46 protein-coding genes are annotated in these 51,924 nt (G+C 73.5%); 29 read left to right on the top strand and 17 right to left on the bottom strand.

Annotated elements, in window-relative coordinates; genetic code table 11:
- Nucleotides 1-74 precede the first annotated feature (74 nt).
- From R7226_RS15570 to R7226_RS15540, 7 genes are all read left to right on the top strand, one after another.
- Nucleotides 75-1,079 carry a carbohydrate kinase family protein gene (locus R7226_RS15570; protein ID WP_318598104.1) on the top strand — a complete coding sequence of 335 codons (1,005 nt, stop codon included), beginning with the start codon at nucleotides 75-77 and terminating at the stop codon, nucleotides 1,077-1,079.
- A complete protein-coding gene (locus R7226_RS15565; RefSeq protein WP_318598103.1) occupies nucleotides 1,076-1,930 on the top strand; it encodes an amidohydrolase family protein in 855 nt (284 codons plus the stop codon). Before R7226_RS15570 ends, R7226_RS15565 begins: the two co-directional genes overlap by 4 nt.
- Nucleotides 1,927-2,358 carry a secondary thiamine-phosphate synthase enzyme YjbQ gene (locus R7226_RS15560; protein WP_318598102.1) on the top strand — a complete coding sequence of 144 codons (432 nt, stop codon included), beginning with the start codon at nucleotides 1,927-1,929 and terminating at the stop codon, nucleotides 2,356-2,358. Before R7226_RS15565 ends, R7226_RS15560 begins: the two co-directional genes overlap by 4 nt.
- On the top strand, nucleotides 2,355-3,137 hold the full coding sequence (locus R7226_RS15555) for an ATP-binding cassette domain-containing protein (protein ID WP_318598101.1): 783 nt from the start codon (nucleotides 2,355-2,357) through the stop codon (nucleotides 3,135-3,137). Before R7226_RS15560 ends, R7226_RS15555 begins: the two co-directional genes overlap by 4 nt.
- Entirely contained in the window at nucleotides 3,134-4,174 is a 1,041-nt protein-coding gene (locus R7226_RS15550) for an ABC transporter permease (RefSeq protein WP_318598100.1), read from the top strand. Before R7226_RS15555 ends, R7226_RS15550 begins: the two co-directional genes overlap by 4 nt.
- Before the next feature lie 69 nt (nucleotides 4,175-4,243).
- The gene (locus R7226_RS15545; protein ID WP_318598099.1) at nucleotides 4,244-5,233 is read left to right on the top strand and encodes an ABC transporter substrate-binding protein; all 990 of its coding nucleotides are present in this window, start codon (nucleotides 4,244-4,246) and stop codon (nucleotides 5,231-5,233) included.
- A gap of 82 nt (nucleotides 5,234-5,315) precedes the next feature.
- Nucleotides 5,316-6,056, top strand: coding sequence for a GntR family transcriptional regulator (locus tag R7226_RS15540; protein ID WP_318598098.1), 741 nt, complete (start codon nucleotides 5,316-5,318; stop codon nucleotides 6,054-6,056).
- A gap of 31 nt (nucleotides 6,057-6,087) precedes the next feature.
- Here the strand turns inward: R7226_RS15540 and R7226_RS15535 are convergent, their stop codons facing one another.
- Both R7226_RS15535 and R7226_RS15530 read right to left on the bottom strand, forming a co-directional pair.
- Nucleotides 6,088-7,044 carry a nitrilase-related carbon-nitrogen hydrolase gene (locus tag R7226_RS15535; protein WP_318598097.1) on the bottom strand — a complete coding sequence of 319 codons (957 nt, stop codon included), beginning with the start codon at nucleotides 7,042-7,044 and terminating at the stop codon, nucleotides 6,088-6,090.
- Entirely contained in the window at nucleotides 7,041-8,072 is a 1,032-nt protein-coding gene (locus R7226_RS15530) for an agmatine deiminase family protein (protein ID WP_318598096.1), read from the bottom strand. The genes R7226_RS15535 and R7226_RS15530 overlap by 4 nt, the downstream gene beginning before the upstream one ends.
- A 75-nt stretch (nucleotides 8,073-8,147) precedes the next feature.
- On the opposite strand from R7226_RS15530, the gene R7226_RS15525 reads away from it, so the two are divergent.
- Together R7226_RS15525 and R7226_RS15520 are read left to right on the top strand one after the other, a co-directional pair.
- Nucleotides 8,148-8,858 (top strand): TetR/AcrR family transcriptional regulator, encoded by a 711-nt coding sequence (locus R7226_RS15525; RefSeq protein ID WP_318598095.1) that lies wholly within the window; start codon nucleotides 8,148-8,150, stop codon nucleotides 8,856-8,858.
- A gap of 109 nt (nucleotides 8,859-8,967) precedes the next feature.
- The gene (locus R7226_RS15520) at nucleotides 8,968-11,031 is read left to right on the top strand and encodes a diguanylate cyclase (RefSeq protein ID WP_318598094.1); all 2,064 of its coding nucleotides are present in this window, start codon (nucleotides 8,968-8,970) and stop codon (nucleotides 11,029-11,031) included.
- Here the strand turns inward: R7226_RS15520 and R7226_RS15515 are convergent.
- Both R7226_RS15515 and R7226_RS15510 read right to left on the bottom strand, forming a co-directional pair.
- On the bottom strand, nucleotides 11,019-11,249 hold the full coding sequence (locus R7226_RS15515; RefSeq protein ID WP_318598093.1) for a hypothetical protein: 231 nt from the start codon (nucleotides 11,247-11,249) through the stop codon (nucleotides 11,019-11,021). The two genes, R7226_RS15520 and R7226_RS15515, sit on opposite strands and share 13 nt — an antisense overlap.
- 481 nt (nucleotides 11,250-11,730) lie before the next feature.
- A complete protein-coding gene (locus tag R7226_RS15510; RefSeq protein ID WP_318598092.1) occupies nucleotides 11,731-12,165 on the bottom strand; it encodes a hypothetical protein in 435 nt (144 codons plus the stop codon).
- Nucleotides 12,166-12,293: 128 nt separating this feature from the next.
- Here R7226_RS15510 and R7226_RS15505 point away from each other — a divergent pair, with 128 nt between their 5' ends.
- Complete coding sequence (locus R7226_RS15505) at nucleotides 12,294-13,439, top strand: NAD(P)/FAD-dependent oxidoreductase (RefSeq protein ID WP_318598091.1); 1,146 nt, start codon at nucleotides 12,294-12,296, stop codon at nucleotides 13,437-13,439.
- Here R7226_RS15505 and R7226_RS15500 read toward each other — a convergent pair.
- From R7226_RS15500 to R7226_RS15490, 3 genes are read right to left on the bottom strand one after another with little or no spacing between them, the layout of a single operon-like run.
- Entirely contained in the window at nucleotides 13,436-15,103 is a 1,668-nt protein-coding gene (locus R7226_RS15500; protein WP_318598090.1) for a sensor histidine kinase, read from the bottom strand. The genes R7226_RS15505 and R7226_RS15500 overlap by 4 nt on opposite strands.
- A gap of 12 nt (nucleotides 15,104-15,115) precedes the next feature.
- Complete coding sequence (locus R7226_RS15495; protein WP_318598089.1) at nucleotides 15,116-16,147, bottom strand: NADPH:quinone reductase; 1,032 nt, start codon at nucleotides 16,145-16,147, stop codon at nucleotides 15,116-15,118.
- Nucleotides 16,148-16,169: 22 nt separating this feature from the next.
- Nucleotides 16,170-16,727: a TetR/AcrR family transcriptional regulator gene (locus R7226_RS15490; RefSeq protein ID WP_318598088.1), complete on the bottom strand. Its 558-nt coding sequence runs from the start codon at nucleotides 16,725-16,727 to the stop codon at nucleotides 16,170-16,172.
- Nucleotides 16,728-16,829: 102 nt separating this feature from the next.
- Between R7226_RS15490 and R7226_RS15485 the strand changes: the two genes are divergently transcribed.
- Complete coding sequence (locus tag R7226_RS15485; RefSeq protein WP_318598087.1) at nucleotides 16,830-18,269, top strand: MFS transporter; 1,440 nt, start codon at nucleotides 16,830-16,832, stop codon at nucleotides 18,267-18,269.
- A 28-nt stretch (nucleotides 18,270-18,297) separates the two neighbouring features.
- Complete coding sequence (locus R7226_RS15480; protein WP_318598086.1) at nucleotides 18,298-19,653, top strand: chloride channel protein; 1,356 nt, start codon at nucleotides 18,298-18,300, stop codon at nucleotides 19,651-19,653.
- A gap of 18 nt (nucleotides 19,654-19,671) precedes the next feature.
- Here R7226_RS15480 and R7226_RS15475 read toward each other — a convergent pair whose 3' ends face one another.
- The 4 genes from R7226_RS15475 to R7226_RS15460 are packed head-to-tail and all read right to left on the bottom strand — an operon-like array spanning nucleotide 19,672 to nucleotide 24,265.
- Nucleotides 19,672-22,062: a lanthionine synthetase LanC family protein gene (locus R7226_RS15475; RefSeq protein WP_318598085.1), complete on the bottom strand. Its 2,391-nt coding sequence runs from the start codon at nucleotides 22,060-22,062 to the stop codon at nucleotides 19,672-19,674.
- On the bottom strand, nucleotides 22,059-22,490 hold the full coding sequence (locus tag R7226_RS15470; RefSeq protein WP_318598084.1) for a hypothetical protein: 432 nt from the start codon (nucleotides 22,488-22,490) through the stop codon (nucleotides 22,059-22,061). The genes R7226_RS15475 and R7226_RS15470 overlap by 4 nt, the downstream gene beginning before the upstream one ends.
- A gap of 22 nt (nucleotides 22,491-22,512) precedes the next feature.
- Entirely contained in the window at nucleotides 22,513-23,733 is a 1,221-nt protein-coding gene (locus tag R7226_RS15465) for a hypothetical protein (protein ID WP_318598083.1), read from the bottom strand.
- Nucleotides 23,726-24,265 carry a hypothetical protein gene (locus R7226_RS15460; RefSeq protein WP_318598082.1) on the bottom strand — a complete coding sequence of 180 codons (540 nt, stop codon included), beginning with the start codon at nucleotides 24,263-24,265 and terminating at the stop codon, nucleotides 23,726-23,728. Before R7226_RS15460 ends, R7226_RS15465 begins: the two co-directional genes overlap by 8 nt.
- A 128-nt stretch (nucleotides 24,266-24,393) precedes the next feature.
- On the opposite strand from R7226_RS15460, the gene R7226_RS15455 reads away from it, so the two are divergent.
- Nucleotides 24,394-25,098 carry a YrhK family protein gene (locus tag R7226_RS15455; protein WP_318598081.1) on the top strand — a complete coding sequence of 235 codons (705 nt, stop codon included), beginning with the start codon at nucleotides 24,394-24,396 and terminating at the stop codon, nucleotides 25,096-25,098.
- On the opposite strand, the gene R7226_RS15450 is transcribed toward R7226_RS15455, so the two are convergent.
- The 3 genes from R7226_RS15450 to R7226_RS15440 form a co-directional block, all read right to left on the bottom strand.
- Nucleotides 25,095-25,889, bottom strand: a complete 795-nt coding sequence (locus R7226_RS15450; protein WP_318598080.1) for a GIDE domain-containing protein — start codon at nucleotides 25,887-25,889, stop codon at nucleotides 25,095-25,097. The two genes, R7226_RS15455 and R7226_RS15450, sit on opposite strands and share 4 nt — an antisense overlap.
- Before the next feature lie 79 nt (nucleotides 25,890-25,968).
- Complete coding sequence (locus R7226_RS15445; RefSeq protein ID WP_318598079.1) at nucleotides 25,969-27,183, bottom strand: NADP-dependent isocitrate dehydrogenase; 1,215 nt, start codon at nucleotides 27,181-27,183, stop codon at nucleotides 25,969-25,971.
- An 88-nt stretch (nucleotides 27,184-27,271) separates the two neighbouring features.
- Nucleotides 27,272-28,654, bottom strand: a complete 1,383-nt coding sequence (locus R7226_RS15440; protein ID WP_318598078.1) for an aspartate aminotransferase family protein — start codon at nucleotides 28,652-28,654, stop codon at nucleotides 27,272-27,274.
- 70 nt (nucleotides 28,655-28,724) lie between these two features.
- Here R7226_RS15440 and R7226_RS15435 point away from each other — a divergent pair, with 70 nt between their 5' ends.
- From R7226_RS15435 to R7226_RS15360, 16 genes are all read left to right on the top strand, one after another.
- Entirely contained in the window at nucleotides 28,725-29,420 is a 696-nt protein-coding gene (locus R7226_RS15435; RefSeq protein WP_318598077.1) for a GntR family transcriptional regulator, read from the top strand.
- 21 nt (nucleotides 29,421-29,441) lie between these two features.
- Nucleotides 29,442-30,737, top strand: a complete 1,296-nt coding sequence (eno, locus tag R7226_RS15430) for a phosphopyruvate hydratase (RefSeq protein WP_318598076.1) — start codon at nucleotides 29,442-29,444, stop codon at nucleotides 30,735-30,737.
- Nucleotides 30,734-32,113, top strand: a complete 1,380-nt coding sequence (locus tag R7226_RS15425) for a glycerate kinase type-2 family protein (protein ID WP_318598075.1) — start codon at nucleotides 30,734-30,736, stop codon at nucleotides 32,111-32,113. Before eno ends, R7226_RS15425 begins: the two co-directional genes overlap by 4 nt.
- Before the next feature lie 7 nt (nucleotides 32,114-32,120).
- A complete protein-coding gene (locus R7226_RS15420; RefSeq protein ID WP_318598074.1) occupies nucleotides 32,121-33,248 on the top strand; it encodes an ABC transporter ATP-binding protein in 1,128 nt (375 codons plus the stop codon).
- Nucleotides 33,245-34,333 carry an ABC transporter substrate-binding protein gene (locus R7226_RS15415; RefSeq protein WP_318598073.1) on the top strand — a complete coding sequence of 363 codons (1,089 nt, stop codon included), beginning with the start codon at nucleotides 33,245-33,247 and terminating at the stop codon, nucleotides 34,331-34,333. The genes R7226_RS15420 and R7226_RS15415 overlap by 4 nt, the downstream gene beginning before the upstream one ends.
- Before the next feature lie 19 nt (nucleotides 34,334-34,352).
- Entirely contained in the window at nucleotides 34,353-35,441 is a 1,089-nt protein-coding gene (locus tag R7226_RS15410) for an ABC transporter substrate-binding protein (RefSeq protein WP_318598072.1), read from the top strand.
- Nucleotides 35,438-36,286 carry an ABC transporter permease gene (locus R7226_RS15405; RefSeq protein WP_318598071.1) on the top strand — a complete coding sequence of 283 codons (849 nt, stop codon included), beginning with the start codon at nucleotides 35,438-35,440 and terminating at the stop codon, nucleotides 36,284-36,286. Before R7226_RS15410 ends, R7226_RS15405 begins: the two co-directional genes overlap by 4 nt.
- Entirely contained in the window at nucleotides 36,286-37,215 is a 930-nt protein-coding gene (locus R7226_RS15400; RefSeq protein ID WP_318598070.1) for an ABC transporter permease, read from the top strand. Before R7226_RS15405 ends, R7226_RS15400 begins: the two co-directional genes overlap by 1 nt.
- Nucleotides 37,212-38,855: a phytoene desaturase family protein gene (locus tag R7226_RS15395; RefSeq protein ID WP_318598069.1), complete on the top strand. Its 1,644-nt coding sequence runs from the start codon at nucleotides 37,212-37,214 to the stop codon at nucleotides 38,853-38,855. The genes R7226_RS15400 and R7226_RS15395 overlap by 4 nt, the downstream gene beginning before the upstream one ends.
- Nucleotides 38,852-40,204 (top strand): aminotransferase class III-fold pyridoxal phosphate-dependent enzyme, encoded by a 1,353-nt coding sequence (locus R7226_RS15390; RefSeq protein WP_318598068.1) that lies wholly within the window; start codon nucleotides 38,852-38,854, stop codon nucleotides 40,202-40,204. Before R7226_RS15395 ends, R7226_RS15390 begins: the two co-directional genes overlap by 4 nt.
- Entirely contained in the window at nucleotides 40,201-41,382 is a 1,182-nt protein-coding gene (locus tag R7226_RS15385; RefSeq protein ID WP_318598067.1) for an aminotransferase class I/II-fold pyridoxal phosphate-dependent enzyme, read from the top strand. Before R7226_RS15390 ends, R7226_RS15385 begins: the two co-directional genes overlap by 4 nt.
- Nucleotides 41,379-42,824: a gamma-aminobutyraldehyde dehydrogenase gene (locus tag R7226_RS15380; protein WP_318598066.1), complete on the top strand. Its 1,446-nt coding sequence runs from the start codon at nucleotides 41,379-41,381 to the stop codon at nucleotides 42,822-42,824. Before R7226_RS15385 ends, R7226_RS15380 begins: the two co-directional genes overlap by 4 nt.
- A 231-nt stretch (nucleotides 42,825-43,055) precedes the next feature.
- A complete protein-coding gene (locus R7226_RS15375; RefSeq protein ID WP_318598065.1) occupies nucleotides 43,056-44,522 on the top strand; it encodes an alkaline phosphatase PhoX in 1,467 nt (488 codons plus the stop codon).
- Between the two features lie 103 nt (nucleotides 44,523-44,625).
- A complete protein-coding gene (locus R7226_RS15370) occupies nucleotides 44,626-45,846 on the top strand; it encodes a winged helix-turn-helix domain-containing protein (protein WP_318598064.1) in 1,221 nt (406 codons plus the stop codon).
- Nucleotides 45,847-45,892: 46 nt separating this feature from the next.
- Nucleotides 45,893-46,483, top strand: coding sequence for a DUF3159 domain-containing protein (locus tag R7226_RS15365; protein WP_318598063.1), 591 nt, complete (start codon nucleotides 45,893-45,895; stop codon nucleotides 46,481-46,483).
- Complete coding sequence (locus R7226_RS15360) at nucleotides 46,483-47,715, top strand: alpha/beta hydrolase family protein (RefSeq protein ID WP_318598062.1); 1,233 nt, start codon at nucleotides 46,483-46,485, stop codon at nucleotides 47,713-47,715. Before R7226_RS15365 ends, R7226_RS15360 begins: the two co-directional genes overlap by 1 nt.
- Here the strand turns inward: R7226_RS15360 and R7226_RS15355 are convergent.
- From R7226_RS15355 to R7226_RS15345, 3 genes are all read right to left on the bottom strand, one after another.
- Complete coding sequence (locus tag R7226_RS15355) at nucleotides 47,712-48,806, bottom strand: AI-2E family transporter (protein WP_318598061.1); 1,095 nt, start codon at nucleotides 48,804-48,806, stop codon at nucleotides 47,712-47,714. The two genes, R7226_RS15360 and R7226_RS15355, sit on opposite strands and share 4 nt — an antisense overlap.
- A 10-nt stretch (nucleotides 48,807-48,816) precedes the next feature.
- Nucleotides 48,817-50,298 (bottom strand): MFS transporter, encoded by a 1,482-nt coding sequence (locus tag R7226_RS15350; protein ID WP_318598060.1) that lies wholly within the window; start codon nucleotides 50,296-50,298, stop codon nucleotides 48,817-48,819.
- Between the two features lie 84 nt (nucleotides 50,299-50,382).
- Nucleotides 50,383-51,924 (bottom strand): helix-turn-helix transcriptional regulator (locus R7226_RS15345; protein ID WP_318598059.1); only part of this gene is annotated, 1,542 nt, incomplete at its 5' end.

Raw genomic sequence — 51,924 nt, 5'->3', positions numbered from 1 at the left:
CTCGAAGTCCTCCGCGACCACCCGCTCACGACCCGCCGCTACTACCGCCGCATCGACTACTGAGCGAGCGGGAAGTGAATCCACCCGCCATCTGCCTGATCGGCAACCTCAACCTCGACCTGATCATCCGCGGGGTGAGGGAGCTGCCGAGCTGGGGTCATGAGATCGCCGGCACGGGCCACACGACCGTCACCTCCGGCCAGGCCGGCTACGTCGGCCTGGGGCTTGCGAAGCTCGGCGTGCCGGTCGACGTGATCGCCAACGTCGGCGACGACGCGGAGGGCCGCGGCATCCTCGCCGACCTCGAAGGAGCCGGCATCGGCACGGCCGGTGTCGAGGTCGCGCCCGGCACCGTCACCGGCATCACGGTCGGGATCGTGCGGCCCGACGGCGAACGCGCCTTCGTCTCCCACTTCGCCAGCCTCGCCGACTTCGACGCGGCGCTCGTCGAGCGCCAGTGGGCGACGGCGAGGGAGGCACCGGTCGTCTGCCTCGTCGGCCTCTTCTCCGTCCCCGGGCTCGACCCCGGCGCGGCGGCGCGGATCTTCGCGCGGGCCCGCTCGGAGGGCCGCCGCACGGTGCTCGACACCGGCTGGGACCCCGACGGCTTCAGAGCGCAGACGGTCGCCGGCGTGCGCACCGCGCTGCGCCACGTCGAGATCTTCCTGCCCAACCTCGACGAGGCGACCGCGCTGACCGGCGAGCGCGACCCGCTCGCCGCCGCCCGCGCGCTGCAGGCCGACGGCCCGCGGGTCGTCGTCGTCAAGTGCGGCGCCGACGGCAGCGTCGCCGTCGACGGCGAGCAGGCCGCGACGATCAGCGCGACGAGCGTCGAGGTCGTCGACGCGGTCGGCGCCGGCGACGCCTTCGACGCCGCCTTCCTCTTCGCCCACCTCTCCGGGTGGGAGCTGCGACCGGCGCTGGCGCTCTCCAGCGCCGCCGCCGGCATCCACGTCTCGCGCGCCGGCGACCGCCACGCCTCGCTGCCGGAGGCGGTTGCCGCCGCCGCGCCGCTCGGCGTCGCGCTGCCGCCGCTGCCCCCTCAACTCGCAGCCCGCGGAGGCGGGCCCCGCTCGTGATCGACTTCCACACCCATCCCGTCCAGGTCGCCGATCTGTTCGACGACGACCCGACGCTGACGCGCGCCGTCCAGGACGTCTTCGGCCTCTGGATGTCGCCGCAACCGTTGCGCACCTACGAGCTGCACATCGAGGAGGCCGGCGCCGACAAGGCGGTCGCGGTTCCGCTCGACTGCACCACCGCGCACGGCATGACGGTCGTCTCCAACGCGCAGATCGCGCGGCTGATGGAGTTGACCGACCGCGTGATCGGCTTCGCCTCGGTCGACCCCGGCCAGGAGGGCGCGGCCGACACGCTCAAGCGCGACGTGCGGGAGTACGGCCTGCGCGGCCTCAAGCTCGACCCGGCGCTGCAGCAGTTCGACGTCGCCGACGCCGACAGGGCCTTCCCCGTCTACCAGGCGGCGGCCGAGCTGGGCATCCCGCTGCTGATCGACTGCGGCCTCAGCTGGGCGCCGAAGGGGCGCGCCGAGCTGGCGCGGCCGCTCGCGCTGGAGCCGGCGATCCACGCCTTCCCCGAGCTGCAGATCGTGATCTCGCACTTCGCCTGGCCGTGGGTCGACGAGGCGGTCGCGCTGGCGCTCAAGCACCGCAACGTCCACCTCGAGACGTCGATCCTCAACAGCGGCACGCCGCCGGAGTCGCTGCGCCTCGCGCTCGACCGCATCGGCATCGACCTGCTCGACCGCAGCCTCCACGCGCAGGTCGTCTTCGGCTCGGACTACCCGCGCGTCGACCCCAAGCGGGTCGCCGACGGCGTCCGCGGGCTGGGCCTGCGGCCGGCGCTGGAGCGCAAGGTCTTCAACGACAACGCAGTGCGCCTGCTGAGACTGGAGGGGACCGCGGCATGAGATCCCAGATCATCCGCTTCGGCATCCAGACGACCGGCGACACGAAGATGATCGACATCACCGAGCGGGTCCGCCAGATGGTCCGCGACTCCGGCGCGCAGAACGGCCAGGCGCTCGTGATGACGCTCCACACGACGACGGCGATCACCGTCAACGAGGGCCTTCCGGACCTCGAGGACGACATCGTCGAGATGCTCCAGGAGCTGGCGCCGGCGGACAGGAACTACCGTCACGCCCGCTTCCTGCACTCCGACGGGCAGATGGCCGTCAACGCGCCCTCGCACCTGCGCGGCGCGCTGCTCGGCTTCCAGTGCGCCTTCCCGATCGAGGACGGCGAGCTGGTGATGGGCGGCCGTCAGACGATCTACTTCGTCGAGCTGGACGGTCCGCTCTACCGCGAGGCGCTCGTGCAGGTGATGGCCACGTGACCGCGGGCGAGCGCACACCCCTGCTGGAGGCGCGCGGCGTCGTCAAGAGCTTCGGCCGCGTGCGCGCGCTGCGCGGCGCGAACTTCGCCGTCCACGCCGGCGAGGTGGTCGCGCTGGTCGGCGACAACGGCGCCGGCAAGTCGACGCTCGTCAAGACGCTGGCCGGCGTCCACCACCCCGACGACGGCCAGTTGCTCGTCGACGGCAGAGCGGTCGCCTTCCACTCGCCGGTCGACGCGCGCGAGCACGGCATCGAGGTCGTCTACCAGGACCTCGCGCTGGCGGCCGAGCTGCAGCCGGCGGCCAACCTCTACCTCGGTCGCGAGATCATGCGCAGAGGGCTGCTCGGCAAGCTCGGCTTCCTCGACGACCGCGAGATGAAGAAGCGCGGCGACGGCGCATTCCACGACCTCGGCGTCCGCATCCAGGACACGAACGCGTCGGTCGCGGCGATGTCCGGCGGGCAGCGCCAGGGCGTCGCGGTCGCGCGCGCGGTGATGTGGGCCAACCGCGTCGTCTTTATGGACGAGCCGACGGCGGCGCTCGGCGTCGTGCAGACGCGCAACGTCCTCGATCTGATCAAGCGCGTGCGCGAGCGCGGGATCGCGGTCGTCCTGATCAGCCACAACATGCCAGAGGTGCTCGAGGTCGCCGACCGCGTCGAGGTGCTGCGCCTCGGCCGGCGCGTCGCGCGCTTCGAGCGCGGCAACGTGACGATGGAGGAGATCGTCGGCGCGATGACCGGTGCGATCGAGCACGAGAAGGAGAAGGACGCATGACCGACGCGGCCAAGACCGAGCCGGCCGAGGCGATCGCGCTCGAGGACGACCTCGACGCCGCCCCGCCCGCTCCCTGGTGGGCGCGCCTGGTGGGCGGCTCCAGCATCTGGATCGGGATGATCCTCGTCGGGCTGATCGCGGCCTTCGCGATCGTCGAGCCGAGCACCTTCGTCTCCGTCGCCAACGCCCGCAACATCTCCACGGACGCCGCGATCCTGCTCGTGCTCGCGGTCGGGCAGACCTTCATCATCATCACCGCCGGCATCGACTTGTCGGTCGGCTCGATCCTCGTCTTCGCCGGCGTCATCTCCGCGAAGGTGATGGACGCCGTCGGCGGCGAGGGCACCGGCACGATCGTCGCGGGCCTGATCGGCGCGCTGGTCGCCGGCGGGGCGTGGGGGCTGCTGAACGGCTTCCTCGTCGCGAAGGCCAACATCACGCCGCTGATCGTCACGCTCGGCACCTTCGGGATGGCGCTCGGCGCCGCGCTCGTGATCACCGGCGGGATCGACGAGCGCGACGTGCCCTATGACCTGATCGACTCGGTCGGCACCGGCCGCCTGTTCGGCGAGATCCCGTGGCTGGTCGTGATCGCGCTCGCCGTCGCCGCCGTCTTCGGCGTGCTGCTGGCGAAGACGCGCTTCGGCCGCTTCACGCTCGCGGTCGGCTCCAACAAGGAGGCGGCGCGGCGGGCCGGCATCAACGTCGACCGCCACCTGATGAAGGTCTACACGCTCGGCGGCACGCTCGCCGGCCTCGCCGGCTTCCTCTCGCTCGCGCGCTTCGGCACGACGACGATCGGCGGCCACGCGACCGACAACCTGCAGTCGATCACGGCCGTCGTGATCGGCGGCACGAGCCTCTTCGGCGGCATCGGCAGCATCCTCGGGACCGTCTTCGGCGTCTTCATCCCGGCGGTGCTCCAGAACGGCTTCGTGATCACCGGCGTGCAGCCGTTCTGGCAGCAGATCGCCGTCGGCGCGGTGCTGATCGCCGCCGTCTACCTCGACCAGCTGCGGCGCAGCCGCAACCGCTGAGTCCTGCTCGTCGACCAACCCAGAAGGATCGGAGAGAGAGTGCATCTGTCACGTACCCGGCGGCACCTGGTGGGCCGCGCATCGGTCGCGTTGCTGGCGACCGCGGCGACGCTGGCGCTGGCCGCCTGCGGCAGCAGCGACGACGACACCGGCAGCACGACCGCGAGCGCGGGCGGCGGCGCAGGCGAGCGCAAGGTGACGCTCGTGACGGGCGTCAAGGGCGACGAGTTCTACATCACGATGGCGTGCGGGGCGCAGAGCGAGGCCGACAGACTCGGCGTCCAGCTCGACGTCCAGTCGCCGGACGAGTTCGACCCCTCCAAGCAGACGCCGATCGTCAACGCGGTCGCCGCCTCCAAGCCCGACGCGCTGCTGATCGCGCCGACCGACCAGGCCGCGCTCTACGCGCCGATCAAGCAGATCGCCGACGCCGGCACGAAGGTCGTGCTCGTCGACACGACGCTGGAGAACGCCGACGTCGCCGTCTCGCAGATCGCGACCGACAACTACGAGGGCGGCAAGGCGGCGGCGAGAGCGCTCGCCGACCTGATCGGCGGCAGCGGCAAGGTGCTGCTGCTCGGTTTCAGAGCGGGCGTCTCGACCGACGACCTGCGCAGCAGAGGCTTCAGAGACGGCGCCGAGGAGCTGGGCCTGGAGCTGGTCGGCACCGAGTACAGCGACAACAAGCCGGAGAAGGCGGCCTCGATCGTGAAGGCGGCGCTGGCGCGCGACCCCGAGCTGAAGGGCGTCTTCGCGACGAACTCGTTCGCCTCCGAGGGCGCGGCGACCGGCCTGCGCGAGGCCGACGCGCAGGACAAGGTCAAGATCGTCGGCTTCGATGCCGGCCCGATCCAGGTCGAGCAGCTCGAGCAGGGGCTCGTGCAGGCGCTGATCGCGCAGCAGTCGGCCGAGATCGGCCGGCTCGGCGTGCAACAGGCGGTCGCCGCGCTCGACGGCAGAACGGTGCAGGAGAGAATCGGCACCGGCTCGACGACGATCACGCAGGAGAACATCGATTCGCCGGAGAGCAGAGCGGCGATGGACAAGCGGACGTGCTGAGCGCCGTCGCGCCAGCGAGCATGAGCGCTCGCTGGCGCGACAGCCTGCGTTCGCGCCAAACCCCTGACATAAGATGTCCGGCATGAGCATCGAGACGCGTGACCGCCGCTCGGTCGTCGTTCAGCTGCGCGACGCGTTGCGCGAGCTGATCGAATCGATGGAGCCGGGCGAGCGGCTGCCGTCGGAGAACGAGCTGGTCGCGCGCTTCGGCGTCGCGCGCGGGACGATCCGCGAATCGCTGAAGCTGATCGAGCAGGACGGTCTCGTCGACGTGCAGCACGGGCGCGGCCGTTTCGTCTCGGCCGTCGCCGACCTCGGCGTCAACCGCCCGATCACGAACTTCGAAGGCGTCACCGAGATGCTGAAGGCGCTCGGCTTCGCGCCGAGAACGAGGTTGCTGTTGGCCGAGCGGGTCGGCGCCGACGAGGACGAGGCGGCGGCGCTCGGGATCGCGCCGGGCGACGAGGTCGTGCGGCTGGCGCGCCTGCGCACGAACAAGCGGCAGCCGCTGGTGCTGTCGATCAACGCCTTTCGCGCTGAGCTGCTGGGCGAGGAGACCGTCGCCCAGCAGGACTTCTCCGGCTCGCTGCACGTCTGGCTGAGCGCGCGCGGCGCCGAGCCGATCTCCTCGGCGGCGAGATTTCAGGCCGTGCCGCTGCCCGGCGACTACGCCGAGGTCGTCGGCGAGCCGGCCGCCTCCGGCGCCTGGCTGCTGACCTCCGAGCGCTGCTTCGACGCGAGCGGCAACGTGGTGCTGTTCTCCCGTGACTACCACCGCGGCGACGTCTTCAGCTTCCACGTCGTCCGCCGCCGCGCGGACTGAGCGCCGGCGCGGCGGGCGCGCCGGGGTCCCGTCAGCGCGCCAGCGGCGCGTACGTGTCCGGCCGGCGCGTGGTGAGGAAGGGGAAGAGCGCCAGCCAGTCGGGGCCCTGCGTCAGGTCGAGGTCGGCGACGAGCACGGCCGGCTCCTGGCGCGGGGCCTGCACGAGGATGCGGCCGTACGGATCGCTGACGAAGCTCGACCCGTAGAAGGTCAGCGGCTCCTCGTGGCCGATGCGGTTGACGGCGATCATGAAGGTGCCGTTGGTGATGCCGTTGGCGACGATCACCTTCTCCCACTGCGGCTGGGTGTCGAAGCCGGGATGGTCGGGCTCGGAGCCGATCGCGGTCGGGTAGACGATCGCCTCGGCGCCGCCGAGCGCGTAGGCGCGCGCCAGCTCGGGGAACCACTGGTCCCAGCAGGTCGGGAAGCCGAACTTCGCGCCCGGCAGCTCGATCACCGGGTACGGATCGCCGTCGCCGGCGGCCGGCCCGGCACGGAAGTATCTGTCCTCGTAGTAGCCGGCCGTGATCGGGATGTGCAGCTTGCGCGTGCGGCTGACGAGCGTCCCGTCGGGGGCGACGACGATCGCGGTGTTGTAGCCGAGGCCGTCCGGTCCGCCCGGGCCGTCGGCGGCCTCGAACAGCGACGCGTGCACGTGGACGTCATGCTCCGCGGCGGCCGCGCGCGCGAAGGTGATCGTCGGGCCGTCTTCGAGCGGTTCGGGCGCGGCGCCGGCCGCGGCCGGGCCGTCGGGCGTGATCGCGAAGTAGGGGGAGAGTGTCAGCTCCTGCAGGCAGACGAGCGTCGCGCCCTCGCGGGCGGCGAGCCCAATGCCCTCGCTCAGCGCGGCGGTGTGCGCGTCGGCGTCAGGGTTCCAGCGCTGCTGCACGGCGCCGATCCGGAACGGCGCCCGCGGGCCCGCTCCCCCCTCGCCCTCCGCCAGCGACACGGGCGGGGTCGTGTTGACGATCAGCTCGTAGTCGCTCATGCGGCGCTCTCCGGGACAGCAGGGACTTGTTGGGTGATGCAGTGGACGCCGCCGCCGCCGAGCGCGAGCGTGCGGCCGGGGACGCCGACGACCTCGCGGCCGGGCAGCAGCGCGCGCAGCCGCGTCAGCGCCTCGTCGTCCATGTCGTGGTCGAGCTGCGCCAGCGGCACGACCGCGCCGCCGTTGCAGAGGTAGAAGTTCATGTACGGGATCGCGACGGCGTCGCCCTCCTCGCGGCGTGTGCGCGGCAGCAGCGTGAGGTCTATGACGTCGAGGCCGGCGTCGCGCAGCCGCCGCCTGTTCTCGGCAGCGTTGGCGTAGTTGGGGTCGTCGTGGTCCTCGACGGTCTGCAGCAGCACCCTGCCGGGCGCGACGAACGCGGCGATGTTGTCGACGTGGCCGTCGGTGTCGGCGTCCTCGACGAGACCCTGGCCGAGCCACACGATCCGCTCGGCGCCGAGCTGCAGGCGGAGCTCCTCCTCGATCTCCGGCCGCTCCAGCAGCGCGTTGCGGTTGGGGTTGAGCAGGCACTGCTCGGTCGTCACGAGCGTGCCCTCGCCGTCGACCGCGATCGAGCCGCCTTCGAGCACGAGCGGCGAGCCGAAGCGCTCGATGCCGAGGTGCGCGAGCAGCCGCTGCGCGACCGCCGCGTCGTTGTCGTAGGGGGTGAACGCCTCGCCCCAGGCGTTGAAGCGGAAGTCGATCCCGGCGCGCGCGCCGTCGACGCCGGTGACGACGAGCGGACCGGAGTCGCGCAGCCACGAGTCGTCGATCGGCAGCTCGACGACCTCGACGTTCTCGGCCGGGACGCGTCTGCGCGCGTCGGCCGCGTGGGCGGGGTCGGCGACGAGCGTGACCGGCTCGAAGGCGGCGACGGCGGCGACCGTCTGCACGTGCGCCTCGCGCGCCTCCTCGATCGTCGTTCCGCGCCATGCCGCCTCTCGCGCCGGCCATGCGATCAACGTTCGCTCGTGGGGCGCCCATTCGGCCGGCATCCGCAGGCCGGCGGCGCGCGTCGTCGTGCTCATGAAGCGCAGCCTAGCGCCCGGCGCAAGCTGATGTCAACGCGTTGACAACGCGTTGACACGATAGGGTGGCGCACGATGGCCGAAGGTGACAGAAGCGCGCCTGCGGGCGGCGGTGCGCAGCGAGCTGCGGAAGCGCCCGCGCGCGGCGGCCGCCGTGTCCGCCTCGACCGGGACGCGATCGTCGTCGCCGCCGAGCGCGTCGTCTCGGCGGAGGGGCTCGACGCGCTCTCGATGCGTCGCATCGGCGCCGAGCTGGGCGCCGACCCGACCGCGCTCTACCGCCACTTCCGCAACAAAGAGGAGCTGCTCGTCGAGCTGGCCGGCCGCAGCTTCGCCGAGGCGCCCGCGCTCGACCCCGCCGACGACTGGCGCGTGCGCCTGCGGGCCGAGCTGCGCCACGAGCTGGAGCGCTACCGCGTCCACCCCGAGCTGGCGACGCTGATCGCCCGCCAGCCCGACGACGAGCCGCGCCTCGTGCGCATGAACGAGCGCCTGCTGGCGATCCTCGCCGACGCCGGCCTGTCGCCGGCCGACGCCGCCCGCCTCTTCCACGTGATCGAGAACTTCGTCGTCGGCTCCGGTCTCTACGCGACGCTGCTGGAGCACGCGCCCGACCCGCGCGTCGCCGACCGCGCCGCGATGCGCCGCGTCTACGCCGGGCTCGACGGCGAGACGCTGCCGCACGCCGCCGCCGCCGCGCCGCACCTCTTCCCGCCGCAGCGGGAGATCTTCGAGGCGGGCGTCGACCTGCTGGTCGCGGCGATCGAGCGCGCTGCGGCTCAATAGCGCACTTCACAAGTGGGCACCATCGCACGTTTCTCCGGACGGATGGTTGAGTGTGTGCGCGCCCACTCTTCCTGCGTAACAGTGTTCGGGGCGTCAAGCGCGAACGCTCATGACCGATCATCCTGTCATCGCTGTCGCGGTCCGACATCCGGGGCTTCCCGCCCACGCGCTCCATCGCGTGCTGCTCGCCGCCACCGTCGCAGGTCTCGCCGCGCTGGTCGCGCACGCGCTGCTGCCCGACGACGGCGAGGTGGCGCACATCCTCTTCGACCACGCGCTCTACCTCTCGCTGGAGCTTGCCGGCGTGCTCGCCTGTGTCGCGCGCGCGGTCCTCGTGGCTCAGCGCCGCGTCGCCTGGGGACTGATCGCCGCGGCCGCGGGCTGCTGGCTGGCCGGCGACGTGGTCTGGACCTTCAACGAGCAGGCGCCCCACTACCCCGACGTCGCCGACGTCTTCTACCTCGCCTGGTATCCGCTCGCGGCCGCCGGGATCGTCGTGCTGCTGACCGGCCGCCGCGACGGCGAGGCGGCGCGGCTGTGGCTGGATGGTCTGATCGGCGGACTCGCACTCGCGGCGCTCGCGACCGCGGTGCTGTGGGACGAGCTGGTCAGCGCCAACGGCGCCGAGGCGACGAAGACCGCGGTCGAGCTCGCCTACCCGATCGGTGACATCGCGCTCGTCGGCCTCGTGCTGACCGCCTTCGCGACGCAGGGATGGCGGCCGAGCCGCGGCTGGCTGCTGCTCGGCGCCGGCGCGGTCACGGTCTCGATCGCCGACACCGCCTACCTCGTGGCGGTCGCCACGGGCGGCTATCGCGAGGGCTCGCTGATCTCGGTCCTGTGGCCGGCGGCGCTGCTCTGCTGCGGCTGGGCCGCCTGGCAGTCCTGGCCGCGGCCCGACCCCCAGCTGATGCTCAGACGCGAGCTGTTCCTCTTCCCCGCCTGTTTCGCGCTGGTGGCGCTCGGCATCACCTTCTACGGGCAGCTGCGGGAGATCCCGCTCGCCGCCTCGCTGCTGGCGCTCGCGGCGATGGTCGTCGCGGTGGGTCGCGCGAGCGCGAACTACAGAGTGCACATGCGGCTGCTCGCGCTCTCCCAGCAGGAGGCCCGCACCGACGGCCTGACCGGTCTCGCCAACCGCCGTGCGCTGATCGACGACCTCGTCGCCGCGCTGGCCGACGGCGCCGCCAGCAGCCCGCGCACGCTCGCCTTCTTCGACCTCGACGGCTTCAAGCGCTACAACGACGGCTTCGGCCACGTCGCCGGCGACATGCTGCTGCGCCGGCTGGCAGTCGCGCTCCGCGGCGCGGTCGGCGCGCAGGGGACGGCCTATCGGCTCGGCGGCGACGAGTTCTGCGCGCTGCTCGACGGCACGCACGCTCCCGACGGCCCGCTGCTGCGGCGCTGCCGCGACGCGCTCTCCGAGCACGGCGAGGGCTTCGAGGTGACGACCTCCTTCGGCGTCGCGCTGCTGCCGAGCGAGGCCGGCGACGCGGAGCGGGCGCTCGGCGTCGCGGACGAGCGCATGTACGCGCAGAAGGACGGCCGCCGCCCGGCCAGCCGCAGGCAGACCGCCGACGTGCTGATGGCGGTGCTGCGCGAGCGCGAGCCGGAGCTGCGCGACCACTCCGACGGCGTCACCGAGCTGTCGCTCGCGGTCGCCAGGCGGCTCGGCCTCGCGGGCGAGCGGCTCGACGAGGTCGCGCGCGCCGCCGAGCTGCACGACATCGGCAAGATCGCCGTGCCGGAGGTCGTCCTGCACAAGCCCGGCCCGCTCGACGACGACGAGTGGCGCCTGATGCGCCAGCACACCGTGATCGGCGACCGGATCCTGTCGGCGTCACCGGCGATGCGGCAGGTCGCGCTGCTGGTGCGCGCCAGCCACGAGCGCTGGGACGGCGGCGGCTACCCCGACGGCCTCGCCGGCGAGGCGATACCGCTGGGGGCGCGGATCGTCGCCGTCTGCGACGCCTACAGCGCGATGACGAGCGAGCGTCCGTACCAGGTGCCGCTGGCGCACGAGGCGGCGGTCGCGGAGCTGCGTCGCTGCGCCGGCGCGCAGTTCGACCCGCGCGTCGTCGACGCCTTCTGCGCCGTCACCTTCTGCGCGGTCGCGGGACCGTGCCCGGCCGCCGGCACGGTGCGCGCGGCCGGCTCGCGTCACGCAGCCTGACGCACGGCCTCGATCTCGGGCGCCGGGAAGCCGGCGGCGATCAACGTCGCGCTCCACGCGGCGGCGTCGACCGGGCCGCTGTGCAGCACGCGCAGCGTGTCGGAATGGAGCGTCAGCAGCACGTCGCGGACATCGCGGTGGGCGAACAGCGCCCACCGTATCTGCGCGTGGTGGGCGGCTGCGGCGAAGGTGGGGAAGTTGAGATCACTTGACTGCACGGCCGGCTCCTTGCGGGCAGGGGGCATCGGAGATGCGAGGCAGTCATGACCTCTGGGGCGCCGATCGTGAGCGCCGCCGTTTCTGAACGTAGCAGTCCGCTTGGCGTCGCGGCGCCGGTCAGCGGCGCGACCTGGAAAACGGAGCGAGATGAGATACCATCGGCAAAGGACCAAGGCGATGCGATTCCATCCCATCACCTCAGAACGCCCGGGGCTGCCACCTCGGGCGTTCGTCGTGAAGGAGGGCTCCGGATCGCTGCCACGACCCGGAGCCGTCGCTGCTCATCTCGTTATCCAGAGGATCACGAGCAGCAGCAACAGGACCAATACGAGCTGTTCCATCTCCATCACCTCCTTTCTCGGGGCTGCCGCCCCGGCCGAGGTTGGAGCCTCGGCAGTTCTGGAGGGGATGAGGCTGGCTCGTCGTGATCCTGGAGTGATTAAATCACTGAAGCAGGTGTGATGGCGTGTCGGTCGCCGCTCACGCCGGTCCCAGCGGCGAGCCGGCGAAGAAGAAGAACCAGACGTTGAACAGCAGCGCGCAGACGGCGACGCTGCAGACCGAGATCTGCTCGACGACGCGGAAGGCGGCGTCGCCGGGGCGCTCGCCGCGCAGGCTGCGCAGCCATGGCGCCGAGGTGCGGGGGCCGTCGACGTGGCCGGCGGCGCGCTCGTACGCCGCGTTGATCCGCGCCAGCAGCGCGACCAGCAGACCGACACAGACGGCGAGCACGATCACCACGAGCACGACTGAGCCCATGTTCAGCCGCGTGCTGCCGGTCGTCCGCGAGCCGACCCACAGCGCCAGCAGCGGCGCGCCGGTCCAGATGTTGACCGACACGACCACGGCCGCGAGCGCCAGCGCGAGTCGCTGAAGGCGATGGGGATGGGCGTCGGCTGCCGCGGCAGGGGGCATGAAGCGATCCTACCCTGAGCACCACTATCTGGTTGATCGAACTGACGCCGCACTCCTCCGTAGTTCCCCGGAGCGATCCGCGCGCTTGCACCGATGGCGGGCGGGCAGGGCGCGCGTAGCGTGGGCGCATGCTCAAGTGGCCGACCTCCTCCAGCCGGCGCGTCGTGATCGCGGGCGGCGGCGTCGCCGCCGTCGAGACGCTGCTGGCACTGCGCGCGCTGCCGCGCGGCGCGACCTTCGACGTGACCGTGATCGCCCCCGGCGACGAGCTGGTCTACAAGCCGCTGGCGGTGACCGAGCCGTTCGGGCAGGCGCCCGAGCGGCGCTACCGGCTCGACGAGATCTGCGACGACCTCGACGCGACGCTCGTGCGCGGGCTGCTGCGCGGGGTCGACGGCGGCCGCCGCGTCGCGCAGACCGCCGACGGTCGCGCGCTCCCCTACGACGCGCTCGTCGTCGCGACCGGAGCGATCTCGCACGAGGCGCTGCCGGGCGCCGTCACCTTCTTCGGCGGCGGCGAGAGCGACGACTTCTCCTGGATCGTGCGCGAGCTGGAGACGGGCATCACGCGCTCGATCGCCTTCGTCGTGCCGACCGGCGGCTGCTGGCCGCTGCCGCTGTATGAGCTGGCGCTGATGACCGCCGAGCGGGCCGCGGAGGTCGCCGCCGTCGACCTCGCGCTCACGCTCGTCACGCCCGAGGAGGAGCCGCTGGCCGCCTTCCACGGCGCCGGCAGCGACGCCGTCGGGCAGTTGCTCGCCGATGCCGGGATCACCTTCGCGGGCGCGACCCGCGCGCACGACTACGACGGCCGCACGCTCGCGCTCTCGTCGCTGGAGACAGAGGACGACCGCCGCATCGCGATCGACCGCGTCGTCGCGCTGCCGGCGCTGCGCGGCCCGGCGATCGAGGGGTTGCCGCTCGACCGCAGCGGCTTCGTGCGCGTCGACAACCACTGCGCCGTGCGCGGCCTCGACGACGTCTACGCGATCGGCGACGCGACGACGTTCCCGCTCAAGCAGGGCGGCGTCGCCACGCAGCAGGCCGACGCGGTCGCGGCGGCGATCGGCGGCCGCTCGGCCGAGCTGCGCCCGCACCTGCGCGCGATGCTGCTGACCGGCGGCGAGCCGCTCTACCTCTCAGCGACCGTCGTCGGCGGCGTCGGCGTCTCCTCCAGCGTCTCGCACAGCTGCCCGTGGTGGCCGCCGCACAAGATCGCCGCGCGCCACCTCGCGCCCTACCTCGCCGACCGCCAGGCGGCGGCGGTGGCTTAGTCCCGCCTCGCCGGCAGCGACGCCCGCACCGTCGTGCCGGCGCCGGCGCTCGACTCGACCGCGAGGCGGCCGCCGGCGAGCGTGACGCGCTCGCGCATCCCCAGCAGGCCGAAGCCGTCGCTGCCCGCCGCCGGGTCGAAGCCGCAGCCGTCGTCGGCGACGGTCACGTCGATCGTGCCGTCGGCCTCGCGCAGCGTCACCTCGACGCGGCTGGCGTCGGCGTGCTTGACGACGTTCGTCAGCGCCTCCTGGACGAGCCGGTAGAGCGTGTCCTCGACCGCTGCCGCCGGGCGCGCCTCGGCGCGGCCCGACTCGTGCGCGAGGTCGACGTCGAGCGCGACGTCGAGGCCGGAGGTCGCGGCGATCCGCTCAGCCAGCGCCTCCAGCGCCGACTGCGTCCCGAAGACGTCGAGCGCGGCCGGGCGCAGGTCGGTGATCAGCCGTCGCAGGCCGGCGATCTCGGTGTCGATCTGCTCCAGCGCCGTCTCGATCGTCGCCTGCACGACCGGCAGCTCTCTGGCGCGGCGCGCGCCGGCCAGCAGCACCTTGAGCCCGGCCAGCTCCTGCAGCGTCTCGTCGTGCAGCTCGCGCGCCCACCGCTGGCGCTCGCGCTCGCTCGCCTCGATCGAGCGCCGCAGCCCCTCGCTGGCGACCGTCTGCGCGGTCGCGACCGCCGTCGCCGCGCTCGCCGCGAAGCTCTCCAGCAGCAGCTCGTCCTCGTGCGTGAAGGCCGCGCCGTCGCCGCCGCGGTCGAAGGCGCACAGCACGCCGAGCGGGCGGCCGCGGAAGACGAGCGGGACGAACAGGCCGGTCGAGGCGTCGACCTGCTCGGCGAGCGCGAAGCGCAGCTCGGCGCGCACGTCGGTCAGCCGTTCGACGCGCCGCTCGCGCATCACGGTGCCGCTGACCGAGCCCTCGACCGGCACGCGCACGCCCAGCAGCCCGTCGCCGACCTCTCCGGCGAGCGCGGTCACGTGCAGCTCGGGCCCCTCGCGCAGCAGGATCAGCACCCCGCGCGCCTCGACCAGCGCCCGCGCCCGCTTGGCGATCAGCTCCAGCACGCGCTCGAGGTCGGTCTCGCCGCCGACCGCGCGCGCGATCGCGGTCGTCGCCTCCAGCGCCCGCACCGCCTGCTCCAGCTCGTGGCGACGGCGCAGCTCGCCGTCGTAGGAGCGCGCGTTGGCGATCGCGACCGACGCCCAGCCGGCGAGCAGCACGATCGCCTCCTCGTCGTCGGCGTCGAACGGCTCGCCGTCCTCCTTCTCGGTCAGGTAGAGGTTGCCGTACGCCTTGCCGCGCACGATCACCGGCACGCCGAGGAACGTCCGCATGCGCGGATGGGCGTCGGGAAAGCCGTAGGAGCGCACGTGCTCGCCGACGTCGTCGAGCCGCAGCGGTCTGGGATCGCTGATCAGCACGCCGAGCACGCCGCGGCCGCGCGGCAGGTCACCGATCGCGGCATGCGCGGCAGGGTCGATCCCGACCGTCAGGAAGCGCTCCAGCTCGCGCCGCTGCTCGTCGAGGATCCCGAGCGCGGCGTATCTGGCGCCGGTCAGCGCGCGCGCCTCTTCCAGCACGCGCCTCAGCAGCGTCTCCAGCTCCAGCTCGGAGACGACCGAGCGTCCGACTTCGAGGATCCGTCGCAGGCGCTTCTCGTCGAGCATCGGCGGCGGACTCTATGCCTCCGTGACGTCGACCAGCACCTTGCCCACGGTCCCCGCCTCGACCGCCGCGTGCGCGGCCGCCGTCTCCGACAGCGGGAAGCGCGTCAGCGGCAGGCCGGCGTCGGCGCCGACCGGCAGCGCGCCGTCGGCGACCGCCGCCGCGACCGCTTCGACGGCGTCGCGCTTCTGCTCCGGCGTCGTCGTGTAGGTGAGCACGAACTGGAAGCGGGCGTTGGTCATCATGTTCGGCCGGATCGGGACCGCGACGTCGTCGGTGCTGCCGTCGTCGGCGTAGATCGCGACGGTGCCGCCCGGCGCCAGCAGGCGCGTGTCGAGCGCGACGTTGGCGGCCGGGTTGACCTCGACGACGATCTGCACGCCGTCGGGCGCCAGCTCGCGCACGGCCGCGACGACGTCCTGCTCGCGGTAGTTGACGACGTGGTCGACCCCGGCCGCGCGCACGAGCTGCGCCTTCGCCGCGCTGCTGATCGTCGTGATCACGGTCGCGCCGGCCCACTTCGCCAGCTGGATCGCGGCGTGGCCGACGGCGCCGGCGCCGCCGGCGACGAGCACGGTCGTCCCGGCGAGCGCGCCGGGCGCCAGCCGCGCCGGGCCGCCCTCGCGCGCGGTCAGCGTGCGGTGGGCGGTCAGCGCCGGGATCCCGAGCGAGGCGCCGACGTCGAAGGAGGCGGCGGCGGGGAGGGCGACGACCTGCGCCTCTGGCAGCACGACCTGCTCCTGCGCGGTGCCGTCGGCGCGCTGCCAGGCGGCGTCCCAGACCCACACGCGGTCGCCGGGGGAGAGCGCGGTGACGTCGTCGCCGACGGCGTCGACGACGCCGGCGCCGTCCTGGTTGGGGACCTGCGGCCGTGGCAGCGCTCTGCCGCCGACGCCGCTGCCGGCGCGCGCCTTCCAGTCGGTCGGGTTGACGCCCGAGACGACGATCCGCACGCGGACCTCGCCGGGGCCGGGGTTGGGCAGCTCGCGCTCGACGGTTTCGAGCACTTCCGGCCCGCCCGTGCGCGTGTAGACGATCGCCTTCATGGGCCGGAGTCTGCCCGCTCGACTACACGCCCGCACGCAGGCCGGCGAGCAGCAGCGCGAGGTAGCGCTCGGGCGGTCGCCCGACGTCGGGCGTCGAGCCGGCGCCGAGCATGCGGAAGGCGATCACGAGGTCGACGGCGTCGAGCCCGTCGTGCAGCTCGCCGGTCGCGTGCGCGCGCTGCACCAGCGGCGTCAGCAGCTCCACCATCCGCGCGCGCATCCGCTGGCGGATCTCAGGGTCAGGCGGGTGCTGCGCGAGCGCCTCGACGAAGCCGCGGTTGAGCTGGAGCTGCTCGAGCGAGGCGTGCAGGAAGCGCGACAGCTCGTCGCCGCTGGCGCTGCCCGCGAGCACCTCGTCGCGGACCCGCTCGGTCTCGCGCAGCAGCTCGGTCGAGACGGCGACGACGAGGTCGCCCTTCGTCGGGAAGTGGCGGTAGAGCGTCGCGATCCCGACCTGCGCGCGGCGCGCGATCTCGTCGACGCCGACCTGCAGCCCCTGCTCGCGGAAGGCCTGCGTGGCGACGGCGATCAGGTGGGCGCGGTTGCGCAGCGCGTCACGGCGTGGGGCGCGGGTCGACATCCCGCAAACATACCGGAGGGCTTCCTCCGTTTGGTGCTAGCGTGTGGTGCCTCGATACCGGAGGGGTCCCTCCGGTAAGGCCCTCGGACCCACCTCCTCTCGATGACCCAATCCGCACCACGGCAGCACCACCAGACGACGCTCGCGATCCTCGCGATCGGCGCGCTCGCCTTCGCGCTGGCGCAGACGACCGTGATCCCCGCGCTCGGCGACATGCAGCACGAGCTGGGCGTCTCCTCCAGCGACGTGACCTGGCTGGTGACCGCCTACTTCCTCGTCGCCTCGATCGCGACGCCGATCTTCGGCCGCCTCGGCGACATGTTCGGCAAGGAGCGCTACCTCGCCGTCTCGCTCGCCCTCTTCGCGATCGGCTCCGTCGTCTGCGCGCTCTCCGACTCGCTCGCGCTGATGATCGTCGGCCGCGGCCTGCAGGGGATGGGCGGCGGCGTCTTCCCGCTCTCCTTCGGCATCGTGCGCGACGAGTTCCCGCGCGAGCGCGTCCCCAGCGGCATCGCGCTGCTCGGCGCCGTCGCCGGCATCGGCGGCGCGATCGGCCTGCCGCTCGGCGGCCTGCTCGCCGACCAGGTCAGCTTCCACTGGATCTTCTGGCTCGCCGCCGCGATGGGCGTCGGCTCGGCGATCGCCGTCGTCAAGTTCGTGCCCGAGTCGCCGGTGCGCACGCCCGGCACGCTCGACCTCGCCGGCGCGGGCATCCTCGCCGTCGGCCTCTCCGCCGTCCTGATCGCGATCTCGCGCGCCAACGACTGGGGCTGGGGCTCGACCAAGACGCTCGGCCTGATCGCCGCCGGCCTCGTCGTGCTCGTCCTCTTCGTGCTGTTCGAGCGCCGCCACCCGGCGCCGCTGATCAACATGAGAACGATGGCGCGGCGGCCGGTGCTGACGACCAACCTCGCGACGCTGCTCGTCGGCTTCGGCCTCTTCGGCACCTTCGTGCTCGTCCCGCAGTTGGCGCAGCTGCCCGACGCGACCGGCTACGGCTTCGGCCTCAACGCGACCGTCGCCGGCCTGCTGATGGCGCCGGGCGGGATCATGATGCTGTTCGTCGCGCCGCTGGTCGGCCGCATCGGCGAGCGCAGCGGCTCGAAGATGCCGCTCGTCGTCGGCTGCCTCGTCGCGGCCGGCGGCCTCGTCGGGATGGCCTTCGCCCACTCCAGCATCGCGCTCGTGATCCTCTGGGTCTGCATCCTCAACGGCGGCGTCGGCGCCGCCTTCGCCGCACTGCCGAACCTGATCGTGCAGGCGGTCGACGCGCACGAGACCGGCGAGGCGACCGGCGTCAACACGATCATGCGCAACGTCGGCGCCTCGATCGGCTCGCAGGTCGCCGCGTCGATCGTCGCCGGCCATCTGCTCAGCAGCGGCCTCCCCGAGGATGAGGGCTTCAAGCTCGCCTTCCTGATGGGCGCGGCCGGCGGCCTCGCCGCCGGGCTGATCGCGCTGCTGATACCGGCGCGGCGGGCCTTCAAGGCGCGGCCGAGCGGGCAGGCAGCGGCGGTGGCGGACGGAATTCCCGTGCGCTGAGCGCTCAGCGCGTGTAGCGTCCCGCCGCATGAGCGAGACGCCCGCAGCGCCGCCGCCGGAGCCGGCGCCCGCCCCGGCGCTGAGCGGCGGCGCCTACCTGCGCCTCGTCGGGCTCGGCGCGCTGATCGGGATCCCGGCCGCGCTCGTCGCGGTCGGCTTCCTCGCGCTCGTCCACCAGCTGGAGGAGTGGCTGTGGACCGACCTGCCCGACGCGCTCGGCCACAGCGCGCCGCCGTGGTACCTCGTGATCGTGCTGCCCGTGCTCGGCGCGCTGGTCGTGATCGCCGCCCGCCGCTTCCTGCCCGGCGACGGCGGTCACTCGCCGCTGAAGGGGCTCGACCCACGGCCGACGCCGGCGGTGTACGGGCCCGGCGTCGTGCTGGCGGCGCTCGGCACGCTGCCGTTCGGCGCCGTGCTCGGCCCGGAGGCTCCGCTGATCGCGCTCGGCTCGGTCGTCGGGCTTGCTGTGACGGGCTGGATCAGACTGGGCGACGAGGAGAGAACGGTCGTCGCGACCGCCGGCTCGTTCGCCGCCGTGGCGGCGCTCTTCGGCGGCCCGCTGGTCGCGGGCGTGCTGCTCGTCGAGGCCGGCATCTCGCGCGGCAGAGCGCTGATCGCGGCGCTGCTGCCGGGCCTCGTGGCGGCCGGGATCGGCTACACGATCTTCATCGGGATCGGCGACTGGGGCGGCCTGAAGGCGCAGCAGCTGACGATCCCGGACCTGCCGCTCTACGACGACATCCACCTGCCGGACCTGCTGATCGCGATCGCGATCGGGGTGCTCGCCGCGCTCGCGATGGGCGTCGTGCGGGCGATCGGCGGGGCGGTCGCCGCGAAGGAGCGCCGCCTCGGCATGGCCGGGCTGCTGCTGGCCGGCGGGCTCGCCGTCGGCCTGACCGCGCAGATCGCGGTCTGGTGCGGCGCGCCCTCCGATGCCGACGTGCTCTTCTCCGGCCAGACGACCGTTGCGACGATCACCTCCGAGAACTCGTTCGGGATCGTCGTGCTGCTGATCGCGGCGAAGGCGCTGGCCTACGCGATCTGCCTCGGCTGCGGCTTCCGCGGCGGCCCCGTCTTCCCGGCGATCTTCCTCGGCGTCGCGCTCGGCACGCTCGGCGTGATCGTCTTCGACCTGTCGCCGACGGTCGCGGTCGCGGCCGGCGCGGCCGCCGGGATGGCGGCGGCGACGCGGCTGCTGTTCGCCTCGCTGCTGCTGGGGACGCTGCTGGCCGGGACACAGGGGCTCGACGCCGCACCGGCCGCGGTGCTGGCCGTCTCGGCGGCGTGGATCGTCACCGCCGCGCTCGACAGACGGGCCGCCGCGAGAGCGGCCGCCGGCACCGCCGCCGTCATCGCGCCGGCCGGCTCAGCGCCGGCCTCCTGACCGCCGGGCGGCGATCCCTCATCGCGCCGGCCGCGTGACCGCCGGGCGGCGATCGGCGGCGAACAGCGGCATGCCGGCCGGCTCCGCCGCGTCCAGCTCGGCCAGCAGCAGCGCGACGCCGATCTCGCCCTTGTAGAGGCTGTCGCGCCGCAGCGCGCTGGCGCCGATCCCGGCGGCGGCCGCGTCGCCGAGCAGCCGCGCCCGCGCGAACCAGACCTGCTCCCCGGTCAGCTCGTGCACCGCCAGCAGCGCGTAGGCACGGCCGGCGAAGCCGCAGCAGAGGTCGGAGACCGACGCCGCCGCGCCCTCGTAGGCCGTCCAGGCGGCGCGCTCAGCCAGGCGCGCGAAGCGCTCGTCGCCGTCGCGGCGGTGGGCCGCGGCCCACAGGTGGACCCAGCCGGCGGCGCCGTTGCACCAGCTCGACTCCAGCCCGCTGCGGGCTATGCCGCCGGCGCCGGCCTCCGGCTGCCAGCGCAGCCCGCGGCCGGACGGCAGCGCCAGCGTCGCGAGCAGCTCGAGTCGCTGCGCGAGCGCGGGCGGCGGCGCGGCGCCGGAGGCCTCGCTCCAGCGCAGCAGCGCGAACAGGAAGCCGGCCTCGCCGTGCGCGGCCCCGAGCGTGGCCGGCGGCGCGGCGGCGACCTCCTCCCAGAGGCTCGCCGCGAGGCGGTCACCGAGCGCCAGCAGCGGCTCGGCGTCGAGCGCGGCCGGCAGCGCGTCGAGCAGCAGCGCGCTGCCGAGCAGCAGGCCGGCGCGGCCGAACGTGACGTCGAGCTGGTCGCAGGGATCGCTGGCCGCCGTCAGGAAGCCGTCGAGCGCGAACAGCAGCGCCGCGTCGTCGCCGCGGGCCTCGGCGACGAGCGCCTGCACCGCGTGGACGCCCGCGGCGTGGTGGTAGAAGGAGGACTCGCCGAACTTCTCCGGCACGATCTCCAGCTCCTCGTTCCAGAAGGCGTCGTGGGTGCCGGCGGAGAGCTGCGCCTGGGTCGACCACAGGTCGGCGGCCGCCGTCAGCGCGTCGTCGCCGCGCGCCCGCGCGATCCGCAGCAGCGCGTACGCGAAGCCGGCACCGCCGTTCATCGCCGAGGCGGTCGGCGCGGCGAGGCCGCCGTCGTACAGCGGGCCGGGAACCGCGAGGCGGCCGAGCACGTCGTCGACCAGCTGCCGCGCGGCGGCCTGCTCGGCGCGGCGCGGCGGCGCGGCGCGCGGTCTCGACAGGTCCTCGGCGGCGGCCTGGCGGAAGGCGTCGAGCAGCGCGCGCGTGGACGCGAACCGCTCCTCCGGCTGTTTGGCGAGCGCGCGCCCGACGACGCGCTCGACGGCGGCGAGGTCGCCGGCGTCGTGGCGGGAGAACGGCACCGGCGGCTGCTCGACCAGCTGTCGCAGCATCTGCTCGGGCTCGAGCGAGAAGTCGTGCGTGTGGGCCCCGGTCAGCAGCAGCTGCAGCAGCGCGCCGAGCGAGTACTGCTCGCCGGCCGGCGACAGCGCCGGCGTCGCGCCGCGGGCGAGGCGCGCGGCGGCCGTCTCGGGATCGAGGAAGAAGTCGACCCCGCCGCGCAGTCCGGCGTGGACGCTGCCGGGAGCGGCCGGGCGCGTCGCGAGCCCGAAGTCGATCAGCGTGACGGAGCCGTCGGGCCCGCTGATCGCGTTGCGCGGGTGGACGTCGCCGTGCAGCAGCTCCCGCTCGTGCAGGAGCGCGTACGCGCTCAGCACGCGCTCGGCGAGCGCGAGCAGCGGCGCGCGACCGGCCGCGCCGAGCGCGCGCGCCTCGGTGGCGGCGCCGTGCAGGTCGATGCCGGCGCACCAGGAGAGCGCGAGGTACGGCCGCTCGTCGTGCTCGCCGACGGCGAGCAGGCGCGGCGCGACGCTCCCGTCGAGCTGTCGCAGGACCGCCGCCTCGTGCGCGAGCGTGGCTCCGACGTGCCGGCCGGCGCCGGCGCGCGCCAGCTTCAGCGCCGCCGGCTCGCCGTCGGCCGCGCGCACCAGGTGGACCTCGACGTCGGCGAGCACCTGCAGCGGCTCGACGAGCGTCAGCTCGCCGACCTGCGCGCCCGCTTCCAGCGAGGCCGCGATCGGCTCCGCCAGCTCCGACTCGCTCGACACCAGCAGGCCCTCGTTGACGAAGCCGCTCAGCACGGCGAAGGCGTCGTCGAGCGTCGCGCGCGGATCGACGCCGGTCGCTCTGCTGTATGCGATCACCGCCCCGACGATCGTCTCGGGCGCGCGGAAACGCTCCAGCAGCGCGGCGGTGCGCGCGTCGACGATGCTCGAGTTCGAGCGCGAGCGGGGTCGCGTGACGGCGCAGTCGCCGTCGGCGTGGTCGACCTGCTCACGCAGCTCCTGCGGCAGCGTCGCGACCGGCTCGATCACGACGTCGGCCGGCAGCACGAAGCGAAGCTCGGCGATGCTCATCGCCGCTTCAGCTGCTCCTGCGCGTCGTCGATCTCTCTCAGCTGCGCCTGGACCTCCTCCAGCGTCCGTTCGAGCTGCGCGCGCAGCCGCGGCAGGTCGTCGGGATCGACCAGCACGGTGCCCGGGTCGCGCTGCGGCTCGACCGTCACCGGCGTGCAGAAGCCGCCGGGCGGCGGGTACTCTCTCGTGAAGTCGCAGGTCGGCATCGAGAAGACCTCCACGCATGCCGCGACCGAGTCGACTATGCCGTTGCAGATCACCCCTGACATCGGCCACTCGCAGCCGGCCTCCGCCGCTATCTGCTCCGTCCCCAGTTCGGTGGCGAAGCGCCAGTCGCACCCGCGCGTGGCCGTCTGCTGACCGGCGTCGAGGACGGTCTGCTCGCCGCAGGGCAGGCGCACCCGCAGGCGCTTGGAGCTGAATGACATCGCTGACTCCCTGATCGTGTGCTCATGCGCTCGCGAGCGCCTCCGGCCACATCCCGGCCGCGGGCGCCCAGGTGTCGGTGTCGACCCCGCTCAGCCGCAGCCGTTCGAGCGCGAACCGCCACGGCTCCAGCCCGTCGGGGCGCCGCTCGCGCGCCGCCGACGAGAGGTACTGCGCCAGCCGCTCGGCGATCCACAGCCGCCAGCTCGATCGCTCGCCGTGCTCCTGTCCGCCGCTCGCGGCGGGCGGGTCGGCGCCCCACGACAGCAGGCCGTCGGAGGTGATCGGGGCGGTGAACGGGACGCCCTGAGCAGGGCAGCCGGCGAGCCGCTCGCGCAGCAGCGCCGCGCCCTCGCGCAGGTCATCGAGCCCGTCGAAGTACGCGACGAGCTTGTCCGGCCGGCTGATCCCGCGCAGGTCGCCGCCGACCTTGAAGGCGCTCACGCCGTGGCTGCGCGCGAGCGTCTCGGCGACCGCCGCGAACGCCTCCGGCAGCGCGTCCGCGGTCGGGCTGACGTACAGCTTCCAGTCGGCGCGCGGCGGAGCGGCGGCGCCGGTCGCCTGCCGCCGCCACTGGCGCCAGGGGCGCCGCTCGCCGTCGGGCGCCACGACTTCGGACCAGCCCGCGCGCAGCACGGCGCGGGCGCCGCCGCCGGCATCGAGGCCGAGCCGCGCGGCGTGCGCGCCGGGGTCGCCCCATTCGCGGCGCAGTCGCGCCGACGGCGGTCGCACGCCGTAGAAGTAGAGCCGCCGCGCCAGCAGCGGCTCGGGCAGCGGACCGAGCGCGGCGCCGTAGCGCAGCGCCGCCAGCGACAGCTCGCCGACGCGGCCGCGGCCGCCGGCGGACCGGGTCGCCAGCAGCAGCGTCGCGGCGGCGGCGCCTGACAGCCAGTCGCCGCCGTGCTCGACCTGCAGCACGTCGTCGAGCACGAGCCGCGTCAGCGCCTGTGCGGTCTCCTGCTCGCCGCGCGCCGCGGCGTAGCGCGGCAGCGGGCCGGGCTCGCGCAGCGTCAGCAGCAGCAGCGCGGTCTCGGGCGAGACGGCGCGCGGGTCGAGCTGGCTGCCGCCGCGCGGGCGCAGCACGCCGTACAGCTCCTCGGCGTCGCCGTGCTCGCGCACGACCTGCTCGCGCTCGGGCGCGGCGAGGCGGTCGAGCGGCAGCAGCTCGTAGCTGGGATTGGCGCGCAGCACCGCGCCGGCGAGCGGCGTCGCGGCCGGCGGCGCGCTCGGCTGACCGTCAGCCATCGCGCTTGCGCAGCTGCTCTCTCGCCTGCTCGATCTCCTCGATGCGCGCCTGCAGCTGATCGCCGGCCACTCTGAGCGCCTCGAGCTGCGTGTTCAGGCTGCTGCGCAGGACGTCGAGGTGCTCGGGCGCGATGAGCACCTCGCTCGGCCCGGCGACCACGGGCGTACCGGTCTGTATCGGGGTGGTCGGGTCCGTCGGTATCGTCGGATCGGTCGGTATCGTCGGGTCGGTCGGTATCGGGCTGAAGTTGCAGGTCCGCGTGCCCGCGAAGCAGGTCAGATCGGTCTGCGGGCTGACGAAGCCGCAGTTCGACCGCCACGTGAGACAGGACTGCCACGTGAGGCAGCGCGAGTGGAACTGGAACTGGCACAGCCACGGGCGCGTCTGGAAGTGGTTGATGCAGATCTGGGCGATCGTCGGATCGAGCGGGCGCGCGATTCTCGCGCGCACGTCCTCCGCTTCGTCGAGCTCGACGATGGTCTGCTCCCCGCACGGCAGCTGGACGCGCAGCCGTCTCGACGTGAACGACATCTCCGCTCCGATCGTCAGATTCCCCGGTCCGGAAGGCAGGCTAATGGAGCAATGAAAGACTTGAAATAGGTCTGACGCGGCTTGGCGCTCAGGCGCGCGGGCCGCCTGAGCGTGGGAGACTGCGCGCGATGTCCGTGTGGTGGCGACCGGATCGGCTGGCGTGGTGGACGGGACTGCTGTTCGCGGTCGGCTCGCTGCTGTTCCTGTTCCCGGGGATCGCCGCGCTCGCCGACGTCGACGCGCGCTGGGTCGGCGCCGGCTTCGCGCTCGGCTCCGTCTTCTTCACGAGCGCCGCGCTGCTGCAGCTGATCGCCGCCTCCGAGGTGCCGCACAGGGCGCGCCCGGCGCACGAACGGCGAGCGCTGCGACCGCGCGCGTGGCTGCCGCAGCGGGTCGACTGGCTGGCGGCGGCGATCCAGTTCCCCGGCACGGTCCTCTTCAACGTCAACACGTTCGCCGCGCTCGACCGCGCCCTCACCGCCGGCCAGGCCGACGTGCGCGTGTGGGGACCGGACATGATCGGGTCCGCCTGCTTCCTCGCCGCCAGCCTGCTCGCCTTCGCCAACTCCGAGCATCGCTGGCTGTCGTGGCGGCCGCGCGACGTCGACTGGCAGATCGCGGCCGCCAACCTGCTCGGCTCGATCGCCTTCGGCGCCTCGGCGATCGCCGCGTTCGTGCGGCCGGCGACCGGCACCGCCGTCAACGACGCGATCGCCAACGGCGGCACCGCGCTGGGCGCGCTCTGCTTCCTGATCGGCGCCGTGCTGCTGCCGCTGCAGGCCGACCGGCAGCAGCGGGCCGGTGCCGCCGCGCCCGCGCCGGCGGGCGACTAGGCGAACAGCGAGACGATCGCGGCGACGATCGACGCGGCGCCGAGCGTGACGGCCGCGATCGCGCCGACCTTCAGCCACTTCGCGCCGCTTCTGTGGCCGGCGACGATCTCTCTCTCGCTGCGCGTGGAGACGAGCAGGCGGCCGTCGCCGGCGCCGAAGACGAGCCGGCCGCCATCGTCACCGACCTCGCCGTGGACGTAGATTCTCGTGCCGGGCCGCAGCACCCACTCCTCGACCTCGAAGCCGATCGTGCCGCTCTGGCCGCCGCCGAGCAGCAGCGAGGTGAACGAGGTCGCGACGTCGCTGCCGACGCCGTCCATCCGGTCGACCGACTTCTCCGGCTCGTCGATCTCGGCGCCGAGCGCCTTCACGAGCACGCGCCCGCTGCCGTCGGCGACGGCGAAGGCGATCTCGGAGGAGTAGTCGGAGACGACGTCGCTCTTCTCGACGCGGCGGGTGCTGGTCTTGCCTCTGCTGTCGGTCGTGCGCTCCATCTCGTACCAGCGGTGCGTGACGCGCGTGCGGTGCCAGACGACGTCGGCTCTCGTCTCCGGCGCGTGGACACCGCCGCCGTCGAGCTCGGCGAGGCCGATCACCTCGCAGCGCTGGCTGAAGCTGCCGGCGCCGACCTCGCTGCCGACGCTCTTGGCCAGCTCGGCGATCTCGCCGCAGGTGGAGGTGTCGGTCAGCGTCAGCGCGGAGGCCTTCGCCTCCTGCCCGCGCGCGCTGCGGAGGCAGAACCAGGCGAGGAGGAACAAGACGATCGCTGCACCTGCAAACGCGAAGAACATCCGTCTCCTCCTGGGATACGGCGGCGGGCCTGGGGGCGGCGCCTCGCCGGCTGCGAGGCGCCTACCTCCTAGTGATCGGCTACTTCATCGCCGCCTGGAGGTTCTCGTCGATCGAGGCGAGGAACTCCTGCGTCGTCTGGAACGGCTGGTCGGGGCCGACCAGCAGCGCCAGGTCCTTCGTCATCTTGCCGCTCTCGACGGTCTCGACGCAGACGCGCTCGAGCGTCTGCGCGAACTCCGTCACCTCGGGCGTGTCGTCCATGCGGCCGCGCGCGGCGAGGCCGCGGGTCCACGCGAAGATCGACGCGATCGGGTTGGTCGAGGTCGGCTTGCCCTGCTGGTGCTGGCGGTAGTGGCGCGTGACGGTGCCGTGCGCGGCCTCGGCCTCGACCGTCTTGCCGTCCGGCGTCGTCAGCACGGAGGTCATCAGGCCGAGCGAGCCGAAGCCCTGCGCGACGGTGTCCGACTGGACGTCGCCGTCGTAGTTCTTGCACGCCCAGACGTAGCCGCCCTCCCACTTCATCGCGGCGGCGACCATGTCGTCGATCAGACGATGCTCGTAGGTGATCCCGGCCTTCTCGAAGTCGGCCTTGAACTCGGCGTCGAAGACCTCCTGGAAGAGGTCCTTGAAGCGCCCGTCGTACTTCTTCATGATCGTGTTCTTGGTCGACAGGTAGACCGGGAAGCCACGATCGAGGCCGTAGCGCATCGAGGCGCGCGCGAAGTCGCGGATCGAGTCGTCGACGTTGTACATCGCCATCGCGATGCCGCTGCTTCTGAAGTCGTAGACGTTCAGCTCGACCGGCTCGCCGCCGTCCTTGGGCGTGTAGGTGAGGGTCAGCGTGCCCTCGCCCGGGATCAGCGTGTCGGTCGCGCGGTACTGGTCGCCGAAGGCGTGACGGCCGATCACGATCGGCTTCGTCCAGCCCGGGACGAGGCGGGGGATGTTCGAGATGACGATCGGCTCGCGGAAGACGACGCCGCCGAGGATGTTGCGGATCGTGCCGTTCGGCGAGCGGTACATCTCCTTGAGGCCGAACTCCTCGACGCGCGCCTCGTCAGGCGTGATCGTCGCGCACTTGACGCCGACGCCGTACTGCTTGATCGCGTTGGCGGCGTCGACCGTGATCTGGTCGTCGGTCGCGTCGCGGCTCTCCATCCCGAGGTCGTAGTACTTCAGGTCGACGTCGACGTACGGGAGGATCAGCTGGTCCTTGATGAACTGCCAGATGATCCGGGTCATCTCGTCGCCGTCGAGCTCGACGATGGGGTTCTTCACCTTGATCTTGGCCATGGGGAGCTTTTGGTGTCCTTGTTCGATCGGGAACGCCGCAGGATATTGAGGCGCGCCGCGACCCGCCCGCTCGCGGCTCCCCGTGCCGTCAGCCGGTCAGCGCGGCGACGGCCTCCGCGAACGCGGCCGTGTGGCGGTCGACGTCGGCGACGCTGGTCGCGGGGCACATCAGCGCCATCATGTGGAACGGCGTCATCAGCACGTCGCGGTTGAGCATGTGCAGGTGCAGGTAGGCGTCCAGCTCGGCGTCGAAGGCGGCGGCCGCCTCGCCGCCGCTGCGCGCCGGGCGCGCGCCGAACATGTACTCGACGCGGCAGCCGAGCCGCGTCACGTGCCAGTCGAGGCCGGCGCTGTCGATCGTCTCCTGCACGCCCGCGGTGAAGCGCTCGGCCATCGCGACCATGTGCGCGTAGGCGTCGTCGGTCAGCACCTGCTCCAGCGTCGCGCGCACGGCCGCCAGCTGCAGCGGGTTGCCGGCGAGCGTGCCGCCGACGCCGCCGACGTCGGCCGCGTCCCAGACGGTCCCCGCCAGCACGCGCTCGGCGACGGCGGCGGTGAGGCCGTAGGCACCGGTCGGGATCCCGCCCGCGATCGGCTTGCCGATCGTGACGACGTCGGGCTCCAGCCCCCACGCGGCGGTCGCGCCGCCGGGGCCGCAGCAGAGCGTGTGCGTCTCGTCGATCACCAGCAGCGTCCCGTGCGCGCGCGTGAGACGGCGCAGCTCGTCGTGGTAGCCGGGGTCGGGCAGCACGATGCCGATGTTCGTCAGCGCCGGCTCGGCGAGCACGGCGGCGACGTCGCCGGCGGCCAGCTCGCGTTCGAGCGCGGCGAGGTCGTTGAACTCGACCACGCGCGTCGTCTGCGCCGGGTCGACCGCCGGGCCGATGTTGCCGTGGCGCGGCTCGACGGTGAGGCCGTCGTCGCCGAGGCGCGCGACGGTCTCGTCGACGCTGCCGTGGTAGCAGTGGTTGAAGACGAGCACCTTCGGCCGCCCGGTCAGCTGCCGCGCCAGCCGCAGCACGAAACGGTTGGCGTCGCTGGCCGAGAGCGTGAACTGCCACAGCGGCAGCCCGAACCGCCGCGCCAGCTCCTCGCCGGCCGGCGCCGCCTGCTCGGTCGGCAGCATCAGCGTCAGCCCGCGCGCGCTCTGCTCGGCGATCGCGGCGAGCGTGGGGGCGGGGGCGTGGCCGGTCATCGCGCCGGTGTCGCCGAGGCAGAAGTCGGTGTAGTCGCGCCCGTCGACGTCGGTCACGTGGCTGCCCTGCGCGGCGCGCGCGAACAGCGGGAAGTCGCCCGGCCAGCGCGTCATCCAGTTCATCGGGACGCCGCTCAGCAGTGCGCCGCCGGCCTGCTCGTGGAGCGCGCGCGAGGCCGGATGCTGCTCGGCGAAGCGCGCGCGCTCGGCGGCGAAGAGGGTCGCGAGACGGTCGCGGTCGATCGATGTGGGGGCGGCTGAGGCGGCGTCGGGCATGACGGACTCCGGGGTCGGGGGCGAGGCCCGCAGTCTTGCGCGTCGAACAAGATTGTGCAACAATCCTGTTGTGCAACCTCTCTCCACACCACCTTCAAGCGGCCGCTCCGCCGTCGACGAGGCGGTCGCCACGTTGCGCTCGCGCGTGCTCGACGGCGTGCTCGGTCCGGGCGCGCGGATCGTCGAGGAGCAGGCCGCGGCGGAGCTGGGCGTCTCGCGCCACACGCTGCGCGCCGCGATGCGCCAGCTCGTCAGCGACGGACTGCTGCGGCACGAGCCGCACCGCGGCGTGCACGTGCCGATCCTCACCGCCGAGGACATCACCGACGTCTTCCGCATCCGCGCGCTGCTGGAGCACGAGGCGATGCGCGACGTCGCCAGCCGCGCCTACTGCCCGCCCGACGCGGTCGCCGCGCTGGCGGCGCTGGAGTCGCTCGGCGACGACGCCGGCTGGCACGAGGTCGTCGAGTACGACCGCGCCTTCCACCGCGCGCTGATCGACGCCGCCGGCAGCGTCCGCATCTCGCGCACCTACGCCGCGACCGAGGCGGAGATCGTCTTCTGCCTCGTGCAGCTGCGGCCGCACTACGACCGCCCGGTCGAGGTCGCGCGCGAGCATCGCGAGCTGCTGGAGCCGGTCGCCGCCGGCGACGTGCGCAAGGCCCAGCGCCTGCTCGACGTCCACCTCCGCGACGCCGAGAGAAACCTGCTCGGCTCGCTGCCGGGCGTCCGCGCCGGCAGCGTCTCACCGGATTCCACCACGTAGCCCCACGAGGAGAACGAACCAGTGACCCCCAGCAGCGCTCCGACGATCACCCGCGTGCGCGCCCGCGAGGTGCTCGACTGCCGAGGCCTCCCGACCGTCCAGGTCGACCTCGAGCTCGACGGCGCCCACCTCGCGACCGCCGACGTCCCGTCGGGCCGTTCGACCGGCTCCAACGAGGCGCGCGAGCTGCGCGACGGCGGCAGCCGCTTCGGCGGCTTCGGCGTGCTCGGCGCCGTCGGCGCCGTCAACGGCGAGCTGGCCGACGCGCTCGTCGGCCGCACCGTCGACTCGCAGCGCGAGCTGGACGCGCGCCTGATCGCGCTCGACGGCACGCCCGACAAGGGCCGCCTCGGCGCCAACGCGCTGCTGCCGATCTCGCTCGCCTTCGCCCGCGCCGCCGCGGCCCGCACCGGCCAGCCGCTCTACCGCGCGCTCAACGCCGACGCGCACGTGCTGCCGGCGCCGCTGGTCAACCTCATCAACGGCGGCAAGCACGCCTCCAACGACCTCGACATGCAGGAGGTGATCGTGATCCCCGTCGGCGCCGGCTCGATGCTCGAGGCGCTGCAGTGGTCGACGGAGATCGACCTCGCGCTCGCCGAGATCCTGCTGGAGCGGTTCGGCAAGGCGGCGCTCAACACCGGTGACGAGGGCGGCTTCGCGCCGCAGCTCTCGCGCGTGGAGGAGGCGCTGGAGCTGCTGCACGAGGCGGTCGCCGCGGCCGGCTACGCCTCCGGCTGCGTCTACGGCCTCGACGCCGCCTCGACGCACTGGTACGACCCGGCGACCGACCGCTACACGCTCGCGGGCGAGACGCTCGACCGTGACGCGCTGATCGAGCGCTACCTGACGCTGATCGCCGACTACGGCATCGTCACGATCGAGGACCCGCTGCAGGAGGAGGATTTCGACGGCTTCGCGGAGCTGACGCGCGCCTCGGGGATCCAGATCGTCGCCGACGACCTGACCGTCACCAACCCGGCGCGGATCGAGCGCGCGGTCGCCGCCGGCGCCGGCAACTCGCTGCTGTGGAAGGTCAACCAGATCGGCACGCTGTCGGAGGCGCTCGACGCCGCCAACGCCGCCCACCGCGCCGGCTGGACCGTGGTCGTCTCCGAGCGCTCGGGCGAGACCGAGGACGCGATCATCGCCGACCTCGTCGTCGCGCTCGGCGCCGGCCAGATCAAGACCGGCGCGCCGATCCGCGGCGAGCGCACGGCGAAGTACAACCGCCTGCTGCGGATCGAGGAGGAGCTGGGCGCGACCGCCCGCTACGCCGGCGACGCGCTGCCCGCCCCCGCGCTGAGCGGAACGTGACGACGCTCCCGCCCACCTCGCCGTTCCCCGCCGCCGTCGCGGCGCGGCTGCTCGACCACGGGCATGCCGAGCTGCGCGACGCGGCGCTGCGGATCGCCGGCGCCGGCCTCGCCGCGTGCGAGCCCGGCGCCGCGACCGAGCTGCTGGTCACGCTCGACGGCGACGCGCTCGTCGTCGACGGCCGCGCGCTCGAGCTGGCGCCCGACGCCCGCGTCGTCGTGCTCGGCGCCGGCAAGGCGACGCTGCCGATCGCGGCGGCGCTGCAGCGCCTGCTCGGCGAGCGGCTGGCGGGCGGGGTCGTGGTCGTGCGCGCGGGGGAGGCGGAGCCGCTGGATCCGATCGAGGTGCTGGAGGCCGACCATCCGCTGCCGAGCGAGCGCTCGCTGGCGGCCGGCCGGCGGCTGCTGGAGGTCGCCGGCACGCTGCGCTCCCAGGACGTCGCGCTGTGCTGCTTCACGGGCGGCTCCTCGGCGCTGGCGAGCGTGCCGCCGCTCGGCGTCAGCTTCGCCGAGAAGCGCGAGCTGCACCGGCTGCTGCTGCGCTCCGGCGCGCCGATCGAGCAGGTCAACGCCGTGCGCAAGCACGTCTCGCTGCTGAAAGGCGGGCGGATCGCGGCGGCGACGCCGGCGCGGATCGTCAACCTGACCGTCTCCGACGTCGCCGGCAACCCGCTCGACGCGATCACCGACCCGACCGTCCCCGACCTCTCCAGCGTCGGCGAGGCGATCGCGGCGCTGGAGCACCACGGGCTGTGGGACGCCGTCCCGGCGAGCGTGCGCGAGCACCTGCTGGAGGGCGACGCCGCCTCGCCGCCGCTCGACGCCGAGCGGATCCAGACGGTGATGCTCGCCGACGGCCACACCGCCTGTCGCGCGATGGCGGTCGAGGCGCAGGCGCTCGGGCTGGCGCCGCAGATCGTCTCGACGACGCTGACCGGCGAGAGCCGCGAGGCCGGGCATCTGCTCGCCGGGCTGGCCGCCCACTCGCTGGCGCACGGCACGCCGTGGCAGGCCGGCGCCGCGCTCGTCGGCTGCGGCGGCGAGACGACCGTCACGCTCGCGCCGCAGGCCGCGCTGTCGACCGGCGGCCCCAACCAGGAGGCGGCGCTCGCGGCCGCGCTCGTGCTCGCGGGCAAGCCGGCCGCCGCGCTCTTCCTCGACACCGACGGGATCGACGGCGGCACGCCGCTGGCCGGCGGCCTCGTCGACGGCACGACCGCCGCGCGCGCCGCCGAGCGCGGCGTCAGCCTGCCGGCGGCCCTGCGCGACCATCGCGCGACGGTGGCGCTGGAGGCGGTCGACGACGCGCTGCTGACCGGCCCGACCGCGACCAACGTCAACGACCTGTTCGTCTTCGTCCTCGGCACGGAGGAGTGAGGCAGCCATGAACGAGAGCGCCGCGCCCGACGGCATCGTCGTCGACGCCGTCACCAAGCGCTTCGGCGACGCGCTCGTCGTCGACGCCGTCAGCCTGGGGATCGTCGAGGGCGAGTTCTTCTCGCTGCTCGGCCCCAGCGGCTGCGGCAAGACGACGACGCTGCGGATGATCGCCGGCTTCGAGCGGCCCGACAGCGGCCGGGTCCTGCTGCGCGGCGAGGACGTGACCGGCGTCGGCGCCGCCAAGCGCAACCTCAACATGGTCTTCCAGGACTACGGCCTGTTCCCGCACATGACGGTCGCGGAGAACGTCGGCTTCGGCCTGAGAGTGAAGCGGGTCGCGCGCACGGAGGCGCGCGAGCGGGTCGCCGAGACGCTCGCGGCGATGCGGCTGGGCGGGCTGGAGGGACGCCGGCCCGCCCAGCTCTCCGGCGGCCAGCGCCAGCGCGTCGCGCTCGCCCGCGCGCTCGTCAACCGCCCCGCCGCGCTGCTGCTCGACGAGCCGCTCGGCGCGCTCGACTTCAAGCTGCGCAAGGAGATGCAGCTGGAGCTGAAGCGGCTCAACCACGAGACCGGCACCACCTTCGTCTACGTCACGCACGACCAGGAGGAGGCGCTGACGATGTCGGACCGGATCGCGGTCATGTCCAACGGCGTCGTCGAGCAGCTCGCCGCCCCGCGCGAGCTGTACGAGCGTCCCGCGACCGCCTTCGTCGCCGGCTTCATCGGCGTCTCCAACCTGCTGGAGCTGCGCGTCGACGAGCGCGCCGACGGCCACGTCGCGATGCGGCTCGGCGACGGCGCGCGGCTGCTGGCGCCCGACCCCGGCGGCGCGCTCGGCGCGACCCATCAGCTGACGATCCGCCCCGAGCGGATCCGCATCGAGCCCGACGACGCCGCCGGCTGGTCGCGCCTGCCCGGCTGCGTCGCCGACGTCGTCTACCTCGGCTCGATGACGCAGCTGCTGGTCGACCTCGACCACGACGGCGGCCGCCTCGTCGCCCACTGCCTCGCCGACGACGAGCCCGGCACGCGGCTGCGGCCGGGCGATCCGGTCGTGCTCGGCTGGCCGGCCGACCGCTCCTTCGTGATCGGCTCCGGCGCCGCGGCGTCGGTCTCCGAGGTCGCGGCATGAGAGCCGCCGCCGGGACCGCCGCGCTGCTCGCGCTGGCGCTCGCCGGCGGCGCACTCGGTTGCGGCGGCACGCGCACCACCGCGGTCGCGACGGCGCCCGCGAGCGCCGACGCGCCCGCGACCGGCACGCTGCGCGTCTTCGCCTACGAGGACTCGGTCGACGAGGAGATGCTGGCGCCGTTCAAGGCCGCCAATCCCGACGTGACGGTCAAGACGGCGACGTTCGACTCCAACGAGGAGGCGGCGGCGAAGCTGCGCGGCGGCTTCGAGGCGGACGTCGTCGAGGTCTGCCTCGACGAGATCCGCCCGCTGACGGCGACCGGCCAGCTGCGGCCGCTGGAGGAGGCGGGCATCCCCGGCTTCGAGCGGATCGTCCCGAGCATGCGCGACGCCGACGGCGTCCGCGACGCCGAGGGCAGGCTGATGGTCGTGCCGTTGGAGGCCGGCCCGGAGGGGCTGATCTACAACACCGAGAAGCTGCCGCGGGGGATCGACGAGTTCGCCGACCTCTACGACCCGGCGCTGGCGGGGAACGTGGCGCTGGAGGGCGACATCCCGCTGCCGACGATCGCCGAGACGGCGCTCGCGCTCGGGATCAGAGACCCGCTGACGCTCAGCGACGCGCAGCTCGACCGGGTGATGGCCCACATCGCCGAGCACCGCGACGGGATCCGCGCCTTCTGGCAGTCGGACGCCGACGCCGTCAACCTGATGAAGAGCGGCGAGGTCATCGCGATGAACGGCGGCCGCGGGCTCGCCTTCCAGCTGCGCGAGGCCGGCGTGCCGGTCAGGTGGGTGCGCGCGCGAGAGGGACTGATCACGTGGGTCTGCGGCTTCGGGATCGCCTCCAGCGCGAAGAACGTGCCGGCCGCCTACAAGCTCGTCAACTACCTCCTCAGCAAGCCGGCGCAGGCGCTGCGCGCCCGCAACGGCTACGTCGTGACGACGCCCGACGCGCTCTCGCTCGTCGGGCCGGAAGTGCGCAGGACCGCCGATCCCGCCGTGCTGGAGGGCGCGATCGCCGAAGAGGAGCCGCAGGACTACGACCGCTGGACGCGCGCCTGGGCGCGGCTCCAAGCGGGCTGACCCGAGAGAGGAAACGCAGATGCGCGCAGCTCACATCCTCCCGCTGGCCGCCGTCGCCGTGGCGGTCGCCGTCGCCGGCTGCGGCTCCAGCAGCGGCACGACCGCCGTCGCGACCGCGCCGAGAGCCGACGGCAGACCGCAGACCGGCACGCTGCGGATCTTCAGCTACGACGACACGATCGCGCCGGAGATGCTGGCGCGGTTCAAGCGCGCCAACCCCGGCCTCGAGGTCAAGACGGCGACGTTCGAGTCCAACCAGGAGGCGGCGGCGAAGCTCGCCGGCGGCTTCGAGGCCGACGTCGTCGAGGTCTGCCTCGACGAGATGCAGCCGCTCGTCAGACGCAACCTGCTGCGGCCGCTCGACACCGCCGGGATCTCGACATGGGACGACATCGTGCCGTCGCTGCGTGAGGCGCCCGGCGTCGTGCAGGACGGCAGAGCGTACGTCGCGCCGCTCTCGGCCGGCCCCGCCGGGCTCGTCTACAACAGCGACGACCTGCCGGAGGGGATCGACTCCTACGCCGACCTCTTCGACCCGGCGCTGAAGGGCAGAGTCGCGCTCGACAGCGGCGACACGCTGGCGGCGCTCGCCGTCGCCGCGCTCGCGCAGGGCTACGACAACCCGATGGCGCTCAGCGACGAGGAGGTCGCCAGAGTCGGCCAGCAGCTCGCCGACCAGCGCGAGCAGTTCCGCGCCTTCCCGACCTCCGACGCCGACCTCGTCAACCTGATGAAGACCGGCGAGGTCGTCGCGATGAACGCCGGCCGCGGCAGCGCGCAGGAGATGCTCGACGAGGGCATCCCGGTCAGATGGGTCGCGCCGAGAGAGGGCGTGATCTCGTGGGTCTGCGGCTTCGCGATCACCAGCAAGGCGAAGAACATCCCCGCCGCCTACGCGCTGATCGAGGACTACCTGTCGCCGGCGACGCAGGCCGTCTCCGCCGCGCAGGGCTTCGTGATCACGAACGAGAAGGCGCTGCCGAAGGTCGCCGCGAGAGATCGCGAGACGGCCGACCCGAGATCGCTGGAGCACGCGATCGCGGAGACCGAGCCGGAGAACGTGGCGGCGTACGAGAGAGCGTTCCAGCGAATCCAGGCCGGCGGATGAGCCAGACCGCCAGAGAGCGGCTCGCGACGATCGCGAGCGTCCTCTTCGTCGCGTTCACGATGACGGTGATCTTCGGGCCGCTGCTGCTGCTCGCGGTCTTCTCCTTCAACGACTCGACCGTCATCTCGCTGCCGTTCGAGGGCTTCACGACGCAGTGGTACTCGGACGCCTTCTCGGATCCCGCCGCGCGCACCGCGGTGCTGCACTCGCTGCTGGTCGCCTCGATCGTGACGCCGGTCTGCCTCGTGCTGGGGACGGCCTCGGCGGTCGGGCTGACGCGCGTGCGCTTCCGCGGCCGCGGCGCCGTCGCCGCGCTGCACGGCGCGCCGCTGGTCGTGCCGTGGCTGATCATCGGCGTCGCCGGCCTGATCCTCTTCTCGCAGATCGGGATTCCGCTGTCGCTGACGACCGTCACCGCGATGCACATCGTCTGCACCTTCCCGCTCGTCGTCGCGATCGTCTCCGCCGGCCTCGTGCGCTTCGAGCGCTCGGTCGAGGAGGCGGCGATCGACCTCGGCGCGACGCAGGGGCAGATGGTCCGCTGGGTGATGCTGCCGCAGCTCGGGCCGTCGCTGGCGGCGGCCGGCATCTTCGCCTTCTCGTGGTCGTTCAACAACTTCGAGATCTCGTTCTTCACCGGCGGCTACGAGCAGACGTTCCCGGTGTGGGTCTTCTCGGTCCTGCGCCACGCCAGCAACCTGCCGGTCGTCAACGCGATGTCGACGGTGATCTCGGTCGCGCAGGTCGCGCTCGTGATGGGCGCCTGGTTCGCGATGAAGCGGATCGCGCGCAAGCGCGGCGAAGAGGGCCAGCTGGGCGACCTGCTGACGGGGGCGGTGCGCTGATGAGCGCCGTCGCCCAGGGGCCGTCCCCCGCGCCGGCCCCGGCCCCGGCCGCCGCCGCGCCCCGCCGCTCGCGCACACATGCCGCGTGGGCGCGCGCCGCCGGCTTCCTGACGCCGTCGGTCGCGCTGCTCGGCGCGCTCTTCCTCGGGCCGATGATCGCGATGGTGATCGTCTCCTTCCAGCACGGTCCGGTCAGCGGACAGGTCGGCCCGACCTTCGCCAACTACACCTCGATCTTCCAGGACTCGCTCTACGCCGACGTCGCGCTGCGCACGCTCTACATCGCGACGATCGCGATGGCGGTGCAGCTGCTGATCGCCTTCCCGCTCGCCTACGTGATGGCCTTCCGCGCCGGCCGCTTCGAGATCCCGCTGCTGCTGGCGCTCGTGCTCGCCGACGAGCTGAGCCCGATGGTCCGCATCTACGCCTGGCGGATGCTGCTCGGCCGCGAGGGGATCATCAACTCGGGGCTGATGTCGCTGGGGATCGTCGACCAGCCGGTCGACGCGCTCCTGTTCAGCCGCTTCGCCGTCATCGTCGTGCTCTCGACGAGCTGGATCACGTACACGGCGATCCCGATCTACGCCGCGATGAAGGCCGTCGACAAGCGCATGTTCGAGGCCGCCAAGGACCTCGGCGCCGGCTGGTGGACGACGCTGACGCGCGTGCTGCTGCCGCTCGTGGCGCCCGGCGTCTTCATCGCCCTGCTGCTCGTCTACATCCCGCTCTTCACGGACTTCGCGACCCCGACGCTGGTCGGCGGGCCGAGCGGCTACATGCTCGGCAACACCGTCAACGACCTCGTGCTCGGCAGCGGCGACCTCAACGGCGGGGCGGCGATGTCGATGCTGCTGCTGCTCGCCTCCGCGCTCTTCTCGCTCGTCGCGTTCCGCCTCGCCCGCATCAACCGGTTGGAGACCTCCTCATGAGTCAGCAGTACGACGCCGTCGTCGTCGGCGGTGGCCACAACGGCCTCGTCGCCGCCTTCTACCTCGCACGCGCCGGGCTGAGAACGGTCGTGCTGGAGCGGCGCGACGTCGTCGGCGGCGCCTGCGTCACCGAGGAGTTCGCGCCCGGCTTCCACGCCTCCAGCGGCGCCTACGTGCTGTCGATGCTGCGCGAGCAGATCTGGCAGGACTTCAGACTGGCCGAGCGTGGCCTCGAGGTCGATCCGGCCGGGCCGGCGCTGCACCTGTTCGACGACGGGCAGCATCTGCTCGTGCACGAAGAGGAAGCGGCGATGCGGGCCGAGATCGCGCGCTTCTCGGCCGCCGACGCCGACGCCTTCCCGCGCTTCGAGGCGTGGCTGGCGAGCGTCGCCGCGCTGATCACGCCGATGATGGACGTGACGCCGCCCGACCTGACGACGCGCAGCGTGCGCGAGCTGCCGAACCTGCTGCGGCTCGGCGCCCGCGGCGCGCGCTTCCGCAGCAGAGTCGACGACGCCCTCTTCGCCTTCGCGACCTCGGCGACGCAGCTGCTCGACGAGTGGTTCGAGTCCGACCACCTCAAGGCCGCGTTCGGCTGGCACGCGATCAACGACTCGCTGTCGGGCCCGTCGACGCCCGGCACCGCCTACGTGCTGCTGCACGACCACGCCGCCGAGGATCCGGAGGGCGGGATCCGCTCGTGGGGCTTCGTGCGCGGCGGGATCGGCCGCGTGACCGCGCTGCTGGCGGAGGCGGCGCGCGACGCCGGCGCCGAGATCCGCACCGGTGTCGAGGTCGAGCAGGTGCTCGCGCAGGAGGGCCGCGTCAGCGGCGTCGCGCTCGCCGGCGGCGGCGTCGTGCACGCGCCGGTCGTGCTCTCCAACGCCGACCCGAAGCGGACCTACCTGGAGCTGGTCGAGCCGGCGCTGCTGCCCGAGCGGCTGCTCGCGTCGGTGCGCGCCTACCGCTGCGAGGGCACGAGCGTGAAGGTCACGCTCGGCGTCTCGGAGCTGCCGCGGATCGCGCTCGACGCGCTCGATCCCGGCGCCGGCGTCGTCGGCGACTTCCACCGCGGGATCATGGAGATCAGCGGCACGCTCGCCGACCTCGACCGCCAGCAGTCGCAGGCGCGCGCGGGGATCCCCGCGCAGGCGCCGCACATCGAGCTGTGCATCCCGACCGTGCACGACAGCTCGCTGTCGCCGGAGGGGACGCACGTCGTCACGATCGACCTCAACTCGCAGCCGTACAGGCTGTCGGGCGGGCGCGACTGGGACGCGATCAAGGAGCAGGTCGCCGACGACGCGATCGCGCGGATCGGCCGCCACTTCCCCAACCTGCCCGGCTCGATCCTCCACCGCGAGGTGTTGAGCCCGCTCGACCTCGAACGGCGCTTCAACATGACCGGCGGCCACGCGCTCCACGGCGAGATGTCGTTCGATCAGCTGTTCACGCTGCGGCCGGTGCGCGGCCACGCCGACTACCGCACGCCGCTCCCCGGCCTCTACCTCTGCGGCGCCGGCACCCATCCCGGCGGCGGTGTGACCGGCGCCAACGGCCGCAACTGCGCCCGCGAGGTCGTGCGCGACCGCGGCGGGGTCGGCGGCAAGCTGCGAGCGCTCGTCGGGGCGCGCGGATGACGCCGCTCGCCGGCCCCGCCGCGCCGTCGATCGTCTGCGAGCCGCCCGGTCCGCGCAGCCGCGAGCTGCTGGAGCGCACGCGCGCGTCGCTCTACCCCGGCACCGGCGAGGGGCTGGCGCCGTTCGTCGCGGAGCGCAAGGAGGGCTACACGATCACCGACGTCGACGGCAACGTGATCTTCGACCTCGCCTCCGCCTCGGCGTCGGTGCCGCTGGGCGCTGCGCGGCCGGAGCTGCTGGAGCCCGCCTTCGAGGCGATGCGCCGCTACGGCAACGAGGACTCGCACGCGGTCGCCTCGACGCTGATGGCGCCGCTGGCCGAGCGGCTGCTGGCGCTCGCGCCCGGGATGGAGCGGGTCGACATCGCGCTCAACGGCACCGAGGCGGTCGAGATCGCGATCAAGTTCATGCGTCGCGCGACCGGTCGCAGCGTCGTGATCGGCTTCATGGGCGGCTACCACGGCGAGTCGACCGCGACCGCCTCGCTCGGCGCCGAGCACCACGAGATCTCGGGCGGGATGCGCGGCCTCGGCGGCGGCTTCGTGCACGTCCCCTACCCGCACGACTACCGCTCGCCGTTCGCGCCGCCGCGCGCCGGCGGCAGCGGCGACGCGACCGTCGACTTCATCGCCGACCACCTGCTCTTCCACGCCGTCGACCCGCGCGAGGTCGCCGGCGTCGTGATCGAGCCGCTCGCCGGCTCCGGCGGCGTGCTGGAGCCGCCGGCCGCCTTCTGGCCGGCGCTGCGCGCGCTCTGCGACCGCCACGGCTGGCTGCTCTGCCTCGACGAGGTGAAGACAGGGATCGGCCGCACCGGCACGCTGCTGGCGAGCGAGCGGATCGGCGTCGAGGCCGACCTGATCTGCCTCGGCAAGGCGCTCGGCGGCGGCGTGATGCCGATCGGCGCGGTGCTCGGCAGCGAGCGCGCCGCCGGCTCCTTCGCCGACGTGCCGACCGGCTCGACGTGGGCGTGGCTGCCCGGCGCCTGCGCCGCCGCGCTGGCGACGCTCGACCTGATCGAGTCCGAGCAGACGCTCGCGAACGTGCGCGCGCTGGAGCTGGTCGCGCGCGACGTGCTGGAGCCGCTGCGCGAGCGCCACGCCGCCGTCGGCGACGTGCGCGTGCGCGGCTGCTTCGCGGCGCTGGAGCTGGTGCGCGACCGCGCCACGCGCGAGCGCGACGGGGAGCTGCAGGAGGCGGTCGCCGCGGGCGCGCTGCGGCGCGGCGTCTTCGGCGACTCCTCGACCACGTCGCTGAACCTGCAGCCGTCGCTGCTGATGCCGCCGGCCGCGCTGCGGACGGCGCTGGAGCTGGTCGGCGACGCGCTCGACGAGGCGGTCGCGGCATGAACGCCACGCTCGCCACCGAGCTGTCGGCCGAGCTGGCCGCGCTCGACGCCGCCGGCACGCGCAAGCGACTGCGCCCGCTCGGCTCCCCGCAGGGGCCGCTCGTGCGGATGGCCGGCCACGGCGACGTGCTCGTGCTCAGCTCCAACGACTACCTCGGCCTTGCCGCTCACCCCGAGGTCGTCGAGGCGGGGATCGAGGGGCTGCGCCGCTACGGCGCCGGCACCGCCTCGGTCCGCTTCATCTGCGGCCTGTTCGACTGCCACCTGGAGCTGGAGCAGGCGCTCGCCGGCTGGGTCGGGACCGAGGCGGCGCTGACCTTCACCTCGGCGTGGGCGGCGAACGAGGCGGCGATCGGCGCGCTCTGCGCCGGGCGCGAGACGTGGGTGCTCTCCGACGAGCTGAACCACGCCTCGATCGTCGACGCGATCCGCCGCGCGCGGCCGGCCGGCAAGCGCGTCTACGCGCACGCCGACATGGCGGCGCTGGAGGCGGCGCTGCGCGAGGTCCCGGCCGGCGTGCGCCGCGTCGTCGTCAGCGACGGCGTCTTCTCGATGGAGGGCGACCTCGTCCCGCTGCCGCGGCTGGTCGAGCTGTGCCGCGCGCACGACGCCGTGCTCGTGCTCGACGACTCGCACGGCACGGGCGTGCTCGGCGAGCGCGGCCGCGGCACGCCTGAGCAGTTCGGTCTGCTGGGCGAGGTCGACGTGATCGTCTCGACGCTGGGCAAGGCACTGGGCGGCGCCGCGGGCGGCTTCGTCGCCGGCTCGCGCGAGCTGTGCGCGGTGCTGGAGCAGCGCGCCCGCCCGCAGCTCTTCTCAAACGCGCTGCCGCCGACGGTCGCATGCAGCGCGCTGGCGGCGCTGCGCGTGCTGGAGCGTGAGCCGCAGCGCGTCGCCCGGCTGCGCACCAACGCCGCCGCGCTGCGCGACGGCCTCGCCGCGCGCGGGCTGCGGCCGCTGCCGGGCGACTCCGGGATCGTGCCGGTGATCGTCGGCGAGACGGCGACCGCGGTCGCCGTCAGCGAGCGGCTGCTGGCGCGCGGCCTGTTCGTGACCGGCTTCGGCCATCCGGTCGTGCCGGAGGGGACGGCGCGCGTGCGGCTGCAGGCGTCGGCGGCGCTGAGCGCCGCGCAGGTGCAGCAGGCGATCGAGGCAGTGACGAGCGAGGTGCAGCGATGAGCGACTTCCCGACCGGGCCCTACCGCAACGTCGTCGGCGGCGAGCTGCTCGACGCGCGCGACGGCGCGACGCAGACGATCGTCGAGCCGGCGACCGGGGCGTCGCTGGCGGAGGTGCCGCGCGGCGGCGCCGCCGACGTCGAGCATGCCGTCAGCGTCGCCGCCGCGGCGTTCGAGACGTGGGGGCAGACGACGCCGCAGGAGCGGCAGGTCGCGCTGCTGAAGCTGGCCGAGCTGGTCGAGCGCCACAGCGAGGAGCTGGCGAGACTGGAGTCGCGCGACGCCGGCAAGCCGCTGCCGGCCGCGCGCGAGGAGTTCCCCGTCTGCGTCGAGGAGCTGCAGTTCTTCGCCGGTGCCGCGCGGGTCCTCGACGGCAAGGCCGCGGGCGAGTACATGCGCGGCTACACGTCGATGCTGCGACGCGAGCCGATCGGCGTCGTCGGCCAGATCACGCCGTGGAACTACCCGTTCCAGATGGCGATCTGGAAGATCGCGCCGGCGCTTGCCGCGGGCAACACGATCGTCTTGAAGCCGTCGGAGCTGACGCCGCTCTCGACGCTGCGGCTGGCCGAGCTGGCGCTGGAGGCGCTGCCGCCAGGCGTGCTCAACGTCGTCACCGGCGACGGCGATCCGGTCGGCGCCGCGCTCGTGCGCGACGCGCGCGTCGGGATGGTCTCGCTGACCGGCTCGGTCGCGACCGGCAAGCGGATCGCGGCGGAGGCGGCGGCGACGCTCAAGCGCGTCCACCTGGAGCTGGGCGGCAAGGCGCCGGTCGTCGTCTTCGACGACGCCGACCTGGAGGCGGTCGCGGCCGCCGTGACGATCGGCGCGACCTTCAACGCCGGCCAGGACTGCACCGCCGCGACGCGCGTGATCGCGGCGCCGGGCGTCTACGAGGAGCTGCGCGAGCGGCTCGCGGCGTCGATGGCGGCGGTCCGCGTCGGCGATCCGGCCGGTGTCGAGGAGATCGACATGGGCCCCGTCATCTCCGCGCGCCAGCGCGAGCGCGTGCTCGGCTTCGTCGCGCGCGCCGCCGACGGCGGGGCGGAGGTGCTGACCGGCGGCAGCGCCGTCGGCGACGCCGGCTTCTTCGTCGCCCCGACGGTGCTCGCCGGCCCGCGCCAGGATGCCGAGATCGTGCAGCAGGAGGTCTTCGGCCCGGTGATCGCCGTGCAGCGCGCCGACGCCGAGGAGACGGCGCTGCGGTGGGCCAACGACACCCCGTACGGCCTCGCGGCGTCAGTCTGGACGCGCGACGTGGGGCGCGCGCTGCGCGCCGCCAAGCAGCTGCGCTTCGGCTGCGTCTGGATCAACGACCACCTCCCGTTCGTCTCCGAGATGCCGCATGGCGGCTTCAAGCAGTCTGGCTACGGCAAGGACCTGTCGGCCTACGCGCTGGAGGAGTACACCGAGCTGAAGCATGTGATGGCAAAGCTCGACTGAGCGCGCCGCGCGCTCGCGCGTGACCCGGCCCGGCGCCCCGCGGCGCCGGGCCGTTCGTCGTTCCCGGCGACTCAATCGAGCGAACGGGAGTCACTGAACTTTCACCCGTTCTTCACTGCTTTGCCCTTGACTCAGCCTTGTGATTGTTGAACAATCACCGTGACCCTGATTGTTCCACAATCCATACGCGGACTTGGGACGGCGCGTCCGCGCAGCAGAAGGAGCACGAAGATGGCCGATGTCGAGTTCGACGCGGACGGGAACGACATGTCCGCGGCGCGGCACAGCCGCCGCGACGTCATCCGCGGCGGCGCCCGCTACGTCGCCGGCGCCTCGGTGGCGGCGCACATCCTCGCGGCGACCGGCGCCGGCGACGCCTTCGCGCAGGAGTTGCGCGGCGTCGCCGCCCGCACCGGCAAGCGCGGTTACGGGCCGCTCGTCAAGACCGGCGGCGACATGTCGCTGCCGAGAGGGTTCCGCGCAGTCTCCTTCGATGCGCTCGGCACCGTCATGAGCGACGGCAACAAGCTGCCCGGCAACCACGACGGCTCGGCCTGCGTCGGCGCCGGCGTCAAGGGCCAGGCGGCGATCTTCCGCAATCACGAAGAGGAGACGATCAGCAAGGCGATGGCGCCGAAGGGCGCCTACGACCGCTCAGCTCCGGGCGGCGTCACGAAGGCGATCTTCGACACCGAGAAGGGGATCCACGTCGCCTCCGCAGTCGTGCTCGCCGGCACCGCCAACAACTGCAACGGCGGGCTCACGCCGTGGGGCTCGTGGCTGACGTGCGAGGAGATGACCGACGGCCGCCGCCAGGGCTTCGAGAAGGACCACGGCTACATCTTCGAGGTGCCGCTCGACGCGACCGGCCCGGTCGAGGCCGTGCCGCTGAAGGCGATGGGCCGCTTCGAGCACGAGGCCTGCGCTGTCGACCCGAAGACGGGGATCGTCTACATCACCGAGGACAACGGTGACCCGGCCGACGGCTTCTACCGCTTCCTGCCGCACACGAGAGGCAAGCTGCAGCGCGGTGGCGTGCTGCAGATGCTGTGCGTCCAAGGCCGTTCGAGATATGACACCGCCAGCGGCCAGAAGGTCGGCAAGCGGCTGCGCTGCGAGTGGGTGACGATCAGAGACCCCGATCCCAGCGACGCCGACAAGCATCCCGACGCCGTCTACCAGCAGGGGCTGGCGCAGGGCGCGGCGAGCTTCGTCGGGCTGGAGGGCGCGCGCTGGCACCGCGGCCACGTCTACTTCTCCGCGACCGAGGGCGGCGACGCCGAGGTCGGCCAGATCTGGCGCTACACGCCCGGCCCGACCGCGCGCCAGGGCGGGATCCTGACGCTCGTCTACGAGTCGCCGGGGAGAAAGACGCTCGATTGCCCCGACGGGCTCGAGATCAGCCCGCGCGGCGGCGTGATGCTGTGCGAGGGCGGCGACGGCAACGAGGTCGACGGCGGCGACAACTACATCCGCATCCTCTCGCCGCAGGGCAAGATCGAGCCGTTCGCACGCAACGACGCGCCGCTGGACCTGCACGAGTACGACGACGAGGACTTCCCCAAGCCGGGGCCGATCGGCCGCTCCGAGTGGTCGGGCCTCTGCTACTCGCCGGATGGGAAGTGGATGTTCGTCAGCATCTCCAACCCCGGCAAGACGTACGCGATCACCGGGCCCTGGGAGAACGGCTGGGCCTGACCCGATCGATACGGCGGGAGGGCGCTCCCTCGGGCGCCCTCCCGTGCCCCGCCGCCTCGCCCCGCCGCGCGCCGCCGCCCGCGCGCCTGCTAACGATTCCCGCATGCCAGATCTCAGCGCCCGCGCGGCGCGTCGCATCGCGCTCGCGGCGCAGGGCTTCGCCGACAGGCGGCCGGCCGGCGCCGTCACCGCCCGCCACCTGCGCAGAACGATCGGCCAGATCGGGCTGCTGCAGCTCGACTCCGTCAACGTCTTCTCGCGCACCCACTACATGCCGCTCTACTCGCGCCTGGGGCCGTACCCGCGCGCGGCGCTCGACCGCATGACCGCGCACAGCGACGGTCCCGTCAGACGCGAAATGTTCGAGTACTGGGCGCACGAGGCCTCGCTCGTGCCGCTGGCGCTGCAGCCGCACCTGCGCTGGCGGATGGCGCGCGCCGACAGGGACGCCTGGGGCGGCGTGCGGCGGATCGCGCAGGAGCATCCGCAGCTGGTCGCCGACGTGCTCGCGCTCGTCGCCGAGCAGGGGCCGGTGCGGGCGGCCGACACCGGCGCCGAGCGGGCGCAGCGCAGAGCGGGCGAGATGTGGAACTGGCACGAGGGCAAGGTCGCGCTCGAGTGGCTCTTCTGGTCGGGCCAGGTGACGGCGGCGCGGCGGATCAACTTCGAGCGGCGCTACGACCTGCCCGAGCGCGTGCTGCCGGCCGCCGTGCTCGCGCAGCCGACGCCGCCGGTCGAGGAGTCCCAGCGCGAGCTGGTGCGGGTGGCGGCGAGAGCGTACGGCGTCGCGACCGAGCCCGACCTCGGCGACTACTTCCGGCTCCCGCGCGCGGATTCGAAGCAGCGCGTGGCGGAGCTGGTCGCAGCCGGGGAGCTGGAGCCGGTCACCGTCGAGGGCTGGGAGGCGCCGGCCTACCTGTGGCCGGGCGCGCGGCGGCCGCGCGCCGTCAGAGCGCGCGCGCTGCTGAGCCCGTTCGACTCGCTCGTCTGGTTCCGCCCGCGGACCGAGCGGATCTTCGGCTTCCGCTACCGGATCGAGATCTACACGCCGGCCGCGAGACGGATCCACGGCTACTACGTGCTGCCGTTCCTGCTCGGCGACGCGCTCGTCGCCCGCGTCGACCTCAAGTCCGACCGCCAGGCCGGCCTGCTGCGGGTCCAGGGCGCCTACGCCGAGGACGGCGCCGACCCCGCGCACGTCGCCGCCGAGCTGGCGGCCGAGCTGCGCTCGGTCGCCGGCTGGCTGGGCTTGGAGCGCGGCGTCGCGGTCGCCGGCAGGGGCGATCTCGCGCCGGCGCTGGAGGCTGCGCTGACAGTGCAGTAGCGCACTACTGAGGACCGCGGGGCGTGCGCCGCGGAGACTCGCTGCCATGAACATCTACATCGCGTTCGTGCCGTGGATCCTGTTCGGCACGATCTCCCAGCACGACTCGGTCGCCGCCGCGCTGGTCGCGCTCGCGGCCTCGATCGCGATCGGCCTGCCGTCGTTCGCCGCCGGCAGACCGAAGATCCTCGACCTCGGGGCGATCGCCGCGTTCGCCGGCTTCTCCGTCGTCGCGCTGGCGGTCGGCAGCGACGCCGACTGGCTGTCGGAGTACGCGCGCGCGATCGCCGCCGGCCTGCTCGGGCTGATCGCGCTCGGCTCGCTGCGGTTCGTCCCCTTCACCGAGCAGTACGCGCGCGAGTCGGTCCCGCCCGAGCACTGGGACTCGCCGACGTTCAAGCGCGTCAACCGCGAGCTGACGACGATGTGGGGCCTCGTCTTCGTCGCGATGGTGCCGTCGCACCTGATCGCCGCCGCGATCGACACGCAGCGCGGCAACACGATCTTCAACTGGGTCATCCCGGTCGTGCTGATCGTGTGGGCGGCGAAGCGGACGGCGCGCATCAGCGACGCCGCCGGCGACGAGCGCCAGGCGCCGCCGGCCGTTCCGCTCGCCGCCGACCGCGGGAGCCGCTGATGATCCACTCGACGGCCAAGCCCGCGATCGAGCCCACCTTCGGCCACGACGACTTCCAGTTCGGCTTCGAGGCGGCGCTCGGCGCGAGCTACCGCAACGGCGCCGACGTCGGCGAGGTGCTGGCGACGGCGGCGCGGATCAAGGACGGCGACGCCGACGCGTGGCTGCGCGAGTGGACGGCGACGGCCGGCGCCGTCTGGGCGGCGGCGAGAGCGGCCGAGGAGGCCGGGCGCCGCGTCAGCGCGCTCGCGCACTACCGCCGCGCCGCGACGTACTACGCGACCGCGCTCTACACGATCGCGGCCAGCTCGGAGCTGGAGCGGCGGCCGGAGATCTGGCAGCGCCAGCGCGCCTGCTGGGAGCGGATCGTCGACCTGTCGCCGGTGCCGGGCGAGCGGATCGCGATCCCCTACGAGGGCACGACGCTGCCGGGCTGGTTCTTCCGCGCCCCCGATGCCGCGCCCGGCGAGCGGCGCCCGACGGTCGTCGTCAACAACGGCAGCGACGGCGCCACGTCGCAGATGTGGCTGCACGGCGGCGCCGCCGCGAGCGAGCGCGGCTGGCACTGGATGACCTTCGACGGCCCCGGCCAGCAGTCGACGCTGTTCGACGCCGGGATTCCCTTCCGGCCCGACTGGGAGGCGGTGCTGACGCCCGTGCTCGACACGCTGCTGACGCGGCCGGAGGTCGACCCGGCGCGGGTCGCGGTGATCGGCGTCAGCCAGGCCGGCTACTGGGTCCCGCGCGCGCTCGCCTTCGAGCACCGCTTCGCCGCCGCCGTCGTCGACCCCGGCGTCGTCGACGTCGCGACCTCGTGGCTCGACCCGCTGCCGGGCGCGCTGCGCAAGGAGCTGGAGCAGGGCAAGCAGGCGCAGTTCGACCGCAACATGCACCTCGGCGAGCTGTTCTCCGCCGCCACGCGCGCGACGCTCAGCTTCCGCGGCGAGCCGTACGGCGTCGAGCAGGAGTCGCGCTACGCGCTCTACCGCACCGTCGCCAGGTACCGCCTCGGCGACGAGGTCGCGCGGATCGACACGCCGCTGCTGATCACCGACCCCGAGGGCGAGCAGTTCTGGCCCGGCCAGTCGCGGCAGCTGCACGACCTGCTGCCGGGCGTCGCGGAGCTGGCCCCGTTCGCCGCCGCCGACGGCGCCGGCCGCCACTGCGAGCCGCTCGCCTCCGCCGCACGAGACGCGCGCATCTTCGACTGGCTGGAAGAGCGGCTGGGCTAGGAGGCGTCGGCCGGCGCGGCGCCTGGCGGCATCGCGTCGGCGGGCGCCGGCTCGCCCGGCGCCGCCTCCGCGCGCCGCGCTTGCCGCAGCGCCCACCACTCGCGCACGGCGATCTGGATCGTCGCGGCGGCGGGGATCGCCAGCAGCGCTCCGAGCACGCCCAGCAGCGTCGCGCCGGCGAGCACGGCGAGGATCACCAGCACCGGCCGCATGTCGACCGCGCGACGGTAGACGAACGGGCCGATGATGTGCGTCTCGCACTGCTGGTAGATGACGAAGAAGACGATCCAGGCGACCGCCGTCTCGACGCCCGAGAAGGCGGCGACGAAGGCGATCGCCGCGGCGCCGACGACCGAGCCGACCAGCGGCACGATCGCGAACAGCGCCATCAGCGCCGCCAGCGGCACCGCGTAGGGGATCCCGAGGATCGTCATCACGAAGAACGAGACGAGCCCCGCGAGCGCCGCGACCGCGAAGACGCCGGCGACGTAGCCGCCGACCGCTGACGCCGACTGCTGCGCGACGCGTCTGGCCTGCTCGCGCCGCTCCTCCGGCAGCAGCTGCTCGAAGACGAAGTTCAGCAGCCGCGGCGCGTCGAGCAGCAGCAGGAAGGCGACCGCCAGCACGGCGACCAGCTCGACGATCCGCTCCAGCGCCCCGACGGTCACCGTCTCCAGCTCCGTGACCGCGCCGCCGACCAGCGACGGCAGTCTGTCGGCCTGCGACTGCAGCTTGCCGATCAGGTCGTACTGCTTGTCCCATCTGGCGATCAGCGCCGAGTCCTCCAGCTCGCGCACGTAGCGCGGCAGCGCTCTCAGCAGGTGCTCGACCTCGGTCACGAACGGCGGCACGATCAGCAGGCCGATCGCGACCAGGAAGGACGCGATCAGGACGTAGACGAGCAGGATCGCCGCCGCGCGCGGCAGCCGCAGCCGCCGCTGGATGACGGCGACCGGTGCGCTCAGCGCGACGGCGACGAAGCCGGCGAGGACGGCCAGCAGCACGACGTCGCGCAGCAGCCAGGCGACGTACAGCAGCCCCGCGACGAGCGCGGCGACGGTGACGCTGCGGGCGACGTCGGCCGATCTCACACCGGCATCCTCACACCGCGGCCGGCGTCTCCGGCGCGGCGGCGGTCTCGTCGGCCGCCGCGGCGGCCTCGAGCGGGTCCTCGACACGGCCGCTCGGCATCCACAGTCTCGCGACGAGGAAGGCGGCCGCCATCACGCCGGCCATGATCCAGACGACCGTCTGCGTCGCGTGCGCGACGTCGAGCTGAGCGGTGTCGGCGAGCGCTCTGCCGCCGGCGTGCGAGGCGCTCTCGGTCGCGAAGATCGAGCCCATGATCGCCAGCCCGAGCGAGGCGCCGAAGTTGCGCGTCGTCTGCGTGATGCCGGTGACCTCGCCGTAGCTGGTGTTCGGGGCGCGGTTGACGGCGTCGGTGCTGACCGGGCCGAGCACGAGGCCGATGCCGGCGCCGGCGAGCGCGAGGTAGTACCACTGATCGCTGAAGTTCAGGTCCGGCAGCTGCGTGCCCCACAGGTAGAAGCCGACGGCGGCGAGCGCGCAGCCGAGCACGACGGCCGGCTTGGCGCCCTTGTCGTCGAGGATCTTGCCGCCCCACTGCGAGGCGACGACGAAGCCGCCGAAGAAGACGAGCAGCAGCGTGCCGGCCGAGCTGGCGTCGTAGCCGAGCGAGGCCTGCGCGTAGACGGAGGCGAAGAAGAACAGCGGCACGAACGCGGCCGACATCAGGAACAGCACCGCGTTGTCGGCGGCGAAGGCGCGCTGGGCGAAGATCCGCACCTGGATCAGCGGCTCGCTCTGCTTCAGCTGCGAGGCGACGAACGCGCCCAGCAGCGCGATGCCGGCGACGATGCAGGCCCACGTGCGCAGGTCGTCCCAGCCCCACGTCGAGGCCTGCTGCAGGCCGAGCACGATCAGGCCCATCGCGGCCGAGATCAGCACCGCGCCGCGGTAGTCGATGCGGCTGGGGCGGGGGTTCTGCGCCGGCTTGGACTTCGCGATCAGCACGAGCGCGATGATCGCGACGGGGATGTTGATCCAGAAGATCGCGCGCCAGGTCCACTCGGTCAGGTAGCCGCCGGCGAGCGGGCCGACGGCGGTCAGGCCGCCGGTGACGCCGAAGAAGAGCGCGAGCGCGCGGCCGCGCTCGCGCAGCGGGAAGGCGGCGACGACGATCGCGAGCGCGGCGGGGAAGAGCAGCGCGGCGAAGGCGCCCTGGAGGATGCGGAAGACGATCATCCACGTCTCGCCGACGTCGCCGGTCGGGGTCGCGCCGCAGAGCGCGGAGCAGACGGCGAAGCCGACGACGCCGATCGTGACCGTGCGGCGGTGGCCGAGCACGTCGGAGAGCTTGCCGCCGAAGGCGAACAGCGCTGAGAGCGACAGCAGGTAGCCGTTGATGATCCATTGACCACCGGTGGCTGAGAGCGACAGGTCGCGGTCGAGCTGGGGGATCGCGAGCGCGACGATCGTCTGGTCGATGAACATCATCGCGACGGCGAAGATCATCGCGACGAGGACGAGTCTCTTGTTCGGTGAGGCAGCAGCGGAAGGCATGGGCACGTCTCCTTAGTCGGCAGGTACGGCCAGGACCGTAAGCCGGCTTTCGCGCCCTGACCTCAGTAGCCGACTACTGCACTGCTATCCCAGCTCTCGGCGGTCACGTACGCCGAGCTTCTGCATCGCGCGGTAGATGTGCGACTCGACCGTCCGCACCGACAGCACGAGGCGGTCGGCGATCTCCGCGTTGGAGAGGCCGCGCCCGGCCAGCTCGACCAGCTGCGCCTCGCGCGGGGTGAGCGCGACGGCGGGGCCGTCGAGGCCGTCGATCGGCGGCGGCGTGCCGCCGCTGCCGCGCTCGTGCAGCTCGCGGCTGCGCGCGGCGGCGCGGCGCGCGGAGTCCTCGCGGCCGGCGCGCAGGAAGGCGGCGGCCGCGTCGGCGGCGGTCTCGCAGGCGCAGCGCAGCGCGCCGATCGCCTCGAAGGCGTCGGCGGCGGCGACCAGCGCGACGCCGTCGTCGGCGGCCTTCGCGGCGGCATGCGCCGACCATGCGGCGGCGAGCGGCGCGTCGGTCCGCTCGGCGAGCGCCCTCAGCGGCGCCGCGATCCGCTTCGCGGGCGCGCCGAGGCGCAGCGCGTCGTGCGTCAGCAGCGCGGCGTAGAGCGGCATCGTGCCGAGGCCGCCGACGGCGCCCAGCAGCAGCTCCTGCGCGCGCGGGCGCTCGCCGTCGGCGGCCGCCGCCCACGCGTCGCCGCGCGCGACGTACGGCTGCTGGTTGGGCAGCGGCGTCTCGCCGCCGAAGGTCGCGTGCATCCGCGCCGCCGCCGCCAGCGCGCGGTCGGCGTCGCCGGCGGCGTGGGCGGCCAGCACCTGGTAGGAGCGCGTGATCGCGAGCACGCCGATCGCGTCGCGTCGCTCCAGCTGCAGCTCCGCCTCGGCCAGCCAGCGGATCGCGTCGGGGACCTGGCCGGCGGCCAGCCGCAGCGCGCCGATCCCGACCGCGGTGAAGCCGGCCGCGACGCTGTCGGCCGCGCGCACCGCCTGCGCGAAGACGTCGGCCAGCTCGCGCTCCAGCGTCGCCCACTCGAGGCCGCACTCGTACGCGACGGTGCTCCAGAGGATCTGCGCCAGCTCCTCCGACTGCCCCGCCAGCGGGATCGGCGGGCGGATCCGCGTCGCCAGCTCGCGCGCCTCCCGCGTGCGGCCGGCGTAGAACAGCTGCGCGACGTGCAGCGGCTCCATCTGACGGCGCACCTCGGGGTCGAGCGCGGGGTCGGCGAGCGTTCTCGCGGTCTGCTCGCTGAGCGTGCCGAAGACCTCGGCGTGGGCCGCGGTCGAGTAGATCAGCAGCGGCTGCAGCCGGCGCCGCCAGTCGTCGTCGGGCCACCACTCGCCGGCGCGCCGCATCAGCGCGACCAGCTCGTCTCTGCGTCGCAGCGCCCAGAACAGCCCTTCGATCCGCAGTTCGAGGTAGGCGAAGGCGGCGTCGGGGTCGGGCGCCTGGCCCTCGATCGCCGCGAGCACCTCCTCCGCCAGCTCGAAGCGGTGCTGCGCGGCGTGGGCGCGCGCGAGCAGCAGCGAGCCGTCGAAGCCGGCGCCGCCCTCGACCGCCAGCGCGGCGAGCTGCGCGGCCAGCCGCGGGTCGCCGGCGCGGGTCGCGGCGCCAGCGGCGTCGAGCAGCAG

It is taken from the genome of Conexibacter stalactiti (assembly GCF_033542075.1).
In the GTDB taxonomy this organism is placed as follows: Bacteria; Actinomycetota; Thermoleophilia; order Solirubrobacterales; family Solirubrobacteraceae; genus Conexibacter; species Conexibacter stalactiti.
The sequence above is the reverse complement of the archived record's forward strand: the minus strand, read 5'-3'. Positions and strand labels throughout refer to the sequence as shown.

What these genes read in the sequence shown, in the direction of transcription:
- R7226_RS15560 (WP_318598102.1), top strand. Translation starts at nt 1,927, where the DNA reads ATGAGATCCCAGATCATCCGCTTCGGCATCCAGACGACCGGCGACACG.
- R7226_RS15550 (WP_318598100.1), top strand. Translation starts at nt 3,134, where the DNA reads ATGACCGACGCGGCCAAGACCGAGCCGGCCGAGGCGATCGCGCTCGAG.
- R7226_RS15540 (WP_318598098.1), top strand. Translation starts at nt 5,316, where the DNA reads ATGAGCATCGAGACGCGTGACCGCCGCTCGGTCGTCGTTCAGCTGCGC.
- R7226_RS15535 (WP_318598097.1), bottom strand. Translation starts at nt 7,044, where the DNA reads ATGAGCGACTACGAGCTGATCGTCAACACGACCCCGCCCGTGTCGCTG.
- R7226_RS15530 (WP_318598096.1), bottom strand. Translation starts at nt 8,072, where the DNA reads ATGAGCACGACGACGCGCGCCGCCGGCCTGCGGATGCCGGCCGAATGG.
- R7226_RS15525 (WP_318598095.1), top strand. Translation starts at nt 8,148, where the DNA reads ATGGCCGAAGGTGACAGAAGCGCGCCTGCGGGCGGCGGTGCGCAGCGA.
- R7226_RS15520 (WP_318598094.1), top strand. Translation starts at nt 8,968, where the DNA reads ATGACCGATCATCCTGTCATCGCTGTCGCGGTCCGACATCCGGGGCTT.
- R7226_RS15510 (WP_318598092.1), bottom strand. Translation starts at nt 12,165, where the DNA reads ATGCCCCCTGCCGCGGCAGCCGACGCCCATCCCCATCGCCTTCAGCGA.
- R7226_RS15505 (WP_318598091.1), top strand. Translation starts at nt 12,294, where the DNA reads ATGCTCAAGTGGCCGACCTCCTCCAGCCGGCGCGTCGTGATCGCGGGC.
- R7226_RS15500 (WP_318598090.1), bottom strand. Translation starts at nt 15,103, where the DNA reads ATGCTCGACGAGAAGCGCCTGCGACGGATCCTCGAAGTCGGACGCTCG.
- R7226_RS15495 (WP_318598089.1), bottom strand. Translation starts at nt 16,147, where the DNA reads ATGAAGGCGATCGTCTACACGCGCACGGGCGGGCCGGAAGTGCTCGAA.
- R7226_RS15490 (WP_318598088.1), bottom strand. Translation starts at nt 16,727, where the DNA reads ATGTCGACCCGCGCCCCACGCCGTGACGCGCTGCGCAACCGCGCCCAC.
- R7226_RS15485 (WP_318598087.1), top strand. Translation starts at nt 16,830, where the DNA reads ATGACCCAATCCGCACCACGGCAGCACCACCAGACGACGCTCGCGATC.
- R7226_RS15480 (WP_318598086.1), top strand. Translation starts at nt 18,298, where the DNA reads ATGAGCGAGACGCCCGCAGCGCCGCCGCCGGAGCCGGCGCCCGCCCCG.
- R7226_RS15475 (WP_318598085.1), bottom strand. Translation starts at nt 22,062, where the DNA reads ATGAGCATCGCCGAGCTTCGCTTCGTGCTGCCGGCCGACGTCGTGATC.
- R7226_RS15470 (WP_318598084.1), bottom strand. Translation starts at nt 22,490, where the DNA reads ATGTCATTCAGCTCCAAGCGCCTGCGGGTGCGCCTGCCCTGCGGCGAG.
- R7226_RS15465 (WP_318598083.1), bottom strand. Translation starts at nt 23,733, where the DNA reads ATGGCTGACGGTCAGCCGAGCGCGCCGCCGGCCGCGACGCCGCTCGCC.
- R7226_RS15460 (WP_318598082.1), bottom strand. Translation starts at nt 24,265, where the DNA reads ATGTCGTTCACGTCGAGACGGCTGCGCGTCCAGCTGCCGTGCGGGGAG.
- R7226_RS15455 (WP_318598081.1), top strand. Translation starts at nt 24,394, where the DNA reads ATGTCCGTGTGGTGGCGACCGGATCGGCTGGCGTGGTGGACGGGACTG.
- R7226_RS15450 (WP_318598080.1), bottom strand. Translation starts at nt 25,889, where the DNA reads ATGTTCTTCGCGTTTGCAGGTGCAGCGATCGTCTTGTTCCTCCTCGCC.
- R7226_RS15445 (WP_318598079.1), bottom strand. Translation starts at nt 27,183, where the DNA reads ATGGCCAAGATCAAGGTGAAGAACCCCATCGTCGAGCTCGACGGCGAC.
- R7226_RS15440 (WP_318598078.1), bottom strand. Translation starts at nt 28,654, where the DNA reads ATGCCCGACGCCGCCTCAGCCGCCCCCACATCGATCGACCGCGACCGT.
- R7226_RS15420 (WP_318598074.1), top strand. Translation starts at nt 32,121, where the DNA reads ATGAACGAGAGCGCCGCGCCCGACGGCATCGTCGTCGACGCCGTCACC.
- R7226_RS15415 (WP_318598073.1), top strand. Translation starts at nt 33,245, where the DNA reads ATGAGAGCCGCCGCCGGGACCGCCGCGCTGCTCGCGCTGGCGCTCGCC.
- R7226_RS15410 (WP_318598072.1), top strand. Translation starts at nt 34,353, where the DNA reads ATGCGCGCAGCTCACATCCTCCCGCTGGCCGCCGTCGCCGTGGCGGTC.
- R7226_RS15405 (WP_318598071.1), top strand. Translation starts at nt 35,438, where the DNA reads ATGAGCCAGACCGCCAGAGAGCGGCTCGCGACGATCGCGAGCGTCCTC.
- R7226_RS15400 (WP_318598070.1), top strand. Translation starts at nt 36,286, where the DNA reads ATGAGCGCCGTCGCCCAGGGGCCGTCCCCCGCGCCGGCCCCGGCCCCG.
- R7226_RS15395 (WP_318598069.1), top strand. Translation starts at nt 37,212, where the DNA reads ATGAGTCAGCAGTACGACGCCGTCGTCGTCGGCGGTGGCCACAACGGC.
- R7226_RS15390 (WP_318598068.1), top strand. Translation starts at nt 38,852, where the DNA reads ATGACGCCGCTCGCCGGCCCCGCCGCGCCGTCGATCGTCTGCGAGCCG.
- R7226_RS15385 (WP_318598067.1), top strand. Translation starts at nt 40,201, where the DNA reads ATGAACGCCACGCTCGCCACCGAGCTGTCGGCCGAGCTGGCCGCGCTC.
- R7226_RS15380 (WP_318598066.1), top strand. Translation starts at nt 41,379, where the DNA reads ATGAGCGACTTCCCGACCGGGCCCTACCGCAACGTCGTCGGCGGCGAG.
- R7226_RS15375 (WP_318598065.1), top strand. Translation starts at nt 43,056, where the DNA reads ATGGCCGATGTCGAGTTCGACGCGGACGGGAACGACATGTCCGCGGCG.
- R7226_RS15370 (WP_318598064.1), top strand. Translation starts at nt 44,626, where the DNA reads ATGCCAGATCTCAGCGCCCGCGCGGCGCGTCGCATCGCGCTCGCGGCG.
- R7226_RS15365 (WP_318598063.1), top strand. Translation starts at nt 45,893, where the DNA reads ATGAACATCTACATCGCGTTCGTGCCGTGGATCCTGTTCGGCACGATC.
- R7226_RS15360 (WP_318598062.1), top strand. Translation starts at nt 46,483, where the DNA reads ATGATCCACTCGACGGCCAAGCCCGCGATCGAGCCCACCTTCGGCCAC.
- R7226_RS15350 (WP_318598060.1), bottom strand. Translation starts at nt 50,298, where the DNA reads ATGCCTTCCGCTGCTGCCTCACCGAACAAGAGACTCGTCCTCGTCGCG.